Below are 57671 nucleotides of genomic sequence, written 5' to 3'. Positions count from 1 at the left end.
ACAGGTTCACTAAACGCTAACAAGTCTAACTTACCAGCTTTATATAAAGTAAATGGAATCAGGATAATGAGCCATGGTAATAAAGCAACAATAAATGGCCAATCTGTACCCCAGATAGATCCGGCCAGCCATTTAGAGATAAAATTTACTTTTTCATCCTCTGCTGAGGAAATAACTACGACCATTCCTCCTGAACAAGCCATCGAAAAACCAACACCAACAAGGACCAGTTTGATTGGCTGGATTCCCATTCCTTTTGTATAGGAAAAGATATAAATAAGAAAAGCGATGAAGATTGCACTTATAAAAGCAACAATTGGAAGGGCATATATAAAGGTCTCTGCTTTGATTGGGAAATATAAAAAGAATATAGATATACCAATACCAGCACCTGCGTTAATACCAATAATCCCAGGATCGGCTAAATCATTTCGCGTAATACTTTGAAGTATTGCACCAGATAATGCTAATGCCATTCCGGCAAATATGGTTAGTAAAACTCGCGGCAATCGCAAGGAGAATAGAACCATTTCTTCTTTCAAGGTTCCTGATCCGAGTATTGTTGGTACGATCCGATCAAAAGAAACGGAAGAACTGCCTAATCCTAGACTGAAAATAGCTGCTGCCAAAATCAAAAGGATTAAAAAAATGATAATAACACGCTGTCTAAACACTTTATTCATAATCAAGCTTGCTTCGCTCCTTTTCTAACAATAATTAGAAAGAAGGGTAATCCAATTATTGAGATAATTGCTGCTACAGAGGTTTCATATGGGGCATTAATTGTTCGACCGACTGTTTCAGCTAATACGAGAAATATTGGACCGATAACCATGGACATAGGGATAATATTTCTATAATCAGCCCCAACAATTGCACGGACGATATGAGGAATCATTAAACCGACAAAGGCTAAGTTTCCTACTAATGCAACAGATGCTCCTGCAAGAATAATAATAAGTAAGAAAAGTATTGCTTTAATAAAAACGATATTTTGCCCTAGCCCAATTGCTACATCCTCATTCATACTTAATAAGGAGAGCTGTCTAGCAAGCAATAAAGAGAGGACTAAACTTAACGCAATAAACGGTATAACCACTTGTAACTGCGCCCAGTTGGTACCAATAAAACCTCCGGCAGTCCACATTGATACATCTTTTGAAATTTTAAAATAAATACCGATTCCATCTGCAATCGCATAGAGAAAAGCAGAAACAGCTGACCCTGCAAGTACAATTCTTAAAGCCGAAAATCCACTTTGGCTTAGAGTTCCTATGCCAATAACCAATAAAGTTCCGATTGATGCACCAATAAAGCATGCGACCATGATCGAGAAATAATTGGCAGATGGAGCGAATGCCATTGTTAAGGCAAGTGCCAAATTGGCACCAGCGGATACACCAAGTAAACCCGGATCTGCTAATGGATTACGAGTCACACCTTGCATAATCGCACCAGATACTGCTAAAGCAGCCCCAACAAAAATGGTACCAATAACTCTTGGAAAGCGGATTTCCTGAAGCATTATGGTAGTATCAGATGTACTGGAAGAAGTGATAGCAACCCATACATCATATAGGGAAGTGTCAGCAGCACCAAATCTCAACGCGATAAGGCAAGCGAGAAATAACAAAATTAAACTGGATATTAATTTGTAAGTGAAGTATTTTGCGCTTATCATATTATCAACGTCTTTCCTCTTTTATTAATTAAGAGCAGGCGGGCTATATAATGCCCGTCCTTCTACTTATTTTATTTTCCTAAAAAGCTCTCAATAAAAAAATCTAATTGATTATCTAGTGTAATTGGATCATTGAAATAAAATGTTTCTGCATCTGCTACAAATACGTGACCGTTTTGAACAGCTGGAATATTCCTGAAAGTATCTGTTTCCATAAATGATGATTCTTTTTCTTCTGTTTTACTAATCACCAAGTAATTACCAACGTATTCAGGGAGTACTTCTAAAGATAAGGTATAGTACCCATCTTCTAATGCTGCTTCTTTCACACTCTCCGGCATGTTAAGCCCCATTGCTTGGTAGAGAACTTCAGTACCCCGTCCCCAGTTATCTCCAAAAACATATAACTCCTTATCGAAATTCTCAATAACTGTAACGGTTGCATCCTCGCCAATTTCGGCTTTTATTTCTTCACCAGCTTTTTGTGCACGTGCCTTAAAATCATCTATCCATTGTTGTGCCTCTTCTTCTTTATTTAAAACTTTGCCAATTTCTAAATGACGATTTAAATAGTCTAAATTTCCGTAAGTGTACGTAACAGTTGGAGCTATTTCACTAAGTTTGTCATAGTTTTTAATGGTACTCTGACCAATAATTAAGTCTGGTTCTAATTCGATAATTTTTTCTAAATCTTCATCAGATACGACTTCTACTCCTTCCAGATCGAAGTCCGGATTATCCTTCGCCCAAGAATCAACACCAACTAGAGGAACATCTAATGATAGGACGTCACCTGCAAATCCTCCTGTCAAAACAATGACACGTTGTGGGTTAGCTGGTACTTCTATTGGGCCATTTTCTGATTCATAAGTGATCGTCTTACTTTCATTGTTATTACCTTCTGGATGTTCCCCTTGAGCGTTATTATTTGGCTTTTCGGCACTTGTACTATTTTCATTCCCACATGCAGCAATCATAAATAAAGGAATAATAAAAACAATCCATAATAATTTTTTCATCCTATGTAAAACTCCTTTTTAAATTTTTAATTGATATTGATTATCAATTTCGTTTATAATGATAATGGTTATCATTATCGATTGTCAATATATTTATGAAAAATAGATGGAGGGATTACTGTGCATTATGAAGAATGTTTTGACGTTACCATAATAGGAGGAGGCCCCGCTGGTTTGTATTCAGCTTTTTATAGCGGGTTAAGAGAAATGAAAACTAAAATAATCGAGTTTCAACCTGAATTAGGTGGTAAAATTCACGTATACCCGGAAAAAATGATCTGGGATGTAGGTGGATTGCTGCCTGTTCCTGGTCAACAGTTAATCGAGCAATTAACTGAACAAGGATTAACGTTCCAGCCAGAAGTTGTATTAAATGAAAAGGCAGAATCAATTGAGAAACGAGAAGATGGTATTTTTTTATTAAAAGGAAGCTCAGGTAAAGTCCATTACTCAAAAACAGTAATTGTCGCAACAGGCAGCGGTATCCTAAAACCTCAAAAATTAAAAATTGAGGGTGCAGAACGATTTGAGTTGACTAATTTGCATTATACGTTACAGTCATTTAAGGAATTCAAAGATAAAATTGTAATAATATCAGGTGGCCGTGATTCAGCGATTGATATTGCTAATGAGTTAGAACCAATAGCGAAAAAAGTGTATCTTACATACCGCCGGGAGAATTTAATGGGACATGAAGCACAAATAACTCAACTATTAAGTAGTTCGATTAAGTGTTTTTCTCAAACAACCATTACAAAATTAATCTCTACACAACTCAAAGATAAAATTAACCAAGTAGAATTAACCAATAGTCAAACAGGTGAGGTATTTCAAGTCACAGTTGATGAAGTAATAATTAGCCATGGTTTCGACAGGGATTCCTCCTTAATAGAAAATAGTAAACTATCCATTGAACTTATCGATGATTTTTATATTGCTGGTAATAGTATGTCAGTATCTTCTGTCGAAGGATTATATGCTGCCGGTGATAAATTGAAATATGATGGAAAAGTTCATCTAATATTAGGAGCATTTCAAGATGCAGCAAATGCAGTAAATAGTGCAAAGAAATATTTGGAACCAGAAGCAAACGATTGGGCAATGGTCTCTTCACATAACGATATATTCAAAGAAAAGAACAAACAATTAGTGGAAAAATTATTGAAATAAACAGATACTTAGCTAGTGTATCTGTTTTTTTGTTACACTGAAGAATAAGAAATCAACGCATATGTTTACCTTTTATATAAAATAATACACGTAAGGTCACAAATTTTAACTAGAGAGGAAGAGAACATGTCTAAAGCAGGATTTAACCTTGAAAGTAGTTATACCTCTTTACCGGAACGATTCTATACAAGAACGGAACCAACACCAGTTAGTGGTCCCAACCTGCGAGTTTTTAATGAAGAGTTAGCAGGGAACTTGGGTTTAAGTAAGGATGAATTAAAAAAAGAAAGCAATATTGGAATATTTTCAGGTAATATGACGCCAGACAATGGGATACCAATTGCTCAAGCATATGCTGGTCATCAGTTCGGACATTTTACAATGCTTGGTGACGGAAGAGCGATATTACTTGGTGAACATATAACGTCAAGTGGAGAGACATTTGATATTCAATTAAAGGGTGCAGGAATAACTCCATACTCAAGAGGTGGTGATGGAAGAGCGACTCTTGGACCAATGCTCAGAGAATACATTATCAGTGAAGCGATGCATGCATTGGACATACCTACTACTAGAAGTTTAGCAGTCGTTACAACGGGAGAAAGTATTATGCGTGAAACAGAATTGCCAGGGGCCATCTTAACAAGAGTAGCATCTAGTCATATACGATTTGGAACATTTCAATATGCGGCGAGTTTTGGGGAGGATGGGGATATACAGAAATTAGCGGATTACACGATTAAACGACATTACCCAGAACTCGCTCAAATGGATAATCCTTATTTAGCTCTGTTGCATGAAGTTGTTAAAAGACATGGTACTCTTATTGCTAAATGGCAATTAGTAGGTTTTATCCATGGTGTGATGAATACAGATAATATGACATTAAGTGGCGAGACAATTGATTATGGACCTTGTGCATTTATGGATGAGTATGATCCCGCCACAGTATTTAGCTCGATTGACAGGCAAGGGAGATATGCGTACGGAAATCAACCAAATATTGGTGGTTGGAATCTGGCTAGATTTGCAGAAAGTCTGTTACCTTTATTAGCGGAAGATTATGAGAAAGCAATAGAGTTAGCACAAGATGCCATAGCAAAATTCCCTGATCATTTCCATACACAATGGATTCAGGGGATGCGGGCCAAGCTTGGTATTTTTAATGAGGAAAGTACAGATGAAGTCTTAATAAAAGAATTACTTGAGTTAATGCAACAATATGAAGCAGACTTTACCAATACCTTTAAAGCTTTAACTTTCGATGATATGGATCGTATGGTTATGTTCCATACAGAACCATTTCTACAATGGAAAGATAAATGGCAGAAAAGGTTAGAACGTCAGCAGGAATCCTTAAGCCAAACTGTTGAATTAATGAAAAATAGCAATCCTGCCGTTATTCCAAGAAACCATCGTGTGGAAGAAGCGATAGATGCAGCAGTAAGTAATGACGATTATACTGCCTTAAATGATTTGCTTCACGTACTCTCGAAACCATTTGCACATAGCAGAGATCAATTAGAGTTTGCCTCCTTACCGCCCAAGTCACAAAGACCACAGCAAACATTTTGCGGGACATGATAACACCAAATATTAAATCAAAGAAGAGATGTGCATAACAATCTCTTTTGAAACATTTACTAAACGAAAAACTCAAGTGAATTCATTGCACTTGAGTTTTTTGTGTTCTTCATTTTATTACCAATACACGGGATAGCTTGGATATGGCGGATATAGAAATGGATACAATAATAGATTGCTTAATAAGCCTAATGGATATCTGTATGGATAATAACGGCGATAGTATCTGCGTGGATATCCGTAACCATATTGGCGTTCAGACGAATCCATTTCGATATTTTCCGGTATTAGCATTGTGACACTATCCTGGTCCACGTTTTGAATAATTCCTTCAACCTTTTCTCCGTTCGACAACTCTCCAACTACATAAAAGTTTTGGTATTGTTCACATAACTTTTTCATATGGCTTCCTTGATTAGTATTTTGATGATACATTCGTATCCCTCCCCCGGTTTTAGGTTATTCACCTAGTGAATGGAATGTGACAATCTAAATAGTAATATTAAAATTATTAACAGGTTGTTAGTTTTGTTAGTTAGATTTATATATATTGTTTAATTATTGTAAATATTGTCAAATGAAGCGAAAAATATGATTAAATGTGTATAGTCTTAGTAAGGAGGTTGTCAAATTGGAACATGTTGAAATGAAGGATCTTGAAAAGTCCTATGATAATCAAAAAAATGTATTAAATGGGATAAATCTGTCGATCGAAGAAGGAGAATTTTTTGTTTTGGTTGGCCCTTCTGGATCAGGGAAAAGTACACTGTTAAGAATGATTGCAGGGCTGGAAGAAATAACAGGTGGAATATTGAAAATTAATGATAAAGTGGTTAATCATTTAAGACCAAAAGATCGAAACTTATCAATGGTTTTCCAAAATTATGCATTATACCCGCATTTAACTGTGGAACAAAATATATTGTTCGGTTTAACTGCAAAAAAGATAGATAAGAAGGAACAACAAAAACGTTTAATCGAAACTGCTGATATGATGGGCTTGACAGAGTTATTAAAACGTAAGCCAAAACAGCTTTCAGGTGGTCAGAGACAGCGTGTCGCACTAGCAAGGTCTGTTGTTAGTCAAGCGCCATTATGCTTGATGGACGAACCATTATCTAATTTAGATGCAAAATTACGAGCACATATGCGGATTGAGATTAGAAGACTGCAAAAGAAGTTAGGACTGACAATGATCTATGTAACGCATGACCAAGTTGAGGCAATGACCATGGGGGATCGGATCATGGTTTTAAATGACGGAAGGATACAACAGGTTGGTGACCCAATCACTCTGTACAACGAGCCGGCCAATTTATTTGTTGCTTCTTTTATAGGTTCCCCGAAAATTAATTTAGGTCAGGCAAAAATAAAAGACCATCAATTGGTTATTGAAGAATCAATACATATTCCGATAACTACTGCTGACATTGGAAATATTATTCAAAAAGATAATTTAACCATTGGAATTAGAGCAGAACATATCGTTCATGGAGAAGAAGATAAGAAAACACATGATTTAGAAGTAATCAATGTTGAACATTTAGGGAATGAAACATTGTTAACTTTCGAAATAGGGAAAGAGTTGTGGACAGCTAAATGGCTAGGTCAGTGGAAAGTTCAAGTTGGTGATAAAGTTCCTGTAAATATATCTGTTGAGCATATGAGTTTTTATGATACTAAAACAACGGAATTGATTAAACCAGCAAGTAATGTCGCAAATGAGCAAGAGGTTGTTGCGATATGAACGATGTAGCATATCAGGTAGAAAAAGATTATACTGGTGAATTTATTAAAGCGAAAAAAGTACAAAGAATTAAGTCCTTTTTTAAAGGTGTCTTATTTTTATTACCATCCATCATTTTATTTAGTGTTTTTCTGTTTTATCCGCTGTTTAAAACGCTTTATTTAAGCTTTTTTTTAACTGACAGCAGTGGAGCAACAACAGTGTTTGTTGGATTAGATAATTTTAAAGCTATATTCACTTCCCCGTTATTTGTGAAAAGCTTAGAGGTAACCTTTTTATTTGTTCTCTATACTGTACCAGGAACTGTTATTGTAAGTCTATTTCTAGCAGTTCTTGCAAATGAAAAACTAAAGGGTATCGGTTTATTTCGAACGATTTTCTCTTCAACAATGGGAATCTCTGTTGCGGCAGCATCTGTATTCTGGATGTTCTTGTTTCACCCGACGATTGGATGGCTGAATCAAATATTAGATGTATTTGGAATTGAGGCAATTGGGTGGCTAACTGATCCGGATTGGGCACTATTTTCAGTCTCTGTCTCAACAATATGGATGAATATCGGCTTCACCTTCTTAATTTTGTTAGGAGGATTACAATCAATTGATTCTTACTTATATGAAAGTGCGGATATTGATGGTGCCAGCTATTTCTATAAATTACGAAGAATTACCATTCCGATGCTTTCACCAACATTGTTTTTCGTTATTACAGTATCTTTCATCAATGCATTTCAAACATTTGGGCAGGTCGACATGTTAACACGTGGTGGACCGCAAAATGAGACAAATGTGATTGTTTACTCCATCTATCAAGAAGCATTTATGAATTATCAGCATGGTGCTGCCAGTGCCCAGGCAATTATACTATTTATCATTATTTTATTGCTGACACTAGTGCAGTTTAAACTTGGTGAAAGGAAGGTTCATTACCAATGACAGTACCGACACACCAGAAAATTGTTTTCTATTTACTTTTGATAGTATCTGCTGTAGTAATCTTCGCACCGGCTATCATAGCATTCTCAATGAGTTTTATGTCAAATCAAGACATTATGACAGGTAAGATTATTCCTACTTCCTTTACTTTAGATAATTATGTACAAGTATTTGATCGATTTCCATTATTTAATTTCTTATTAAATAGTTTAATAGTTTCTGTTGTTATCATGATTGGTCAGTTAGTTTTATCAAGTCTAGCAGCATATGCTTTTGTATTTTTGGAATTTAAAGGTAGAGATTTATTGTTCTTTGTCTTTATTGCAACAATGATGGTGCCCTTTGAAGCATCAATCATTCCAAACTTTCAGACGATTCGCGATATGGGTTGGATTAACACTTATACAGGGTTGACATTGCCTTTCTTCGCAATGGCATTTGGTACATTTCTGCTAAGGCAAAGCTTTAAACAAATACCAAAAGAGTTAAAAGAAGCAAGTGAAATTGCAGGTATTGGCGATTTGAAATTCTATTTAACGGTTGTACTCCCGATGGCAAAGACGAGCCTCCTTACGCTAGGTGTTTATGGATTCTTAACGTCATGGAACATGTATTTATGGCCACTGCTTTCAACAACAGATGATACAACACGTACCGTACAGATTGGTTTGCGCCAACTGCAGTCCCAGGAACAACTAAATGAATGGGGGGTCATTATGGCAGGAGCGATCATAGTAGTTTTACCTACACTGATACTTCTGTTCCTAGGGCAAAAAAAGCTTCAAAAGGGACTAGCAGAAGGTGCACTAAAATAAATAAACAAAAAAAGTTAAAAGGAGTGTTTACAATGAAGAAATGGTTACTTGGTTTATTAGTTTTGATGGTAGCATTAGTCGCTGCAGGATGCAGTTCCAATGATGCGGATGCAAGTGATGGTGAGAAAACAGCAGATGATGGTAATTCCAGTGGTGAAACTAACACTGAAGATGAAAATGAAGCTAGTGACGAAAAGCAAGTAGTAACCTTTTGGCATGCAATGGGCGGTGCAGCACAAGAAGCTCTAGATAAAATTGTGGAGAACTATAACAATTCCCAGGACCAGATTCAAGTAAATGCAGAATTTCAGGGTACATATGATGAAGCATTGACTAAATTCCATACAGTCGCTGGCACTGACAGTGCTCCAACGATGATTCAAGTATTCGAAATTGGTACAATGTCTATGATCAATAGTGGACATATTGAACCGATCCAAAACTATGTTGACAAAGATGGTTATGATATGACAGGCCTAGAAGAAAATATTATTAATTATTATAAAATTGACGACCAATTCTATTCCATGCCTTTCAACTCATCAACACCAGTAATGTACTATAATAAAGATGCTTTCGAAGCAGCAGGGTTAGATCCGGAAAATCCTCCAGCTACTTATGAAGAAATTGAAGAAGCTGGAAAAGCTATCGCTAAGACTAATCCAGAAATGAAGGGTTTTGCACTTCAGGCATATGGTTGGTTATTTGAACAATTATTAGCAAACCAAGGTGCACTATTAATGAACAATGACAATGGTCGTTCCGATACAGCAACTGAAATTGGTTTTACAGAAGAACAAGGTAAGTCTATTTTTAACTGGGTTCAAAATATGATTGATGATGGAACGTTTGCTAACTATGGTACAAATGGAGATAATATGGTATCAGGATTTTTAGCGGAAGATGTTGCGATGTTTATGCAGTCATCTGCAAGTGCACGCAGTGTTATTGACAATGCACCATTTGAGGTAGGAGTTGCATTTATTCCGTATCCGGAAAGTACTGAGCGTGAAGGTGTTGTTATTGGTGGAGCAAGCTTATGGATGGTAGACGATAAAGATCCAGCAGAGAAAGATGCAGCATGGGAGTTTATGAAATATTTACAAACTCCAGAGGTTCAAGCTGAATGGCATGTTGGAACAGGATACTTTGCAATCAATCCAGCTGCCTATGAAGAGCAAGTAGTAAAGGATGCATATGAAACAATGCCACAATTACGTGTAACAGTAGATCAATTACAATCAACAACTTCTTCATTTGCAACACAAGGTGCAATTATGGATATGATTCCAGAAGGTAGACGAATTGTAGAAACAGCATTAGAAACAGTTTATAATGGTGGCGATGTTGATGAAGCATACCAAACAGCTGTTGATCAATTAAATCAGTCGATTCAAAATGCGAACGCAGCACGTGGAGAATAATAAACTATTATCATACTTAAAAACCAGCGGGGATATTTCCCTGCTGGTTAGATTTTCCCAATTTAATATATTGTGTTGTTACATGCTTATAATATAGTTCAAACAAATCATGCTGAAATAAGTGGTGAATTGCAATAATCCTGAAAGGGTGTGACTTTTTTGACAAAAATCTATGGTCATCGCGGAAGTAAAGGAAACTATCCGGAGAATACGTTAGTTAGCTTTCAGGCAGCAATAGAGGAAGGGGTCGACGGCTTAGAGCTTGACGTTCATATGACGGAGGATGGAGAAGTTGTTGTCATTCACGATGAAACGTTAGATAGAACAACAGATGGTCGTGGCCTGATAAAAGACTTAACACTGGCTGAAATTAAACAATACAGTGCAGGGAGCAAGTTTAGTCATCTAACAAGATATGGTAAAAGTTGGGACAATGAAAAAGTACCATCATTAATAGAAGTTCTGCAGTTATTAGCTGGTACAGAAATTGAATTAAATATTGAATTGAAGACATATGTTTACACATATCCTGGGATAGAGGAGAAACTTTTATCAATCATTAATGAGTTCGGGGAAAATCGTAAAATTATCTATTCATCTTTTCATTTACCTAGCTTAATCAGGTTAAAAGAATTAGATAACTCAGCTAATATAGCATGGTTATTGCATAATCCAATCTCTAATCCATCAGATTACATGCAAGTGTTTGATCTTGAAAGTCTTCATTTAGCCAAAGACTTAGTATTACACGACATGTTTCAACCCTATCAAGAACTGAGTCCAAGTGTTAGGGTATGGACAGTAAATGACGAACAAGAATTAAAGAGGATGCTGGATTTAGGTGTTGATGCAATTATTACTGATTATCCCGAAAAAGCAATAAACTTAAGAGTGAAGAATTAAGGTATCATGCCTGCATGGTTCGACCATACAGGCATGATAGGTTTTTCTTGAATTTTAAAGATAAGATCTTATCATTGTTGTGCTTTCCATTGTTCATTATATTCTTCAATTACTTTAGCTCCACCAGCTTCTTCCCATTTTTTAATTGCTGCATCAAATCCAGCACTATCAATTTGTCCTAAGAAATATTGATACGTAGCATCTTCCATAATTTGGGTCAATGTTTCTGAGGTATTAGCCCATGTAGGAGAATCTAATGCTGCAGTTGGATCATGAACTAAATAATCATTATTATCCTCATATAATTCTTCTGCTTTTGCTCGTGGTTCATATTCGAAGTGACCTTTATAGCGTCCATTAGTTTCAGGTTCGCCTATCTCCAATGGAGTGTATGGTAAGATTTCCCGATCGAAACTTTCTTTATTTTCTTCAATTATTTGTGCTTTACCATCAATAACTTCGTAATGTTCCCCTTCAACACCCCAGATTAGCAGGTTAGAACCTTCAGGTGACATTAGATAATCAAAGAAACTTAATATACCGCGCAGTTCTTCCTCAGTTTCTACAGCTGATTTAGGGAAAATTAACATACTGCCATAGCCTGGAATAGCTCTTGTTCGGTATTCTCCATCAGGTCCTTCTATATAGTTATGCACATCTAGTATAACATCAGGGTTATTTGCTACAGCATCTTTATACATAGCTTCTACATCACCCATTGTTCCAATGTAGACTCCTGCTGTGCCGTTTTTCAATAATGCTTGCTGATCTGTCTTGCTTGTTACAGGTGCATCTTTATTGATATATCCATTATCAAATAAGCTTTTGAAATAATCCATTGCTTCACGATACTCAGGGAACATGAATTGAGGCAATAACTCTCCATCCTTTTCACCCCAATTATTAGGTGCACCATGCCATGTTGCAAAATTTTCAAATGTCCCTAAAATTTCCCGGTCGGTTAAACCAATAGTATCATTCTGACCATTTCCATCAGGATCATCTTCTGTAAATGCACGCATCATTTCATATAGTTCTTCGAGATTTGTAGGTGCTTCCAAGCCCAGATTATCAGCCCAGTCTTTGCGATAAATTAATCCTTGCCGTGACAATGGCCGGCCAGCGTAAAGTGTATATATTTTTCCGTCAATAGAGGTGTTCTTTAATATATCAGGATTAAGTTTATTTAGATTAGGGAATTCCTCGAGGTATGGACCAATCTCCCAATATTGTCCATCACGCACAGCTTCTTTTTGTTGATCTAATGTTACATCTTTCAATAGGAATACGTCTGGAAGGTTATTTGTAGCAATGGCAGTATTTAAGTTCTCTGCATAATTGTTGTCAGGAACCCAGCGGATATCTAATTGTGTATTTGTTGCTTCTTCCAATAGTTCCTCTAAACGTTTGTTGGGTACTTCTGGTACATGTAAATTAAACATCATGGTGATTTCTTGAGGATCTTCAGTTTCTGGGGTGTTTTTTGGATTTGATTCAGTATCCGTTGATTGCTTGTCATTTTGGGAAGCGCTATCATTATTGCAGGCAAAGAGTATGGCCGACATTGTTACAAGAAAAAGTAAAACTAACACATTTGTAAGTCTTCTCATTTTTAACCGCCCCTTTTATTAATGTTTGTTTTGCTCAACAATTGCATAAGAAAAATGAAACATCACCCCCATAAAATGAAAACGTTGTTAAAAAATAAAGCGCTTTCATTAAGCGTATTTTTATTTTACAATGATTATTGCTTATTGTAAATATAATATTTTGTAGAAATTAGATGACTGGTAAAAATAAGTAAGAATAAATTAACCAAATCTTCGTTTTTGTTGTAAGAATGCTTTGTATGCTATACTAAAAAGAAATTACAACTCTCCTAAGCTGCTTTTAACTAACCCCTTTTCTATTCATCCATTAAAATTTCAGGTGATTTAATAAATCAAAATAATGAGAGGAATGTGTTTCACTTGAACATACTATGGTCAAAATTATTGGAAGTAATTTTAGCAGTAATGCCAATAACAATCATTGTTTTAATAGTAAACTTTGCTTTAACTTCTCTAGATATCTCACTAATTCTTCGTTTTTTAATCGGCGCGGTTTTTATTATATTTGGTCTAGCTGTGTTTTTATTAGGTGTTGATATTGGGATTACACCTATTGGTAAACATATGGGGAAGGCGATTGCAAAGACGAACAGATTAACGGTTGTTATAATTGCAGGCCTGTTTTTGGGCTTTTTTATTTCTATTGCAGAACCGGATTTACATATCTTGGCAGGACAGGTCGAATTGGTAACTTCAGGGGCTATTCCGAAATTTTTGATAGTTATCGTTGTCTCTTTAGGGATTGCTATATTATTGGCAATAGGTCTTATTAGAATTGTTCACAATATTCCATTGTTTAAAATATTAACAATATTATATGCCATAGTATTTATTCTTGCCTTATTTTGCTCTCGTGAATTTCTGGCAATTTCTTTTGACGCTTCTGGTGCAACAACTGGAGCGATGACAGTACCATTCATACTGGCTTTATCTGTCGGTATCTCTATATTAAAAAAAGATAGTAAAGCATCGGAAAAAGATAGCTTTGGCCTTGTTGCCATTGCCTCAGTCGGGGCTATAGTAACTGTGATGATTATGAGTATAATCTCCCAGTCAGAATTAAATGGGGTTATAGAACAAGAACATCATGAGGCAAATTCATTGATCGGTCCATTTATTTCTGAAGCTGGTCATATAGTGCAGGAAGTATTTATTGCCTTGTTGCCAATTATCGTTATATTTCTTATATTTCAAAAAATATCTTTTAAACTATCGAAAACAAATTTCCGTAAAATATTAATTGGTCTTGTTTTTACATTTGTTGGATTAGTTCTGTTCTTGGTTGGAGTGAACGCGGGTTTTATGGATTTGGGAACAGAATTAGGATATAGCCTTGCAATGTTAGATAATAAAGCATATATTGTGATTATTGGATTTATTTTAGGAATTGTAACGATATTAGCCGAGCCTGCAGTATACGTGCTGACACACCAGATCGAAGATGTAACGAGCGGTTATGTAAAAAGAAAAGTAGTTCTAACAACACTCGCAATTGGGGTTGGAATTGCTATTGCTTTATCCATGCTAAGAATTCTTATTCCTGAACTTCAGTTATGGCATTACTTACTACCAGGATATATCATTGCTATCGCCTTGACATATATTGCGCCAAAGTTATTTGTTGGTATTGCGTTCGATTCAGGAGGGGTTGCGTCAGGTCCAATGACCGCTACTTTTATTCTTGCCTTTACCCAAGGTGCTGCCAATGCAATAGAAGGTGCAGATGTCATTGTTGACGGATTTGGTATGATAGCTATGGTGGCACTAACCCCCTTAATTACACTTCAAATTCTTGGGCTTATTTTTAAGCTCAAGTCCAAAAAGGAGGTTTAATCCTACATGCAATATAATGGCAATATTCCACATTTTTCTGTAATGTATGTTATTGTAAAATTCGGGTTAGGAAGTAAAGTCTTAAAAGAAGCAAAAAAATGTGGTGTAACTGGTGGTACAGTTATGATCGGAAAAGGGACAATCCATAATCGTATTCTTAATTTGCTAGCTATATCTGATGTAAGAAAAGAAATAGTAATTATGATTGCAAATAGGAAAACGACTGAAGTCACGTTACAACATCTAAATAAAGTGTTTAACTTTGAAAAGCCCAACCACGGAATTGCTTTTACGACATTAATTACAGACTTATTAGGAACCAGAAGTTGTAAAATTAATGATCAATCCGAAAGTGAGGAAGGTAAAACAATGTTTCAAAATATTATGGTCATTGTGGATAAAGGGAATGCTGAGGACGTGATTGATGCAGCTAAAACTGCTGGTTCAAAAGGTGGTACGATCATTAATGCGCGCGGATCTGGCATACATGAGACAAGTAAACTGTTTTCCATGGATATTGAGCCGGAAAAAGAAATTGTGATGATCTTATCAGACAAAAATGCAACAACTGCAATTGTAGATAAAATCAGAAGTAATTTAAAAATAGACGAACCAGGTAATGGTATAATATTCGTACAAGAGGTAAGTCAAACATATGGTATATATGAATAAAATGCAGGAGGATATGATGGAAGATTTATTACAACTTAAGGGAAAAAATATTGTAATTATGGGTGTAGCAAATGAAAGGAGTATTGCATGGGGAGTAGCTCAATCCTTATCTAAGGCAGGTGCCAACCTCATCTTTACTTATCGAAAAGAACGCTCATTAAAAAAAATAACAAAACTATTAGATGAATCAGATGTAGTGGCACAAGCTGTTCTGCAGTGTGATGTGAATAATGATGATAGTATTCAAGAAGTATTTACGAAAATCGGGGAAGAATACGGAGTCATCAATGGAATTGTTCATTCGATTGCTTTCGCACATGCAGAGGATTTAAAAGGAGATTTTGTTGAAACTTCACGTGACGGATTTGCCTTTGCGCAAGATACTAGTGCATATTCATTAGTAGCTGTTGCAAAAGCAGCAAAGCCTTATATGACGGAAGGCGGGACGATAATTGCAATGAGTTATCTTGGAGCAGAACGAGTCGTTAGAGGCTATAATGTGATGGGGGTGGCTAAGGCATCGTTAGAAGCAACTGTTAAATATCTGGCAGCTGACTTAGGTGAAACGAATATCCGGGTTAATGCAATCTCCGCAGGTGCAATTCGTACATTAGCTGCAAAAGGGGTACCTTCATTTAATGAAGTACTTAATAGAATTGAAGAAAATGCACCACTTAAGCGAAATGTTACGAAAGAAGAAGTTGGCGATATGACAATGGCGATGATGAGTCATTTATCGAGAGGTGTAACTGGCGAAATTATCTATGTAGATTCTGGTTATAATATTTTAGGAATTTAATGGTATGACCGAGCAGGTATGTAAATGCCTGCTCGGTCTTTTGGAATTCCATCAAACTTCTCTCATTGAGACTTTTATTTTCCTGGGCGAATAGAAATTTAAACAATGCTTTTTGAGTTTTCTCTTATTTCCGCATTATTTTCTTCCCTGGTATCTTTTTTTGAGAATAAACGATAAACAGCAGGAATTAGGAACAATGTTATGAATGTGGCGAATAGTAAGCCTGAGATAATTACCGTTGCCATTGGTGCTTGGTAATTACTCCCTGCACCTCCAATGACAGCTAATGGGAGCATGCCGGCAACTGTTGTAAATGTTGTCATGAAAATCGGCCGCATTCTGTTTTTCCCTGCCTCTGTTAATGCTTCAGGAACAGCCATACCTGCAAGTCTTAATTGTTTCGTTCGATCAATAAAAAGGATGGCATTGTTCAGCACAATTCCGATCAACATAATTACACCCATCCCTGACATTATACTTAATTCTTGCTGAGTCAGGAGAAGACCTGAAATTACACCAACAAATGTCATCGGAATGACTGACATTACGATCAGTGGATGGAACAAATGGTTGAATTGGACAGCCATTATTAAATAAACAAGGAAGATGGCTATTCCTAAGATAAATAACATCTCTTCTATTAATTGTTGTTGTTCATCTAGATCACCAGCTAATTCAATACTATAACCATTTGGTGTGTCAATCTCAGTGATAACCTGCTGAACATCACGATTAATTGAACCCAAGTCGCGTCCTCCAGTAGTCGCACTTATTAAAGCATATCTAGTTCCATCTGCATGACTGATTTGATTTGGTGAATCTTTCTCAGTTAATGTGATGAAGTCAGATAATGGCTGAACGCCATCCGGAGTTGGTATTGATAGTGATAATAATTCATGTTTGGTTGTCAATGGTTCTTTCCATGTTGCAATCATAGGGAAAGTAGTTGAGTCAACCCTGATTTCATCGAAAGCTGTATTTAAAAATGCCTGCTCGGTATATTCTTTTAATTGGGCAGGTGTAATTCCTGCTTCAACTAAATTTGATTGATCAATTGTAATCTCTTCTTGGATGGAGGTCCTTTCCATCGAATTGGAAACTTCTAAAACTCCATCTAAATTTGCTAGTTTATCGATAAGATCTGAGGATACATTTTGTATTTTTTCAAAGTCTTCTCCCTTCACTAATAATTCAATTGTTGCCACACCACTTACAGAAGTTGCTCCTTCTACACTGGTAATCGGCAAAGTATCCTTTAATGCATTTAATGATCGCATAATCTCTTCATTTACTTCTGCCTGTTCCCTTGTAATCTTTTCACCCTTTGTCATATTAATGATACTGTATATAACATCATTCTCATCAAGTACATAATTATTCTCTACATCTTGAACAGCTGATAGTGATTGATCAATGGCATCTATTATTTTTCCTTTGTCACCTTTGGTTAACCCTGGCTCCAGTTCAACCATCACTTCAGCATAGCGATTATATACGTCTGGCATAATGGTCATTGGAATCTTTGTGATTAACAATAATGAACTTACAAAGATAATCATAAAAGCCGAGATGATGATGACACTGTTTCTTTTCTTACGGATGATCCAAGAAACTGCTTTACCATAGAGTGATACAAAGATATTATCCTTCTTAATATTCTCGTTCAGGGTTTTTTTCAATAGTTTATTAGAGAGGGTAGGGATAATAGTGAATGCCACAATTACAGAGCTAATTAATGTAACAGCTACAACAATTGTTAAAATTATCATAAAGCTTCCCATATCCCCGCTTAATAAACTAATGGGGATAAACACAGCTATTGTAGTTAAGACAGATGCAATAACAGCTGTAGAGACCTCATTTGCCCCTTGAATAATTGCTTCTTTATGAGGCAATCCTTGCTCTTTTTTTCGAATGATGGATTCCAGTATGACAATGGACGAATCAACCATCATACCAATTCCTAAACCTAGTGCGATCAGTGAAAGAATATTAAAACTGTAATCTAATAACCACATAGAAATAAAAGTAAGTAAAATGGAGGTTGGAATAGATATCCCAATAATCACTGTTGCACGTACATTACGTAAAAATATGAGGAGAATTACTATAGACAACAATCCACCAATGAACACGTTACTTGTGACACCATTTAGTGCCTCTTCCACGTAATCAGCTTGCGCAACTACTTCATTTAAATCATATTTATCAAGCAAGCCTTCCTTACGCATCTCCTCTATTTCTGACCGAACTGCTTTGGCCATTTCGACTTGTGTTGCTTCAGGAGTACGACCGATTTGAAGAAAGATAAAATCGTTGGAACCATTCTTCCAAACATAAGAGGCAGATTCTGAAGGTTCTTTCGTAATATCAGCAATATCTTTAAGTGGGATTAATCCATTATCAGTAATTATCCTAGTTTGTTCGATATCTTCCAAGGTTTGGGATGTGGCATTCCAACGGAGTAAGGGAGTGTTGTTTTCATCAGTAAACTCCCCAATGGTTGCTTCCGAATTCTCTTCACTAATTTCGTTAAGAGCTTGGGGTAGATTTATACCTAGATTTTGAACTTGTTCATAATCAAAACGAATCAAGATCTCTTCATCTAATGCCCCTTGTAATGCCACATCTCTCACTTCAGGCAGCTCTTCTAATCTAGGTTCTATTACATTCTTTGCAAATGCAGTGATTTCAGCCATATCACCGCCAGATAAATCTAAATAGAATTCATAGGTGGAGCTTGTGCTAAATTGTCCTGTCATTACATCTTGAATATTCGGTTGATTTGTTGTAATGGAATGAACAAGGGACTCCAATTCCGGAAAAATTTCATTACCAAGCCCTTCTTCCCATGTGACCTCGATCGTACTGCGGCCAATAGTGGAAGTTGAATGTATACTTTTTACACCATCTAACCCTTCAATGGCAATTTCAACAGGTGTGGTAATTGACCTTTCTACTTCTGCAGCCGCCAAATCACCTGCAATCACGTCAATAAAAGCAGCATCCATATTAACTGGTGGAAGAAGCTCCTGGTCCATTTTGTTAATCGAAAACAAACCAACAATTAATATAAGCACTGTTATTAGTCCAACAAAAACGTTTCTTTCCATGATAAATTTCAACCAACCCATTCTAAAATCCCCCTATAATTAATCTGCAAGGAGAAATTTCCTCCTCATGATTTAATTCTATATGAAGAGGGGTTTTCTAACATTAAACTGTGGTTGTAATTTAACTAAGACCAGAGGCTTAATTATATTGTTGTAAGAAGAAGCCTGAAAACACCTGAATGTCTTCTGCTTCTCATTTTCCTATGTAGACTGTTTGGTTTGCTTTTTAGTCTTCCATTTTAAAAAATAGACTAATATGATTAATTCAATAAGAAAGCCTATCGATTGTGCAAATGCTCCCACTGCCCCACCACCATTTGGGAAAGTGACAATTAAGATAAGTAAAGCAACCACTGTCGCCATAACGTTTCCGATCTGAGAGAAAGACATCACTTTGGTTTGTCCTCGAATCATAAGTATACCGTTCGAGAAATCAATCCATGGGAAACATAGTGTAAAAAGAATAAAAAACCGTAATGCAAGAATACTTTGATTTAGCAAATCTCCTGAAACACCCATAATATTTTCTAAACCCCAAGTCCCTACAGGAGTATATCCCAGTATAAATAATAGAATACTTGGAAAGGCACTAACCATTACAGTGAATTTTAAAACGGTATGTTTATCTTCTCTGTAAAAATTAATAATAATTTGATGTATATAGGAAGTTATACTGTTTAATAAATGCACAACAGAGATTGCCAGAGCATAAGAAGCAATGGCTACTTCTGCTTTTGTACTCCAACCTAATACAGCATTAATGGTCGGTGTAATACTTACAGCAATAAGTGATGCAACCATCAGAGGATTATAAAAACGGAATATTTGTGATTGTCTGGATACAGGATGACTATCTAGTTTGTCTGGTAACTTCTTTGCGGTGATTCTGCCTTCCAGACTACTTACTAAAGCTTCTACAGCCATTCCTGATAAAAAGATAATTGCCCCGACATAGCCATGAGTTACCCAGTTTTTTGCTAGTACTATCCATGCTATTAGTGCCATAACTGCTAATCTTATAATCATCCCGATTGTTAGCCACTTTGTTTTCATATTAGAAATGATGATTCCCTGGTACAAACAGCGAATACCAGAAAAAATAGTTACAAACATAAGAACACGATAGGCATTAATTGTTTGTTGTAATGTTTGATCACTTACCCCTAACAAGTAAGAAAAAAACAATACTCCCAATGGTGAATACGCTATCAATAAACTTAAGAGGAAAATAGCTGATAAGACATATATAGTTGCATTGCGCATTAATTTATAGGAAACGCGATCCCTGACTAAAGTGGAACATGTTTGGCGTAATATTACTGCACATCTTTCCAACAAAGCAAATACACTCATCGCAATGGAATAACTTGCAATAACGATGGCAGGGTCTGAGGCCCTTGCTAAAGTACTATTAATGATAACATGAGAGATAGTTACTAAACTCGCAGAAAGGCCTAGTGGAATAAAGAAAAACAGTAATGTGCGAAAACTTACTTTATTTGTTGCCTGTATCGAATCGTCATCCATACGCTGTTCACTTCCTCTAGTTTGTTTACCCAATATCATAAATCATAATGCATTTAAATACTAGGTAATTACAGAAAAAAATAAACAATAAATCAAACTATTGATAAAATAGATAAAAAAGAAAATGGTGAGAAAATGTTACATGCATTAGTCGTATTTTTTTTAGCGGGTATAGCCGAAATTGGAGGAGGTTATCTAATTTGGCTTTGGTTGAGAGAAGGGAAAAATGTTTTTTTTGGGGCAGCTGGAGGATTTGCATTAATTGCATATGGAATTATTGCTACATTTCAAGTATTTCCTTCTTTCGGCAGAGTGTATGCAGCATATGGAGGTGTGTTTATTATTCTGTCCATCTTATGGGGATGGGGCGTTGACAGGAAAACACCGGATTTTTATGATTGGCTTGGTGCTGCTGTTTGTTTAATTGGAGTTTGTATCATATTATTTGCACCAAGATCTGCATGAGAAATATTACGGATGACTGAATCTTTACATATAGTAAGGGTATAGTCATCCCAAATTTATGCCTTTTTATTATTTTTAAGAAAGTACATTGCAATAAACAGTAGTTATTGTTATAGTTAGTTTGCTAGGTAATATTTATGCACAGGTACTATTCTATAAACAGTACTGAATAAAAGGGTGTAGGTGAAAATAAATGAATATCCAATTTAAAAAAGGTGCACTTGAATTATGCGTACTTGCTTTACTGGATAAACAAGATCGTTATGGATATGAACTTGTCCAAAAAATTTCTGGTCAAATAGCAATATCAGAAGGATCTGTTTATCCATTGTTGCGCAGGCTGAAAAAAGAGGAATATTTCACAACATATTTACAAGAATCACAAGAGGGTCCATCCAGAAAATACTATCAATTAACCAAGAAAGGAAGAGATCATTTACACACATTGATGGAAGAATGGCAACAATTTACCAAAGGTGTTAATAAAATTATTAAGGAGGGTGTAGGTTATGAAAAAAGATAAATTTTTGAATAAGTTGGATAAAGCGTTGAATAAGCTGCCATATAATGAACGGAAGGATATCATTCAGGACTTTCAAGAACATTTTGAAGTCGGCAGGAATGACGGGAAATCGGAAGAAGAGATTGCTCAATCCCTAGGTTCACCTAATCAAATTGCAAAAGAGTTATTAGCAGCCTATTATGTAGAAAAGGTAGAAAACAGGTCGTCAGCAGGCAATATTTTAAGAGCTTCCTGGGCGGTGATTGGACTAGGATTTTTTAATCTGGTTATTGTGCTAGGACCATTTATCGCAATTGTTGGAATTATTTTTTCCGGCTGGCTTATGGGAGGAGCATTTACAGTAGCTCCAGTTCTCTTCTTAATCAATGTATTACTTTTTCCAAGCTCTTTTAATTTTACTGAACTTTTTACATCTATTGCTTTAACAGGGATAGGAATATTATTACTGATTGGTATGTATTATTTAACTAAAATAGGGCAAAAAGGCTTTGTTAGGTACTTGAATTTTAATGTGAAGTTAGTAAAAGGAGGCATGAAATAATGAGTAAGCTAAAGGTGCTGATTACCATAGCCATTTTACTTATTGTGGTTGGTGGTATTGGAAGTGTATTTTCTTATCGTATAGTTGCTAATACCGATACCGAATCTGTTCAAAAAGAAGAAGTGAATGGAGAAAATATTGTTAACATTGAGTTAGATGTTAACAATGAGCAAGTGGAAATTATTCCAACATTAGGCGAAATGATTACTATTGAGTTGGCTGATAATGGCAGCAATTCCGATACGGAGCTGATTATTGAAAAAAATGCAGACACACTTAATATTCAAACGAGTAATAATTATAAGCTTTTTTCGTTTAATATTTTTAACTGGACTAGGCATTTAAAAGTATATGTCCCTAATAAAATGTACCATTCACTAAATATTGAAATAGGTAATGGCGGTATAGTAATGAATGATTTATCGATAAACGATTTATATGCAGAAACTAGTAACGGAGAAATAGATATAGCGGATGTAGAGGCAAAACATTCCGAAATGAGGACAAATAATGGGAAAATAAAGCTAAAGAATATTAATACAGAAACAATTCAATTGAGTACTAATAATGGGAAGATAGAGATGGAACAAATAGATGGTACTATTATAGGAAAAACGGACAATGGAGCAATTTCACTTGTGACGGATAATTTAGACCGTTCTATTGAACTTCAGTCACATAATGGCAGTATTAATGTAAAAACAGATAATGAACCGACAAATGTTACATTTGATACAAATGTTCATAATGGAAAAATCAACCTATTCAATGATCCTAATTGGCCCTCAGTAATCGGAAATGGCGATCATTTAATAAAATTAAGTACACATAATGGGAGTATAACAGTGAACGAATAAAAAGAGGAGAGGAGTTTCCTCTTTTTTCTATCAAGGTAAATTAGAGCAATGGCTAACATGACTTTATACCAATGGAAGATTCAGATATATATGGATTAAATCTGATCAGTTCAGTAAGTTTGCTGGATAATAGAAAAGCTAGCAGAGAAATGTGCAAAGTTAGTATGGTATATGTTTAATTTACATTAACTTTACATTCTATTAATAATAGATTAATAATTATTCGTTATGATGTATTTGAAGCTGTTTTAAGAGAGCTTCTAATATATAAAGTCTATTGGGGGAAAAACGAAATGAACAAGTTTAAAATGTTGATGTTAGTTCTAATAGCTTTCTTTACTGTAGGTCTATTAGCTGCATGTGGAAGTGATTCAGAAGAGTCGAATGGCGACGATGCAAATGCTAGCGGAAATGAGTCAACTGAAGATACAGATGAAGCGGAAGCAGAAGATACAAATGAAGAAGAAACTACAGAGGATTCTGAAGAATTAGAAGGAACTGTAGTAATTGATGGATCAGGTACCGTATATCCATTGATGGCAAAATTAGCAGAAGAATACATGGTTAATGAACAACCGAATGTATCTGTAGAAGTTGGCCGTGCTGGTACAAGTGCAGGTTTCGAAAAATTCCTAGTAGAAGACGGAACAGATTTTAATGATGCTTCACGTAAGATTAAAGATGAAGAGCAAGCAAAAGCAGACGAGCTTGGAATTGAAGTGAAAGAAATGAAAGTAGCTTTAGATGGTTTGACAATTGTAATTAATCCTGAAAATGATTGGGCAACAGAATTAACAGTTGAACAAGTTTCAGATATTTTCTTAGGAAACGTAACTCAATGGTCTGATATAAATCCTGATTGGCCAAGTGAAGATATTCAAACTTATGGTCCAAACGAAAATCACGGTACGTATGAGTTCTTTTATGAAAGTATTCTAGAGGAACAAGACCTTGTAGGTACTATTGACCTTCAGCAAGAATACTCTACTTTAGTAACTTTAGTAGCAGAAGATAAAAATGCAATTGGATTCTTCGGTTTTGGTTACTACGACAGCAATAAAGACAAAGTAAGTGCTGTTGGAATTGACTTTGGTGAAGGAGCAGTTGTTCCATCATTAGAAACAATTGGCGAAGAAGGACCGTATGCAGATTATACTCGCCCAGTGTTCACATACCTAAATGTAAACAATGCAAAAGAAAAACCTCAAGTACATGATTATGCAGTTTATGTTGCAGAAAGCATTAATGAATTCGCAGGTGAAACTGGATTTGCTCCAATTCCGGATGAAGAATTACAAACACAACTTGAAGAGATTCAAGCAATTCAATAATATTTAAGAAAAAAATATAAATTATTTACTTCAATAAGATGGGGGTGTATTTGCTCTCATCTTATTGTGAGTTTTAGAAGGAGTGCGCAAAGAAATGGCAACAAACAGCAGTTCCAATGCCAAAGCTAATAATGCTGTTAATGTCAGTCAATTGATAGCACAAAATAAAAATAAGAAAAGCCTTAATAACTATATAGAAAAATTAGTACCTACTTTTCTATTTTTAATAGCTTCAATTACTGTACTAACAACTATAGGAATATTGTACACACTAATAAGTGAAGCTGTACATTTCTTTATGGAGGTTCCAATTTGGGATTTTTTTACTGGAACTGAATTAAAACCACTTAGCCAAGATCCGCAATTTGGTATTTTACCACTTTTAAACGGGACTATTTTTTCTTCGTTTATTGCTATTTTAGTTGCGGGGCCGATAGGATTAATGTCAGCAATTTATTTAAGTGAGTATGCGTCAGATAGAGTGAGAAGAATATTAAAACCAATGTTAGAAGTACTAGCTGGTATTCCGACAATAGTCTATGGGTTTTTTGCTTTCACATTTGTAACACCATTAATTCGTGCCATTTGGCCTAGTGTAGAAGCAACGAATATTTTAAGTCCTGGACTTGTAATGGGCGTAATGATTATTCCAATGATCGCATCATTATCAGAAGATGCAATGACCTCTGTTCCAAACGGCATTCGTGAAGGTTCTTTAGCAATGGGAACAACTAAGCTGGAGACAACATTCAAAGTGGTTATTCCAGCAGCATTCTCTGGAATTATGGCTTCTTTTGTTCTAGGAATTTCACGTGCAATCGGAGAAACAATGATTGTCACAATAGCAAGTGGTAGCTCGAAGAACTTTACATTTGATATAACTGAATCAATGCAAACAATGACAGCATTTATTGTTGAAGTATCTGGCGGTGAAGCGCCAGCGGGTTCAACTTTACATTATAGTTTATACGCAGTTGCCTTAACATTATTTGTTTTTACATTAATTATGAATTTACTTGCGAAATATGTCTCTCGTAAATTTAGGGAGGAATATTAATGGAGAATATGGAAACATTACATGAAAATAACAAAATGCAATCAAGAGTTCGAAAAAATAATATTTGGAAATCAATCTTTTTCCTCTCCACTTTATTTGGATTAGTAGTATTAGCTATTTTAATCATTCGTGTAATCGTTCAGGGGACAGCATGGATTGACATGGATTTTATAACAGGAAGACTATCAACAACAGCTGAGAATGCAGGTATCATGGGAGCAATTCTTGGTACATTATGGGTGATGGTTGTTGTTATTCCAGTAACTCTAATTATTGGTGTTGGTACTGCAATATATTTAGAGTTATATTCAAAAGGTGGCAAAAAAGGTAAAAGATTCAGTTCAGTGATTGAAACAAATATTGCTAACTTAGCTGGTGTTCCTTCTATTGTATATGGTTTGTTAGGATTAACAGTATTTGTCAGATTAATGGATTTAGGGAATGTCGTTTTGGCTGGTGGATTAACATTAGCATTATTAGTTTTGCCAATATTAATTGTTTCTTCCCAGGAAGCGATACGTGCAGTTCCCGGATATTTAGCTGAAGCTTCCTATGGAATGGGTGCAACGAAATGGCAAACGATTAGACGAATCATTTTACCTGCAGCATTACCTAGTATTCTAACGGGATCTATCTTAGCATTATCTCGTGCAATTGGAGAAACAGCCCCATTAACTGTACTTGGAATTCCTGCTTTATTAATTCCATTTCCAGAGGGATTCTTCGATACATTTACAGCACTACCAATGCAAATTTATTATTGGACAATAGACTCATCATTAGTTGCTGAATATGCGAACCTTGCAGCAGCTACTATAATCATCCTATTATTAATTTTATTCTTATTAAATTCTGTAGCTGTCTTTATACGTAATAAATTTCAACAAAGGTATTAAAACATCATAAACAGAATTAACGTTAAGGAGTGGAAGAATGAATACTACTACAAAAAATAAAGTGAACATCAACGTAAAAACAAATGGTGTTAATGAAAGTAATAATTCCGATAACATTGGGAAAACAAATCAAAATATAATCTACAATACTAAAGATCTCAATTTATGGTATTCAGAAACACATGCACTAAAAGATATTAATCTAGAAATATTAGAAAATGAAGTAACAGCAATAATTGGTCCCTCTGGCTGTGGGAAATCAACCTATCTAAAAACCTTAAATCGTATGGTTGAGCTTGTACCAGGAGTAAGTACAACAGGTACGATTGCATATAAGGGTGATAATATTTTAGCAAAGTCCACCCAGGTAGAAGATTTAAGAACAAAAGTAGGAATGGTATTTCAAAAACCTAACCCATTTCCTAAATCTATCTATGAAAATGTAGCATACGGACCCAAAGTCCATGGGATTAAAAAGAAAGCTGTATTAGATGAAATCGTTGAGAAAAGTCTGCGCGGTGCTGCAATTTGGGATGAGGTAAAAGATCGTCTTAATCAAAATGCCTATGGACTATCCGGTGGTCAGCAACAAAGAATCTGTATTGCCCGCTGTCTAGCAATTGAGCCTGATGTTATCTTAATGGATGAACCAACTTCAGCACTTGATCCGATTTCTACTTTAAAAGTAGAAGAGTTAATTAAAGAATTAAAGCAAAAATATACTATCATTATCGTTACACACAATATGCAACAAGCTGCACGTATATCAGACAAAACTGTCTTTATGCTAAATGGAGAAGTAGTCGAATTTTCAGAAACAGACCAACTTTTTTCAAATCCTAAAGATAAAAGAACAGAAGATTATATTACTGGACGTTTTGGTTAAAAATAAAACGGGTAAATAGACTTAATAGGAATGTTTTAACAAAATAGCTAGTATACTCTATATAAACAGAGAAAGGAAGTGTAAGATGGTCGGAAGAGAGAGCTTTGAAAGTGAGTTAAAACATATAGAACAATTAATAATAGGACTAGCAAAGAAAACGAAAGAGCAATTAAAACTTGCTGTAAAAGCATTGTATGAATGTGATGTAAAAAGGGCACGAGAAATAATCCAAAACGACAAAGACTTGGATAAATTGGATTTACAAATTAACGAAGAAGCTGTTGTATTGATCGCTAGGCAACAACCGGTTGCGACAGATTTAAGACGTTTAATTGTTGCGCTCCGAATCTCCAGTGACTTAGAGCGAATGGCAGATAATGCGAAAAACATTGCGAAATCTACCACTCATTTAGGAGAAAACCATGGAATCACTGTTCATCCTTCAATAAAGGAAATGGAAGCTATTGCAAGTGACATGATCGATCTTGCAATCAGAGCTTATGAAAATGAGGACATATCTTTGGCTAGAAAACTAGCAGAGCTTGACGATATATTAGATAATATGTATTCAACAATGTTAAGGGAGCTATTAGAAGTAACTGCAACTGAGCCTGAAAGTATTCAACATGTTATGCAAATGGCTTTCAGCGGCAGATATGTTGAACGAATTGGAGACCATGCTACAAACATTGGTGAAGACGTGACATATTTAGTAAAAGGAAAGTCATTGGATTTAAATTTATAATGCTATAGTGAACGGAATTATTTTTATAAAAATAGTAAGGCTTTAAACGATAGAATAATGGATAATCCATTATTCTATCGTTTTTTTATATGGTTAGAAAGAGTGATGTATAAAAGGAGAGGTTAAGCGCTCAAATACAAGGTGACTTATGATTCTTTCAGCAGTATGTAAAATAAGTTTGTCCACTAATGTATTAATAATGTTACATTACTTACTCTGTGCTTTTATCATGTTTAGGATTTATCAGCTAATCTATCATTAATTAAAGGACATAGAGGGTTATAACCGGTTTTATAGTGGGATCAGTATTTTTAAATAGTATAAACAACCAATCCATATATAGATATGATAGGTGAAAATAGTATAAGGTCAAGATTATAACATACCATACTATTTACAGAAAGTAAACAATATGAACTATAAAATTACATTATATTTACAGCCACTTAACAATCATTTGGTATGATCGTCTTATAGAGTAAAGACAGATGGAGGTAAACCTATGGATGTCTATTTGGACAATTTAACAATGGAATTTGAAGATATTACTGCAGTGAATCGTCTATCAACCACTATTAAAGATGGAGAACTTGTCTCATTGCTTGGCCCAAGTGGATGTGGGAAAAGTACTACATTAATGTTACTTGCAGGTCTCTATAAGCCAACAAGTGGTGATATATATTTTGGTGAAAAGAATGTTACGAAGTTAGATGCAGAAAAAAGAGAGATAGGAATGGTATTTCAGAATTATGCATTATATCCCCATCTCTCTGTCTTGAAAAATATTATGTTTCCACTTCGCATGCAAAAAGTACCAAAAAAAGAAGCGAAAGAGAGAGCTATTGAAATGGCTAACCTTGTACAGATTGGTCATCTGGTTGATAGAAAACCAGGTCAACTTTCTGGTGGGCAGCAACAAAGAGTTGCTATTGCTAGAGCATTAGTTAAAAAGCCAAAATTGCTGTTACTGGATGAACCATTATCGAATTTGGATGCTAGATTAAGACTGGAAATGAGAGAAGAGATTAGAAGGATTCAACAAGAAGTAGGCATAACAGCTATCTTCGTTACCCATGATCAGGAAGAGGCCTTAAGTATTTCTGATCGAGTAATGTTGATGAAAGGTGGATTGCTGCAACAAGATAGTGCCCCGCAGGAGATGTATCGAAAACCAATTAATTCTTTTACCGCAGCTTTCTTAGGGAATCCGCCAATCAATTTTTTACAGATTAAAAAGACAGAAAAGCCAAGAACTTTTGAGCTGATGAACAGTTCGCAAATAGTAAAAATACCTGTGAACCATGAGAAAGAAAGAATTCAACTAGGTTTAAGACCGGAAAACTTATATGTAACAAATAAAGAGGATGCATTCATTACAGGTGAAGTTATTCATTTGGAGACAATCGGAAGGGACACACTGATTAGAGTACAAATAGGGGAAGTAACGATTAGAGCGCTGATTGATCCATCAATAGACATTAATGTTGGCGATCAATGTCATCTTGGAATCAATCAGGAGTACATTCATTATTTTGATGTGGAAAATGGGGCAAATCTTGAGAGGGGCAATTCAAATGATGGACAAGCCGACATGGAACAATACGCTTAGAGCACTTCTCTATTTATTACCTGCTCTAATCATTTTGATTACTTTCAACATTTATCCGATTATTAAATCTTTTTTAATGAGCTTATATACGGATTATGACTTCTATAATGATGTTGTTTACAAATATGGACTCAGTAATTTTATTCAAATATTTAAAGATCCCAATTTTCTGAAAGCAGTAATTAATACAACGGTTTTTGTAATTGGTGTTGTTCCAATATCTATTGTTCTCTCATTAGCGATTGCTATTTTGCTTAATTCTAAAATTAAAGCACTAAGCTTTTTTCGCACGATATACTTTTTACCGTTTGTTACATCAGTTGTAGCTGTTGCTATTGTATGGAGTTGGATATTTCACTCAGATTATGGCCTATTGAACTACTTTCTCGGATTGTTTGGAATTGATCCAATCCAATGGCTGACAGATCCAGCCTATTCGATGCCAGCACTTATTATCTTGAGTATATGGAAGGGGCTCGGTTTTAATATTATTATTTTTCTGGCTGGCTTACAAAATATTAATAAACAATATTATTTAGCGGCTCAAGTAGATGGGGCATCAGGGTGGCACCGTTTTTTATCTGTCACTTTACCACTATTATCGCCGACAATGTTTTTTATCTCGATCATATCAATTATTAATGCATTTAAAGTATTTGATGAAATATTCGCACTGTTTAACGGCAGACCAGGACCGGCAAATAGTACATTGACAGTTGTTTATTATGTATATCAGAAGTTTTATGAAGAATGGGAATTCGGCTTGGCTTCTGCAGCAGCTTTTGTGTTGTTTATTATCGTATTTCTGTTTACTTTAATTCAACTAAGCCTTGGAAAAAAATTTGTACACTATCAATAATGGGAGGTTTCGATTTTGGTCAAGTCAGCTTTATCTCGTACTACTATCTACATTTTGTTATCGCTAGGTGCTGTATTGATGCTCCTCCCGTTCGTTTGGATGATTAGTACATCATTAAAAGCACCAAATGAAGTAATGGCAATGCCGCCGGTTTGGGTGCCTGCTGAATGGAAATTTGAAAATTTCACGGAAGCAATGAGAGTTGCTCCATTTGATCGTTATTTTATTAATAGTGTAATCGTGACTATTGTTAGTACAATTGGAGAATTAATAACAACAATACTAGCAGCATATGCCTTTTCTCGAATCCAGTTTTATGGCAGGGATATTGTTTTTGCTGTATTACTCGGCACAATGATGGTTCCAAGTGAAGTACTTTTAATTCCAAACTTTGTAACTTTGTCTAACTTGGGCTGGATTGATACATATAGTGCTTTAATTATTCCATGGACTGCAAGTGTTTTTGCAATATTCTTATTACGACAATATTTTTTAGGTATACCGAAAGAGTTATCTTTTGCTGCGAAAGTAGATGGCTGCAGTGAATTTAAATTTCTTTGGTATGTCATGGCACCTTTAGCTAAACCAGCATTAATCACTGTAGCACTATTAAAAGTAATTAATAGTTGGAATGCTTTCTTATGGCCAATAATAGTTACGAATTCTCAGGAATTACGAACACTGCCTGTTGGTTTGTCTGCATTTACTACAGAAGCAGGTATAAAATATGAGCTACTGATGGCAGCATCTTCAATGGTTATCTTGCCAATGCTTATCTTATTTTTCATTATGCAAAAATACATTGTTGCTGGTGTAGCCAGGACAGGCTTAAAAGGATAAATTTTTAGGGGGTGATTGCTCAACAAAACATGATTTACGTTGTACTTCATTTTTCTGAAAATAATAAATGATATGGGGGAATTTTAATTGAAGAAGTTTTGGATGTTAGGTGTAGTCGGTATATTTTTTATGTTGTTACTTGCGGCATGTGGTGGTAATGAAGAGACAAATGGAGCGGAAGCGAATGAGGAAGAAACAGAGCAAGAATCTACAGAAAATACTGATGAAGGTACAGAAACAGAGGAAGCTTCATCAGAACCGGTAGAAGTAGATTTTTGGCATGCAATGAGTGGTCCTCACGAGGAAGCAATTAAAGAGTTTGTGGAGCAATTTAATAGTGAACATGAAAATATTACAGTAACACCTGTTAATCAAGGAAGCTACGATGATTTAGAACAAAAAATTATGGCGGCAGCTAAAGCGAAATCATTACCAACGTTAGCGCAAGCTGTAACAAATGTTGTACCAGAATATATTGGGAATGATTTTGTTTCTCCTTTAAATGACTTTATTGAAGATGAGGAAATTGGATTATCAGACGAGGAACTAGCAGATTATGTTGATGTTTTTAAAGAATCAAGTAGTTGGGATGGTACTTACTACAGCTTACCGTTCAGTAAGAGTACTAGAATTTTATTCTATAATACTGGTTTATTAGAAGAACATAATTTAGAAGTACCAGAAACTTGGGCGGATATTCGTAATATTGCAGAAACAGTAACTGGTGACGGTGTAGTTGGAATGGGATTCGAGAATTCTTATGAAGCCGAATTTCAAGCAATCTTAAAACAATTAGGCGGAACTTATATTGATGAAGCTACAAGTGAAGCGCAGTTTGCTTCTGAAGAAGGAATTAAAGCAATGACGATGATGAAAGATATGATTGATGAAGGTATTGCACGAACAGCTGGAGAAGATGATTATATGTCTAATCCATTCGGTCGCGGTGATGTAGCAATGTATATCGGTTCATCTGCAGGTATACCACACGTTGGATCTGCTGCCGAGGGAAATATTGAATGGAGTGCGACTACCTTCCCAACATTAGATGGAGAAGCTGCTACATCATTTGCAGGAAATGATATTGTTATGTTCAACCAAGCAGAAGAAGCTGAACAAAAAGCAGCATGGGAATTTATGAAGTTTTTAACTAGTCCGGAAGTAACTGCAGAATGGTCAATGAAATCAGGTTATTTACCTGTTCGCTATTCTGCTCAGGAAACTTCTGAGTATCAAGCGTTTGTAGAAGAGAATCCTGAATATGAGGCAGGTCCTCAACAATTCGATGCAGGCTTCTTTATTGCACGAGTTCAAGGTGGAGATGCAGTACGTAATATTGTGTTAGAAGAAACAGAGTTAATTTTATTAGGTGAAAAATCAGTAGAAGAAGGATTACAAAGCGCCCAAGATCGAGCAAACGAAGCATTACAAAAATAACAAAAAAGGCAGGGCAAACCCCTGTCTTTTCTATTACATATTTATGGAGGAATATATAAATGACTAGAACAACTATGACTTTCTGGAGCGGATTAAAAACAATAGGAGGGAATATCGTAGAGTTGTGTTATGGAAATGACCGAATCATTTTTGATTTTGGATTAGTGTATGATCCGAAGAGCTCTTTATTAAATAAATCAACAAGATCACCCGGAAATTATGTTGCAGACATGCTTAAATTAGGTATGATTCCAGCAATTGATGGAATTTACTCTGAGGAAGATATTCAATACATAGAAAATCTGCAACCATTGAATCCAACAGACTACGGAAATACAGCAGTTTTCATATCACATATCCACTTAGATCATATTGGTGCAATAGATACAATTGCGCCAGCTATACCAGTATATATGTCTAACGATAGTAAAAAGCTATATCAGGCATTTTGTAAGACAGACCAGCCTTTTTACAGGAAACGAGAAGTAACTGGTTTAAATTATCAGGAAGTGATCCAAATAGGACAAATTAAAGTGATGGCATTTCAAACAGATCATGATGTTTTTGGTGCAATGGCTTTACTTATTGAAACTCCTGATCTAACAATCCTCTATTCTGGAGATATTAGAATGCATGGTAACCATGTCGAATATAATGAAACTATGCTGGATTATATGGAGAAAATAGATATTAATATATTGTTAATTGAAGGAACATCTTTTCAGCCATCTGAGTCAAAAACAGAGGCTTCATTACAGAATGAAAAAGCTATTCGAAAGCAAGTTGCAGATATGATAATAGACAAAGATGAGTTGGCATTATTCAATATATATCATACAAATTTAGATAGAGTACAACAGTTTATTGATGCTGCGAATGATGCAGGTAGAAAAGTTGTTTTTGAAGTGGAGACTGCCTATATTGTGGATCAATTATTAGAAATAGATAATTTATCTATTTTTTATAATGAAAGAATGAATTATGACAAAGAATGGAAACAAACTTTAATGAAGAAATATCCACTTATTACAAACACCACCTTAAATGAAAACCCAGGTGAATTTCTTGTTCAATCGAGTTTTCATTATATCATGAACCTATTAGATCTAAGAGTGAAAGATGCAATATATCTTCATTCTAATGGTATGCCATTAGGCAGTTTTGATCCCAACTATGATCGATTACTCGCATTATTAAGCCACTTAGAGATTCAGTATCAGTCATTAAATGTATCCGGTCATGCGACGGAAAAAGATATATTGGACATTATTGCAAGGGTTAACCCGAACTTAGTGATCCCATGGCATAGTCACTATCCAGAATTAGTTATACCAAAAGATAAAAACCAGCCAGTATTTTTCCCGAAAGCAAAGAAAACTTACTATTTTCATGATAATGAATTAAAAGAGTATAGCTAAATATGCTATACTCTCTCCATACAAAACTGGTTTGTTATACGGTAATGAAACTTTCTGGCAATAAATTTGCAATTTCCTGTTAAGTTAATAATTTGGAGACAGCTAAATGAATCAAGTCAATTGCTGTTGGGCGAATTCCTTGTAAAGAGAATGTTCTTCAACCAATTCTTTATGCGATCCAATACCTGTCACTTCTCCTTTCTCGATAAATACAATATTATCTGCATCAATAATAGTAGAGAGCCTATGGGCAATAACAAGTGTTGTTCTTCCTTCCATTAAGCGGGTTAGAGCCTTCTGGACAATTGCTTCAGATTGGCTGTCTAAGCTTGCTGTTGCTTCATCCATCATTAATATTTTAGGGTTACGCAAAAATGCTCGTGCAATGGCAATTCGTTGTCTTTGTCCACCAGATAATTTCACTCCACGTTCCCCAACCTCAGTGTCTAATCCATCCGGAAATTCCTTTATGAATTGATCAGCGTATGCCATTTCGGCAACTTCCCATAAACGATCATCTGATACATTTGCTTGTATATCGAGGCCGTAGGATAGATTTTCTCTAATAGTCCCTGCCATCATCGGGCTATCTTGTGAAACATATCCAATCTGACTGCGCCAAGATTGCAACGACAGCTCACGAATAGGGGTATTGCCAATTCTAATTTCTCCTGAATCAGGTTGATAGAATTGTTCTAACAATCCAAATATGGTTGTCTTCCCGCCACCACTTGGACCAGCAAATGCAACCATTGAACCTGGCTCCACTTTAAAAGATATTTCTTTTAACACTTTATCTGATTGATCATAACTAAAAGATACTTTATCAAAATGAATTTCGTGATCCGTAATATTCATTATTTTTCCTGACTTCGGCTCTTCAATATTTAAATCGAGTATCTCCAAAATTCGTTCGGTAGCGCCTTGAGCTTTTTGTAATTGTGTAAAAAACATGGCGAAAGAGGTAATAGGGAAAATAATTTGAAAAAGATAAAGAAGGAATGCCACTAAAGAACCAGTTGACATAGATCCTTCTGCAACACGAATCCCACCATAGCCAATAATCAATGCAACTACAAGCATATTGATTAAATACATAGTTGGTCCAACTAAAGCAAATAATCTTGCTTCTTTTAAGCCAAATTTAAATAACTTATCAATATTCATAAAACCTTTTTTAGTTTCGAAGTTTTCTGCGTTGGATGCTTTCATTAAACGGATTTCTGCAAGTGTTTGTTGAACACTTCCGGAAAAGTTAGCTGTTTCATCTTGCAATCCGCGTGAGATTTTTGACATTCTACTGCCAAGTGGTATGAGAATTGCAACAGCGATGGGGACGGAAATAAGCATGAGCAGTGTCATTTTCCAATCCATAATCAGGAGAATGATAATGGAACCTATTATAGTAATTAAGCCTGTTACAAATTGTGGGAAGTGTTGTGTAATTAAGTCTTTTACAATACTTGTATCATTTACTACACGGCTGACTGATTCCCCGCTTTTGTTTTTGTCGAAATAAGAAACTGGTAATTGAATAAATTTATTCCACATCTTCTCACGTAAACTGGCGACAATTTTTTGCCCGACAAATGCCAGTGCATATGTAGAAATTCCGTCAAAAAGTGCTTGTATAATTAGAACGATAATTATGGCAAATATGATCATAAGATTTATTGAACTTGAATCAAAGCCATCAACAATTTCTCTTGTCAATAATGGAACGGTTAGGCCAACGAACGTTGTGATCAATCCGCCAATTAAACCGACTGTCAGGGCGAGTTTAGGAATGTTTGTAGATAACAGAAGACTCAGAAATTTATTCTTTTTCATTATCACTTCTCCTTTGTTATATAAGAGCTATTTTTGAATGAACCTGGAAAAACAGCCTAAATAAAAACCATGATCATAGTTTAATGTACGATCATGGTTCCTAAATGTTTCAATTATTTTTATTCCATTTTCTTAGCCATTTTTCGAACTCTAATGCAGGTAATGGTCTGCTAAAATGATATCCTTGTAGTACATTACAATTATAACGTTTCAAAAATTGAACATGATCACTTGTTTCTACACCTTCAGCAATTGTCTTAATTTTTAAATTGTGTGCAAGCATAATAATTGTTGCCACAATATCTCTATCATCAATGTTTATGGAAAGATCTTTAACAAAAGATTGATCTATCTTCAAATGATCGATTGGGAACTTCTTTATATTGCTTAGTGAACTATACCCTGTACCGAAATCATCCATAGCAATCTTTACCCCCAATTTCTTAAGATCTTTTAATATAATAGAAGAGACCTCGGTATCCATTGCCATAGATTCAGTTATTTCCAATTCTAAAAATTGGGGATCTAATCCACTCTCTTGGATAATACTTCCAATAACCTCTGTGAGATCAGTCTGGAAAAATTGACGGATTGATAAATTTACAGATACAGGGAATTTAGGGAATCCGATATCTTGCCATCTTTTATTTTGATGGCAGGCTTCTTTAATTACCCATTCTCCAATAGGGACGATCAAGCCTGTTTCTTCAGCTATTGGAATAAATTCACCAGGAGAAATTAAACCCAGTTCTTGATTATGCCACCTGATAAGAGCCTCAGCACCATATATATTATTACTTTTTGTTTCGATTTGCGGTTGATAAAATAGAGAAAATTCATTGCGATCAATAGCTTTGCGCAATAATGATTCAAGTTCAATATTTCCGATTATTTTACTATGGGTGGAGTCACTATAAAATTGATAATTGCTTTTGCCGGTTCTTTTCACATGATACATCGCATTATCCGCTTTTTTGATTAGTGTTTTTCGATCTTTTCCATCAGCAGGATACATACTGATACCAATACTTGGAGTTGCTACAATATCCATCCCATCTAATTCATAAGGCTGGGTTAATTGATACACTATAGCTTTTGCAAAATTTGTTGCTTTTTCTAGAGTACTATCCTCTAGTAATATAATGAATTCATCACCACCGTATCGGAATAAACTAGCATTAGAAGGAATGTGCTTCTTTAACCTATTGGCGACATTTTTTAATAAAATATCTCCATAATCATGCCCTAAAGAATCGTTGATTATTTTAAAGCGGTCAAGGTCAATGAAAAAGACAGAGAACTGCGAATTGTTTTGTTCTGCAGTTTGGAGCATTTCTTTCAATCTGTAATGAAAGTAATGTTGGTTAGGTAATTGTGTTAAATAATCATGGTATGCCATATAGTTTAGTTTTTCTTCTAACTGTTTGTTTTCAGTAATATCCTTCCCGATACAATGAACCCCTGTTACATTCTCGTTAACAACAATCGGGATAACAGTAACATGTAAGTATACGCGTTCTTTTTGTTTATTGATCATGCAAGTTTCATATTGAATGGCATTGCCTTTTAATACTTTACTATACTCACTTCTCGTTCTTGCTTGTTCCTCTGGTACAATATATTCCATGAATGGTTGTCCTTTAAGCTCTTCTTCTGTATAGCCCATCATCTTCTCTGTGGCTTCGTTCACATATGTAAATTTTCCTTGCAGATCAAATGATAATACGGCATCGATATTATTTTCAAGAACTGAGCGATAACGCTGCTCGCTAATGAGTAATTTTTCTCTCATTTCTCTTTCTTTCGTTATATCACGTGCTACACCTATCACGCCTTCCACCGCATTATTAACAATAATAGGGACAGCAGTTATGTCCAATTGCAATGTCTGATCAAGGTGGTCCACTACTTTTAATTTTGTCTGGATGGTCTGCTGATTTAATACGTTATTAAATTCTTGATTTGTTCTTTCTAAATCAGTAGGATGGATAAATTCAGTATAATTTTTTTGCAATAATTCATCTGCTTTATATTTCAAAATAGCCTCGATTGCTGGATTGACATTAATAAAGTTACCATCTTTATCGAGCATGAAGATAATGTCAGGATTATATTTGAAGAGGGATTGCAGTTGCTGATCAGTTGTTTCTAATAATGTCTCTATATTTTTTTTATCCGATATATTTTGAAAACTATTAATGATTATTGTCCTATCACTGCCTAAACTCACTAATTGAATGCTTACTGAGACAGGTATTTTATTACCATCTTTATTTACATGAACAGATTCTGTTTTTACATATTTTTTCTCCAACAATAAATGGATATCGTTTAATTGTTGCCATACTTCTTTATCAATAATATTCTCTGGCCTCATTTGGAGTAGTTCATTTTTAGAATAGCCAAAATGGCTGACCGCAGATTTATTTGCAGCAACAATAACTATCGAACCGTCTGTTTTTAGTTCTGCTATCAAAATAGGATCAGGAATATGGTCAAATATTGTTATAAATTCCGGGAATTGGAATGGTGAAAGGTCTGTTGATGCCACAATTGACACTCCCTTAACTCTATTGTTAAATGTAGATCAATTTCTTTTACCCATTATACCATAAAAGAATAAATGCATAATATCTTCAGTTATGGGGAGTAAAATTTCAGATAAATCTTTCTTTTGCATATAATCATTGAACATGTGGAGGAACAATAGTATAGCATTTTCTGATAAATCTTCTCTTATAAAACCTGATTCTTTCCCTTCTGAAATCAATTGCTGAAAAAAAGGAACAGACTTCTCTTGATAAATTTTTTCTAGGTAAGATGCTTGTTCTTCTGAATTATCTAGAAAGTAAGCATAAATTTCCTCATGGATAGTTCCAGTTATTTCTGTTTTTTGAAATATCATTTTCTCGATTTTATCCGGGAAGGGAATAGAAGCATCTAATAGTCTTTGATAGTGTTCAAACGATTTTTCTACATAGTATTCCATTGCCTCTTTTAATAAATTCTCTTTACTATCAAAATAGTTGTAAATCGTCACCTGTGAAACGTTTGCCTCTTTTGCAATTTGAGATATAGAGACTTTCTTAATACCATTCCTAGTAAAAAGGTCTAAAGCTGCTTCTTTTATATTTTGGCGTTTTAGTTGTGTTCTTTTCTCAAATCCGTCCATATTATTCACCTCACAAATTCATTTTAAAAGATATTTTGAAATAAAACAAATTAAATATTTCAAAATATCTTGCAATCACTGGTGATAGTGTATATTATGAAATGTATAAGGGGTTATATTTCAAAACTTTATTGATTTATAGAATTAGAGCAAGTCTAGTTTTCCACTGAAAAGGGGAGGTAGTTATAATGAGTATTGTTAATATTAATGGATTATCTAAGAAATTCGGTTCATTTATTGTACTAAATAACATTCATTTACAAGTTAATGAAGGGGAAGTGTTTGGATTTATTGGACCAAACGGTGCTGGAAAATCAACAACCATTCGTATCTTGTTAGGTATTCTCAAACGAACATCAGGAACAGCGACTATTTTTGGCAAAGACGTCTGGAGAGATGCTGTTGCGATTCATGAAAAAGTTGCTTATGTTCCTGGTGATGTTTATTTATGGGAGAACTTAACTGGTGGTGAAGTGATTGATATTTTCCTTGGATTCAAAGGGAATGTTGATAATAAGAAAAGAGATCAATTAATTGATCGATTTCAGCTAGATAGTAAGAAAAAATGTGGAAGTTATTCGAAAGGAAATCGGCAAAAGGTTGCTCTCATTGCTGCGTTTGCTTCTAATGCAGATTTATTCATTTTGGATGAACCGACATCAGGATTAGATCCGCTGATGGAACAAGTTTTTCAACAATGTGTTGAAGAAGTGAAAAATGAAGGCAAGTGTGTGTTGCTCTCAAGTCATATCTTATCAGAAGTTGAAAAATTATGTGATCGGGTTGGGATCATTCGTAAAGGGGAAATCGTGGAGACTGGTACTTTGGATGAGCTGCGGCATTTAACGAGGACAAAATTAGAGGTAGCAACAGCATCCCCAATAGTTGACCTGGTGACATGGGAAGGAATTTATGATGTGCAGCAAAAGGGTGACAACTATTCTTTTCAGGTGGATTCAGATAAGTTGGCAATAATCATGTCTAAATTGAGTAGCTTCTGTATTAAAAAAATTGAAAGTACACCACCGACATTGGAAGACTTATTCATGCGTCATTACCAAGACTAGAGAGGAGTAAGGCTATTGGTTTTTCATTCCACTTCACGTTTATTTCATTTCAAACTGCGACAAAATAAATTGAGTCTCTCTTTATGGATATCATCCCTTGTTTTTATAACCATTATTACAGCTGTCGCGTATAGCGGACTATACAAAACTGATCAAGAAAGGCAAGCTGTTGCTCAAACGATGGATAACCCTGCGATGGTGGCAATGGTGGGACCTGGTTACGGGCTTGATAATTATACAAATGGTGCAATGATGGCACATCAAATGCTGCTATTCACTTTAGTCGTGATGGCGATAATGAACATACTAATTGTTACAAAACAAACCAGAACAGAAGAAGAAGATGGTAAATTAGAATTAGTCCGTGCATTACCCGTGGGACGAATGGCTCCATTAACTGCGGCGATTTTATTCACTTCCTTGTTAAATATAGTAATAGGTATGTTGGTTTCAATTGGGTTACTTGTTTTTAAAATAGAAGGAATGGATGTAGAAGGCTCACTTCTATATGGGGTTACCTTAACATGTGGCGGACTAATATTCACCGGTCTGACAGCTGTATTTGCCCAAATTGCTGAGACGGCTAGAGCATCTGTTGGCTATTCGATGATGATCTTAATGGCAGCATATTTCGTTCGGGCAATAGGAGATGTTAGTAATGAAACTGTTAGTATGTTCTCACCATTAGGATTTTTGCTAAGAGTAGAGGTATTTGTTAATAATTTATGGTGGCCTGTAATATTAAGCCTGTTATTGTTTTGTGTGTTTATTGCTTTCGCGTTTTGGTTAAATAATCGAAGGGATGTAGGTGCTGGTCTTATTAAAGCACGAAAAGGGAAAGAGCGAGCTGCAAAGTATTTAACCACTACTGGGGGATTAGCATTAAGAATTCAACGAACAGCCATTATTTCTTGGTTTATAGCAATGTTTTTACTGGGTATATCATATGGATCCGTTTTTGGAGATTTAGAGTCATTTTTTGAAAATAATGAAGTTATCCGGCAAATGTTAGGTAATAATCCCGATTATACATTAACAGAACAGTTTATAACAATGCTGATGGTTGTTCTGGCAATCCTTTCAACAGTACCTGCATTGCTATTTTTCTTAAAAATACGAGGAGAAGAGAAAAAAGAACGTCTGGAACACTTGTTAGTAAGAACAAATTCAAGAGCAAAGATAATTAGTGTTTATCTTATTATTAGCATTTTGGGAGGAATTGTTTCCTTGTTATTAGCTGTTCATGGGTTATGGGTAAGTTCATCGACTGTGATGAATGAGGCAATTCCATTAGTAAATCTCATGAAAGCAGGTATGGTGTATTTTCCAGCAATGTTGTTCTTAATTGCATTAGCGTTATTCCTATTTGGTTGGATACCGAAAGCCATCCCGTTTGTTTGGGGATATTTAACATTTTCCTTCTTTGTTGTTTATATGGGCGGATTACTTGAAATACCCGAATGGTTAGTGAATCTATCGAGCTTTGCCCATATTCCTCAACTTCCTGTTGATGAATGGAACTGGGAAGTATTCATGATAATGATCCTGATAGATGCAGTAGTGGGGCTAATTGGCTTTATCGGATATCAAAAAAGAGATGCATTGGGCTAAGAAAAAGGCTGGCTCTTTAAATTCGATTAATTCACTTGAAAATTAGTCGGATAATTTGTTTGTAGAAAAGTCTCTATCAATGCTCGTTCAAAATAATTTGCTTTCACCAAGGGCACAAGTGCAACATTTCTTCAAGCAATATACCACTTTCGTAGTGTTTTATGCGGCTGCGGGCCACAGACTCCTCAAGAGCAAAAATTACTTCTTCAGGGGTCTTTGGAACCTTGCTGTTCCGCTTGTTTCTTTATAATTTGACTGCGTTTAAGAGCTGTATAAATTCGTAACTATTTCGTCTACTCTTTATCCCTTGTAATCTATTGTTAACTCTCCATCTAACTCTTTTTCTTTATAAGTGTGTTTTGGAAAAATAAAAGTCCAAGGCATGCTTGTTTTCGCATCAAGCTGAAGGCGATCTTCTTCAAATAGGTAGCTGGTGAGTATTTTTTCTCCTTTCTTAATAATGATTTCTATCTTTCTAAGATCCAGGGGTGAATCAGTAAAATTGTGGATGAGTGTTGTACATAGTAAATCCGCCCGGTGATTTACAGCAAAGCGAATGGGAACGAAATTAATTTGCTCATTTACTGTTATTTTAGTTTGATTAAATACATTCTCGATAAAATCTAAATCTGGCGGGCTAATTGTTTTCTCCCATTTACTTTCAAGAACTAGTTTTTGCATATTCCTATCTCCGTTCCTTTTATATATTTATCTTTAAAAATTCTATGTTCGAATAATTTAGTAACAGTTACTTCAACAGTTTAACATCAAGTGAATGGTTTAAGAAACTATTTTAGTTACAGCTGGAGAGTTAGGGGAGCTTTCCTATCTAATGTTTACAAAGCAATTCGGTCAAACCAAATACAATATGGATATAAAAAAGCAGGTGATAAATTCACCTGCTTCTTACTTATTCTGTAACCGGGATTACGGAACCTTGGTATTCCTCGTTAATAAAGTTTTGAATTTCTTCTGAACGCAATACTTCTACAAGTCTTAGAAGTGCTCCATTGTTTTCATCTTCACTGCGAGCAGCGATGATGTTTACGTAAGGTGAATCTGTATCTTCGAGAATTAATGCATCTTCTGTTGGTACTAGTCCAGCTTCTAATGCATAGTTTGTATTAATCGCTAACAGTGCATTTGATTCTCTGTCATAAAGCTCCGGAAGAAAACCTGGGTCAATACTTACATCAAATTCTAAATTTAACGGGTTATCTACGATGTCTTCAATAGTAGCAGATTGCTTATCTACATTCTCATCAAGTGTTATTAATCCTTCTTTTTCTAAAAGAGTAAGAATTCTCCCGTGATCTGGTACGTTACGGCTCATAATAAAAGCAGTGCCTTCAGGTATGTCATCTTTGCTAGTAATATCTTGAGAATATATCCCAATTGGCTCAATATGAATTCCGCCTAAATTAACGATATCAAAACCAAATTCTTCTTTTTGCCCTTCAAAGTAAGGAATGTGTTGGAAATAGTTAGCATCGATCGTTCCATTATCAGTATCTTCATTTAAGAAAGTGTATTCCTGATATGTCTCAACAGTAAGTTCAATTCCTTCCTCAGCAAGAATTGGTACAGCTTGTTCCAATAGTTCTGCATGTGGAACACTAGTAGCACCAACTGTAATAGCAACTGGTTCATCCCCATTCTCCCCATCAGTTGCTTCCTCCTTCTCGGAGTTCCCGCATGCTGCTAATACCAAAAATAACAATGTTGCTAATAATAAACTTAACAATTTTTTCATTTTAAATCATCCTTTCAACTATTTTATATTTATCTTTTATCAACCATTTTCGATAGTAAATCACCTATAAATTGTAAGATGAAGACAAGGAAAATGATAAGAATAGTACACAATAGTACGACATCAAAATCTCTTCTTAAAAAGCCTTTCATATAAGCCAAATCACCTAAGCCTCCAGCGCCTATGACACCAGCCATTGCTGTATAGCCTATCAATGCAATACTTGTGACAGTTAAACCAGATATTAATGCAGGCATAGATTCTGGCAATAAGACTTTAAATATTATCGTATGTGCTTTTGCTCCCATTGATTTAGCTGCTTCCACCACACCTTTATCCACTTCTTTTAATCCAATTTCAACCAGTCTTGCGTAAAATGGAGCTGCTCCAACAATTAGAGCAGGTAAAGCAGCCTTCCAACCTCTGATTGTACCGATTAAAAAATCGGTAAAAGGGAATAAAAGCAAAACTAATATGATGAAAGGGATGGCGCGGAAGACATTAACAACTAGAGCTGTAATAAAATTAATAATTCGGTTTTCCCATAGGTTTCCCTGATCTGTTAAAAATAGTAGCAACCCTAATAAAATACCTAAAATTAATGTGCCAATAACTGCAATGATTGTCATATACAATGTTTCTTGTGTAGCAACCCATACATCTCCTGGAATAACATTCGGAAACCATTCGTTAAGCATGTTTTAACACCTCGACTTCCACTCCAGCATCTTTGATATATTTTATTGTATTTGTTAAAACATCACTTTCTCCATTTAATTCAATATATAATGTCCCAAACGAACCTTCTTGTGTTGGGGTAATGGAACCTTGTAGTATGTTTACTTCTACAGTAAAATTTTTTGCGATTTCACTAATTAGTGCACGCTTTGTATCTTTTCCAATAAAATGAAGTTTAATTACTTCACTATCGCTTCTGTCATTAATAAATTCTGCTAATTTATCTTGTTCATGTTCTAATGGATTTAGTTGCTGAACAAATCTTTTCGTCGTTTTGGATTGCGGTCGGACAAAGACATCTAGTACTTCGCCAGTTTCCACTACTTTACCATTCTCCATTACAGCAACACGATGACAAATCTTTTGAATTACATGCATTTCGTGAGTAATCAGGATAATAGTAAGACCAAGTTTTTGATTAATAGAAACAAGCAAATCGAGGATATCATCTGTCGTTTCCGGATCGAGAGCAGAAGTGGCTTCATCACATAATAAGACTTCCGGGTCATTGGCTAAAGCTCTTGCAATACCTACTCTTTGTTTTTGACCACCACTTAATTGTGATGGATAACTATTTTCTTTACCGGATAATCCTACTAGATTAATAAGTTCAGAAACTTTCTTTTTTACCTCTGCTTTTGAAACACCAGCAATTTCAAGTGGGAATGCAATATTATCAAAGACAGTTCTTGACCACAGTAAATTAAAATGTTGAAAGATCATTCCAATTTTTTGACGTTTTATGCGTAGTTCATTCGCTGCCATTTTGGTAATATCTTTATCATGTATTTTAATAGATCCCGAAGTGGGTTCTTCTAATCGATTTATTAGTCTGATAAATGTACTTTTACCAGCACCGCTGTACCCTATTACACCAAAGATCTCTCCTTGATTTATTGTTAAAGAAACATCATCCACTGCTTGAACACTTTGTTTCTTTGTTTGATATAATTTCTTTAAGTTTTTTATTTGAATCAACTGAATCCACTCCTTTCCTCGCAAGTTAAGACAAGTAATTAGAAAAGAACATAAAAAAGTCCTTTCTGCACAAGAGGACAGAAAGGACTATTGTATCCCGTGATGTCCTCTTATCTTTCAAAGCATACACTTTGTGGAATTAGCACCTTTTAGAACGAATTCTAACGGTTGCTGGGTTTCATAGGGCCAGTCCCTCCACCTCTCTTGATAAGAGTCTATTCTTTTCATTAGTCGATATCATAGCATCTTTCTTAATACTAGTCAATAATACAATAAAAAGTTTGAATTATCTAATTATTCCAATAGTTAAACAATATTATTGTATCAAAGTTAATTGGTTAATGCCTGGATTGGTGCAGGTATTCTCCCGCCTCTTTGGATGAGTTTATCTGAACTGAACTGGTTTACACCAATGATGGGAGCTCGCCCCAATAATCCACCAAACTCTACAACTTCACCAGCTTCTTTCCCTATAACCGGGATCACTCTTACAGCAGTTGTTTTTTTATTTATCATACCAATTGCAGCTTCATCAGCGATTATTGCTCCAAGTGTTTCCGGGCTAGCCTTGCCATCTAATGCAATCATATCTAAACCGACAGAGCATACACAAGTCATAGCCTCTAACTTAGAAAGTGTAAGAGCATTATCTTCAATGCCGCGGATCATTCCATTGTCTTCACTTACAGGTATAAAAGCACCGCTTAAACCACCAACATAAGAACTAGCCATTGCTCCGCCTTTTTTTACCGCATCATTCATTAAAGCAAGGGCCGCTATTGTACCATGTGTACCAACACGCTCTAGTCCAATTTCTTCTAAAATTTCTGCAACACTATCATTCATTGCATTGGTTGGAGCAAGTGACAGGTCCATTATTCCAAATGGTACATTGAGGCGTTCGGCAACAACCCGTCCAATTAATTCTCCTGCTCTAGTGATTTTGAAGGCCGTTTTTTTAATCACATCAGAAACTTCGCCAAGGTCTGCATCTGGATACCTTCTTAATGCATTTAAAACAACACCAGGGCCACTAACCCCTACACTTAGTACTGCTTCACCCTCGCCTGCACCATGAAACGCACCTGCCATAAATGGATTGTCTTCAACAGGGTTACAAAAAACAACTAACTTGGCACACCCAATACTGTTTTGTTCCTTTGTCAATTCTGCCGTTTTTTTAATGATCTTACCCATTTGTGCGACAGCATCCATATTAATTCCAGTTCTTGTAGTTGCAACTGAGATAGATGCACAAACCCTTTCAGTTTGGCTTAATGCTTCCGGTAATGCATCTAACAGGATTTGGTCGCCTTTTGAGATGCCTTTATGTACTAATGCGGAATAACCACCAATAAAATCAATATTCAAATATTTTGCCGCATCATCCAACGTTTTAGCAAGTTCAACTGCTTGTTCTTTTGAAGCAGTTCCAAGTAATTCAGCAACAGGGGAAATGGCAATCCTTTTATTAATGATTGGAACCCCATATTCTTCTGCGACTTGATTTGCGGTTGTTTGTAAATTTTTTGCATATGTTGTAATTTTCTTATACACCTTTTCTTTCAGTTGAGAAAAGTCAGGATCAGCACAATCACGGAGGCTAATACCCATTGTAACTGTTCTTATGTCCAAATGTTCCATTTCTACCATCCGTATGGTTTCCTGGATTTCTGTAAAAGCTATAGCCATTCAACTTCCTCCTTATTAAACACGATGCATTGCTTGAAAAACATCTTCTAATTGAATATTAATTTTAAGTCCAAGTTCTTGTTCAACAGGTTCAAAATTTTTTTGAAGTATACTTAACTTGTTTGGATCATTAATATCAATCAGCATGATCATTGTAAAGAAATCTTGTAAGATCGTTTGACTAATGTCAGAAATATTGACTTTATTTTCTGCTAAGATGGTTGTAACTTTGGCGATAATACCAACCTGATCTTTACCAACAACACTTACTACAGCTCGTTTTTGCATATAAATCACCTCATGAATTCCTTTAATCTCAATATAAATTATAAACATAGTATCAATACCATGTTGCTATAATATACACATTATAACATGAAATAACCTTCGCATTTTTGCTAAATTAGTTGGTATCACATAAAATAAAAAGGGTAAAGGAGGATTCTAAATGAAGGACATTCGGTTAATTGCATTAGATATGGATGGAACGTTACTAAATACGAAACACAAAGTGTCAGAAGCAAATAAGGAAGCAATTATAAAGGCGCGTGAAAAAGGTGTTGAGGTTATCATTTCAACAGGCAGACATTATCAAACAAGTTCTGAAATAGCAAAAGAACTGGACATTCATTATTTAATTACAGTGAATGGCAGTGAAATTTGGACAATGACAGGTGAATTGATTGCCAGACAAACATTAGATGTGAAGGTGATGGAAAAACTTATTGCCCTAAAAGAAGAACACAAGACATGGGCATGGCTGTCATCCATTGATAAAATATGGCGAGGCGAAGTACCTGAAGATGTTAATGCACATGAATGGTTAAAATTCGGTTTTGATACGGAAACTCCAGACGTGAAAGAAAAATTAATGCAGACATTGGGAGAATGGGATGAGATTGAATTAAGTAATTCCAGTCCAACTAATATCGAAGTGAATGCAGCCGGGGTAAATAAAGCAGCAGCGATTGAAATAGTATGTGACCGTTTAGGTATTACTATGGACCAGGTAATGGTAGCTGGCGACAGTTTAAATGATATTAAAATGATTGAAAAGGCTGGGATTGGTGTTGCAATGGGGAATGCGCAGGAAGCTGTTAAAGAAGTTGCAGACTGGATTACAGCCTCTAATGATGAAGATGGCATCGCAAGAGCAATTGAGCAATTTGTGTTATAAAATGCAGAAATTTCAGAAAATAGAATGTAATTACTTGCAGTAGTAAGCAGGATATAATAACTTTATATATGGAATGATTTTTTCTAAACCAGATTTACGCATTATTCTATTTCATGCTAAAATAGTGGAGTGGAATAATACATATGCAGTTAATTAGTAAAGGAGCGAATTAGAAATGGCAAAACAACAATTCGGTGTGGTAGGTCTTGCTGTTATGGGTAAAAACCTCGCATTAAATGTCGAGAGCAGGGGTTATTCAGTAGCAGTTTACAATAGAACTTATCAAAAAACAGAAGATTTTTTAAATAATGAAGCAAAAGACAAAAACTTTGTTGGTGCAAAGACCATTGAAGAATTTGTGGATTCTCTGGAAAAACCGCGTAAAATCATGCTAATGGTACAGGCAGGTCCTGCGACTGATGCTACGATCGCTTCATTAAAACCACTTCTTGACAAAGGTGACATCCTAATTGATGGTGGAAACACATTCTTTAAAGATACAATGCGCCGTAATGCAGAACTTGATGAATCAGGTATCCACTTTATTGGTACAGGTGTATCTGGCGGGGAAGAAGGAGCACTTAAAGGACCTTCTATTATGCCAGGTGGACAACAAGAAGCTTATAAATTAGTTGCACCAATCTTCGAAGCGATTTCTGCAAAAGTAGAAGGGGACCCATGTGTAACTTACATTGGACCAAATGGTGCTGGACACTATGTGAAAATGGTTCACAATGGGATTGAATATGGTGACATGCAATTAATTTGTGAAGCGTATTTCATTTTGAAAAATGTACTAGGATTAGGTGCAGATGAACTGCATGAAGTATTCGGTGAATGGAATAAAGGTGAATTAGACAGCTATTTAATCGAAATCACAACAGATATCTTTAAGAAAAAAGATAAAGAAACTGGTAAACCAATGGTTGATGTTATCCTTGATACAGCAGGGCAAAAAGGTACAGGAAAATGGACAAGCCAGAGCTCACTTGACTTAGGTGTACCATTACCTGTAATTACAGAGTCAGTATTTGCACGTTTCATTTCTGCAATGAAAGAAGAGCGTGTTGCGGCAAGCAAAGTATTGCAAGGACCATCTGCAGCTGACAAACCATTTGATGGTGATAAAGACGAATTAATCGAAGCAATCCGTAAAGCACTTTACATGAGTAAAATTGTATCCTATGCACAAGGTTTTGCTCAAATGCGTGCAGCTTCTGAAGAAAATGATTGGAACTTGCGTTATGGGGACATTGCAATGATCTTCCGTGGCGGATGTATCATTCGTGCGCAATTCCTGCAAAAAATCAAAGAAGCTTATGACCGTGAACCAGGACTTAAAAATTTATTGTTAGATCCTTATTTCAAAGGTATTGTGGAAAGCTACCAAGATTCATTGCGTAAAGTATTATCTATTGCAATGGAACGAGGTATTCCAGTACCAGGATTCGCAAGTGCGTTAGCTTACTATGATAGCTATCGTACAGAAACGTTACCAGCTAATCTTCTGCAAGCCCAGCGTGATTACTTTGGTGCACACACATATCAACGTGTTGATAAAGATGGCGTGTTCCATACAGAGTGGTTAGAAGATTAATACAATAAAGAGGCTAGGACAAAAGTAGTTTGTCCATATTGTAATCCGGACGATTCTGAACTGAATCTGTCCGGATTATTTGTTTTCTGAAAACAGGATCTATCATCCTCTACTTAACTAGTTTCAAGAGTAGCTGCACCGTTGATCATATGAAGTAGAGCGTCTGTGTTCCGGTATGTTATCTCATTTTATGTTGTATCGGTTACGTTTCCAAATCTTTTCGTATTAAAAAGCTGGTTGTTTGCTTACATATCCTCTCAGTCTTGTATACCTGAATAAAGCTCCATTGAAAAATCTTAAACCTCCACATGTAGAAAAGTTAACGTTTATAAAAAGATTAATTGTCTATAAAAAAGTTGCACTTTTAACCCCGTTGGATTTTGCGTTGGCCAAGAGGTTTTTTATGGTTATAATAAAATTAAGCATTATCCATAACGGGCTATTTTATGGAATAGAATTCTATTTTAAGAAATTCCTTCAGGAATAGTGGTGTTTATTCAATAATTAAAGCAAATAAAACCACAAGGAGGATGAAAAATGAATAAAAGTATATTGAGTTTAAAATTAAAAGAATATCGTGAACAAAGAGGAATTACACAAGAGGAACTTGCAGAATTATTAGATGTTAGTGATAAATCAATATCAAAATGGGAATTAGGTAATGGCTATCCAAGTAAAAAGAATATGATGAAAATATCAGCCTTACTCGATGTTTCGCTGGAAGTTCTAATGATTGAAGAACAAAATGAAGATAGCAGATTAAAAAGAAGCTTTAAATACACCTTAATTAGTTACTTTATTATTTTTGCACTAACGTTATTAATTAGAGGGGTAAAAGAAGGAAATCGTTATGAAGATATACTAAGTAAAGAGCTTAGTGAAATTATTAAAATAGTGATTATTGAATTTGGACAAAATATTTATATTTCCATTGTACCCGCATTAATAATTGGACTTGTCTTTTACTTCTATATAATTCCCCGGCAGCAAATTGATTAGGTTAAATACCTAGTTTCTAATGGATTTCTATATTGCAACTTGTAGTGCAGTGTTTTTGTTATATCTTTAATATTAATAACTTTTATAACTGTAACTAAAAATTTGCAAGGTGTTTTAGAATAAACTTTAATTCAAAGAAAAAGCAATCAATTAAATTTGATTGCTTTTTCAAATATGTCTTATTCCGGTGTGATGTCCCACCATTTAAATCCATCTTTTGCTAAGAGTTCATCTGCTTCTTTTGGTCCATTTGTGCCTGACTCATAGTTCGGGAAATCAGCCTTTTTCTTCGACCATGCATTTGCGATAATATCAATAAACTTCCAGGACAGAGCTACCTCATCCCAGTGCGTAAAGTTTGTGGAATCTCCACGCATACAGTCATGTAATAAGATTTCATAAGCTTCCGGAGTATTCATTTTGTCTCCGGCATTATTATCATAACTTAATGTAATTGGCGTTGATGCAGCACTATAATCGCCTTTCTTCGCATTCACATGCAGTGTAATTCCTTCATGTGGTTGTACGTGAATAACTAACAGGTTAGATTTAGTTTCATGCTCTTTGCCATAATACAAGTTCATTGGTAAATCTTTAAATTCAACAACAATTTCTGTTGATTTTTTCTCCATACGTTTACCTGTGCGGATGTAGAATGGAACACCAGCCCAGCGGAAATTGTCGATCATTAATTTCGCTGCAACAAAAGTGTCGGTGTTTGATTCAGGATCTACGCCATTACCTTCACGGTATGCCGGCAATTCTTCTCCATTCACAATACCACGGTCATATTGGCCACGGACAAGATAATCATCCAAGTTATCTTCATTTAATACACGTAAAGCTCGAAGAACCTTTACTTTTTCACTGCGGATCTCTTCCGGTGTTAATTTAATTGGTGGATCCATTGCGATTAATGCAAGCATTTGCAGCATATGATTTTGCATCATATCTTTTAAGGCGCCAGCACTATCGTAATATCGGCCACGCTCTTCTACACCTAGAATTTCACTTGATGTAATCTGAATGTTTGAAATATACTGATTATTCCATAATGGTTCAAATAAAGCATTCGCAAAACGGATAACTTCAATATTTTGCACCATTTCTTTACCTAAATAATGGTCGATACGGTAGATTTGATCTTCAGTAAAAGCTTCACGAATTTGATTATTCAACTTTTCTGCAGATTCATAATCATGTCCAAACGGTTTTTCAATAACTAAACGTGTCCAACCTTCCGTTTTTGTTAATCCTTCAGACTTAAGATTTGCTGCTAATGTTCCGAAGAAATTCGGAGCCATCGAGAAGTAGAATAAACGATTGCCATCTGTTTGATGTTTCTCGTCTAATTCATTAATTAAGTTTTCTAATTGTGCATAATGTTCTAAATCTTGTATATCGAATGGATTATAGTGGAAGTGACTTGCGAATTCATCTGGATCGATGTTCGGGTCATTTAATCCATTAATTGATTTTTTCACATTACTGCGAAAATCTTCGTTAGTAAGTGGCCGTCTGGCAACACCGATCACAGCAAAATTTTCAGATAATTTTCCATTTCGATAAAGGCGATAGATGGAAGGATATAACTTCCGATTTGCAAGGTCACCAGTGGCACCAAAAATAACAATAACAGCTTTCGGGTTATTTGTTGTCATATTAACTAAAACTACCTTTCTACATTTGATTATTAATGAACAGATGATAAACATATGTGTCACGATATGCAATCATTAACAAACCTGCCTTGTTACCAAGTACAAGCTATGCGCCCTTAGTTTACTTATACTATTCTAAAACAATATTTAATTTCTGATAAGTAATAATGTGGCATAAATAAGATATGTTTTCTTTAATAATTATACATGATAACATATAATAAGTCACAATGACGTAAATGTCATAAATATATACTATCATTTATTATAAAAATGACAAATAAAATACATAGAATTTTCAAAAAACTTAGGAGGAAATGATGAAAGCATACCGTGGTTTCTTAATAGACTTAGATGGAACAGTATATAAAGGCACAAAAAAAATTATTGAAGCAATAGAATTTGTTAAAGAGCTGGAAAAAAGAGGTTTGCCCTATTTATTTCTAACGAATAATTCGACAAAACATCCAAGTGATGTCTCAGATAAACTGGTGAAAATGGGTGTACCAAGTACAGCGGAACAAGTATTTACAACAAGTATGGCAACAGCAAGTTACATTAAAGAACAACAAGCTGATGCAAAGATTTATGCCATCGGTGAAGAAGGACTGCATATGGCGATAGAGGAAAGTGGCTTGGAAAAGGTTGAAGAAGGTGCAGATGTAGTTGTAATGGGTTTAGATCGTAACATCACCTATGAAAAGCTAGCCAAAGGCGCTTTAAATATTCGCGCTGGTGCAAAGTTTGTGGCAACAAATGGTGATGTGGCATTACCAACAGAAAGAGGATTCCTGCCTGGAGCTGGCTCACTTATATCGGTTTTATCTGTCACAACAGGAGTTCAGCCAAAGTTTATTGGTAAACCTGAGTCAATTATTGTTGAGCAGGCGTTGGAAGTGTTAGGCACATCGAAAGAAGAAACATTAATGATCGGGGATAATTACGCGACAGATATATTAGCAGGTATCAATGCAGGAATTGATTCACTTCTTGTTCATACAGGCGTAACAACAAAAGCTGATTTGGAAACAATTAAAATCCAACCGACCTATACGATAGACAGTTTAGCTGAATGGAAGTTTGGGGAGTAAAATGTTAATGCCACTACCCATTATGTAGTGGCTCTTGTTCGATTGGTAACGATAACCCCAACTATAACAAATAGTACTCCGGTGATTTGTACGATGGTAACAGCTTCCTGTAAAAATACTACAGCACCTGTCATCGTAAAAACTGGTACTAAATTTAAAAAAATTGATGCACGACTTGGGCCAATTTCCTGGACACCTTTATTATAGGCAATAAGTGCAATTAATGATGGGAAGATTCCTAGATAGATCAATCCCCCGATGATCGGCCATGACCACTCTATTTGTTTAATCCCTTTCATCTCTAACAGCATAAGTGGGATAAATATGATTAGTGCAACGACAGACATAACAAGCAATGCACCATATGTTGGGAATTTCCATATGTGGTTTTTAATTAAAATAGAATATAATGCCCATGTAATCATCGCAAGCAACATAATTAAATCTCCACTATTAAATTGCAGCCCCATAATTACTTCTAATGAGCCTTTTGTAATTACAATGAATACTCCAAATAAAGAGATGAAAACCCCCACCATTTGCTTATGATTAAATTTCTCTCCAAATAACAGGAGGGTAAGTAATAATGTGAAGATTGGTGTAGAAGCTTCTACAATTCCTGCATTAATCGAAGTAGTATAGTTTAAGGCCGAATAAACAAATATATTAAAGAAAACGAGGCCAGTTACAGATAGAGAGAGTATTGCTTTCCATTCTTTTTTCCACAATGCTTTATTGTTTTTCCATTCCCTGTAACCCAATGGTAAAATGACGAAAGCTGCAATAAGGTATCTGAAAAAAGAGAGTGTTATTGGTGGTATTTCAGCAGTAACTGGTTTACCAACAATTAAGTTCCCTGCATAGAAGATGGCAGTAAGTATTAATAGAAGATATGCTTTCATAATTTCTCCCCCCTAAGTTATGCATGATAACATGGATCAGGGGGATTAGAAAGAACAGTGACCACATTATTTTCGTAACAGAGAGTACAACTGCATAAGGAAAAGAAGTTTCATGTATATAATCGAGCTTAAAAAAGAGGAATTGTTAGTTAGGTATCGAATATTAAATAAAAATATGCTGTTGGAGATGATTATGATGAGGGAAGAAGTGTTAAACAATTTTGTTGAACGAATTGATGCGGTTTTCCTCCCAGTAAATAACCTTGAAGAGTCGCTGTTGTGGTATCAGGAAATCTTCGGTTTTGATTTACGGTGGAAAAATGAAAAGATGTGTGGTCTTTCTATAGCACCGAATTGCGGATTTCATCTTGTACAAATTCCGAATTTTCAACCTATAGATCAGTATACTCCATTTAATTATGTTGTAAAGAATTTGGAAGAGGCAAGAAGGAGATTGATAGAAAAAGATGTAAGTGTATCAGATTTAAAACCTGGAGAACCTAAACGCTTTGATTTTACTGATATTAATGGAAATATGATTAGTGTAATTCAATTATAATGAACAAAGTAAAAATCGATAATGGTAAAAGAAATCGAGCATCAAACCAATGCTCGATTTATATTTCAGTGTAAAGTTTGGCGGTAAAATACTATAAAGAATCTGAGCATACAGCCTATTTTGATCTTATCTCCTGACGCATAAAGATAATGTAAGAAATAGCGAAACAAACCAATGTTGCGGCAATTAATCCTGTCAACTGTGGCCAAATCAGTAATAAACTTTGACTAAGCGGAAGTGGCCCAGCAATAGCCCCGGTCGTTTGTTCCACGGTGTAAGGACCTAATGTTCGAACAGAAGGAGATAATAAAGTCGTTGTTGATTCTGTGAACAAATAATTAGGTGATAAACGCATTAAATTAAACACCATTTCTTGTTTACTCAATGCTTCTTCAGTACTGGAAATATTAACAGGATTTAAGATGGTTTTAGACAAGAGCTCCACAATCATACTGTAAAACAATGTAAAGAAAAGCCAAATTGCAATAGAAGCTAAAGCAGACGTCGCTGCTTGCTTAAAACGGACAGAGAAAAGTATACCTAAATTGAGCCAAAATGCTATATACGCAATACATAAAACCAGGAAACATATCATCCGTAAGAATTCCTCTAACGTTGGAGGTATACCTAGTATGAGAATTCCTGAAGCCATTACAAACAGACCAAGTGCTACAAATAATATACTATTTAAAATTAATGCAGCCGAGAATTTTGCATTCAGAACGTAATCCCTTGGTATGGGCTGTGCCATTAGTCGGCTTAAGGTCCCCTTGTTTCGTTCAGAGTTTATTGCATCAAAACCTAATGCAATCCCAAGTAATGGACCTAAAAAAGTGACAAATGAAAGGAACGAAGGCAGGGTGCCATCAGAGATTGTGAATAATTTTAGAAACAGGAACGAGCTTCGGGCAATTTCTTTCGCTTCCTCGTCGACATCTAGTGCATCTTGTATTGTGGTGATAGCAGTATACAATGAGCCCACACATGTGAGCACTATCAATATTAGTAAGATGATAATGCGCCAACTTGTCAGGTAATCAGTGAATTCTTTTCTAACAATTGCTTGGAAGGCTTGGAGATAGGGCTTGTCATCACTTCTATCTGGATAAAACCATTTGGAGAATATGCTTCTAAGTTCTTGTATTTTTTGCACTATGATCAGCTCCTTCAAAATATCGATGATATATTTCATCCAAGCCATAGATCCTTTTCTGAATGTATCGTAAACCGACATTTGCATGAATTATCGTTTTAGCCACTTCTGCTGTTATATCACTTTCTCCATAAATGGCTAGTTCCATGGCACTTATCTGTTCTACCCTGTTAACGCCACTTATCTCATTAATGTGGTCGATTAATGGTTGGTTTATAAGATCTGCTTTTACATCAATAACAAAGAGATCCTCAAAAAATAGCTTTCTCGCTAATTCTTCTACATTTCCATCAGCTAGTAACTTTCCTTTGACAAATATCCCAACACGGTCACAGACTTGCTGGACTTGATGTAAATGATGTGAAGAAAGTAATACTGTGATACCTTCTGATTTATTGAGATGTTTAATTAATTGTAACAACTCTCTGACCCCTTCCGGATCAATCCCTAAAGTAGGTTCATCTAATATAATTACTTCTGGTTTTTTTATTAAAACATCTGCTAGTCCTAAGCGTTGACGCATACCACGTGAGTATTTGCCGGATTTTTTATTGGCAGCGTCTAATAGACCAACCTTTTCAAGTAAATGAAAAGCTCTCTCTTCAGCAGTTTTTCTATCTATTCCATTAAGACTAGCAGTATAAAGTAAATTTTCGAACCCTGTCATATGATCATAAAAGCCAAGATCATCAGGGAGGTAACCTACTCGTTGTTTCACGTCTAATGGTTGTGAAGTGGAATTAATGCCGCATACTTTAACAGAACCAGCAGAAGGCTCACTTAACCCAAGCATCATCAGGATAGTCGTTGATTTTCCAGCACCATTAGGCCCCAATAATCCAAATATTTCCCCTTTATTAATTGTTAACGAGAGGTGATCGACTGCATATTGATCATCATATTTTTTTGTTAATTGATCTAATTCGATGATCGGTGCTGTCATAGTTATCTCCTCCCATATCTTCTGAAAATAAAGTATAAACCACCAGCAACTACTAAAATGATAAGAATACTTACAATCCCCCAAAGTGTTGATGTTTCAACAGAAAGGCGAAAATCGGCATCAGAACTAGTTTCCCCGCTGTCTGCAGTAAATGTTGTTACATAATCACCTGCAATAGCCTCCTCTGGGGCGGTTAATGTTGCTTTGACTGTTTTTGATTGTCCGGCTTCTAACACAGCGATAGAGCTTGCATCAAATTCTGACTCCCAATTTGGCGGAGTGCTTGCACTAATCGATATATCATTTAATGTAGCTGTCCCCGTATTCTCAACAACTAAATCGATGGTTCGTGTTCTCCCTGCGGTAATATCTGTACTCAAATTCCCATCAGGTGTACTAATACTAAGGCTATAAGAACCAGTTATTACTGCTTCTAATGTAGTTTCTGCAGA

Annotated in this window: 52 protein-coding genes and 1 riboswitch (2 of these 53 cut by a window edge); of the genes, 31 read left to right on the top strand and 21 right to left on the bottom strand. The window is 35.4% G+C overall.

Features of this window, described 5'->3' with window-relative positions; all coding sequences use genetic code 11:
* The 3 genes from ACFOY7_RS00555 to ACFOY7_RS00545 form a co-directional block, all read right to left on the bottom strand.
* Positions 1–683 carry the 5' portion of a FecCD family ABC transporter permease gene (locus ACFOY7_RS00555; protein ID WP_390248319.1) on the bottom strand. 319 nt of this gene lie to the left of the window's left edge, so 683 of the gene's 1002 nt are visible here — the first part of the coding sequence; its start codon is at positions 681–683; its stop codon lies off the left edge, out of view.
* Positions 684–685: 2 nt separating this feature from the next.
* On the bottom strand, positions 686–1681 hold the full coding sequence (locus tag ACFOY7_RS00550) for a FecCD family ABC transporter permease (protein ID WP_390248317.1): 996 nt from the start codon (positions 1679–1681) through the stop codon (positions 686–688).
* 71 nt (positions 1682–1752) lie between these two features.
* Complete coding sequence (locus tag ACFOY7_RS00545) at positions 1753–2700, bottom strand: iron-hydroxamate ABC transporter substrate-binding protein (RefSeq protein ID WP_390248315.1); 948 nt, start codon at positions 2698–2700, stop codon at positions 1753–1755.
* A 120-nt stretch (positions 2701–2820) separates the two neighbouring features.
* On the opposite strand from ACFOY7_RS00545, the gene ACFOY7_RS00540 reads away from it, so the two are divergent.
* Positions 2821–3870: an NAD(P)/FAD-dependent oxidoreductase gene (locus tag ACFOY7_RS00540; protein WP_390248313.1), complete on the top strand. Its 1050-nt coding sequence runs from the start codon at positions 2821–2823 to the stop codon at positions 3868–3870.
* A 126-nt stretch (positions 3871–3996) separates the two neighbouring features.
* On the top strand, positions 3997–5454 hold the full coding sequence (locus ACFOY7_RS00535) for a protein adenylyltransferase SelO (RefSeq protein ID WP_390248311.1): 1458 nt from the start codon (positions 3997–3999) through the stop codon (positions 5452–5454).
* A gap of 117 nt (positions 5455–5571) precedes the next feature.
* Here the strand turns inward: ACFOY7_RS00535 and ACFOY7_RS00530 are convergent, their stop codons facing one another.
* Entirely contained in the window at positions 5572–5889 is a 318-nt protein-coding gene (locus ACFOY7_RS00530; protein ID WP_390248309.1) for a hypothetical protein, read from the bottom strand.
* A 196-nt stretch (positions 5890–6085) separates the two neighbouring features.
* Between ACFOY7_RS00530 and ACFOY7_RS00525 the strand changes: the two genes are divergently transcribed.
* The 5 genes from ACFOY7_RS00525 to ACFOY7_RS00505 all read left to right on the top strand — a co-directional run bounded on the left by ACFOY7_RS00525 (position 6086) and on the right by ACFOY7_RS00505 (position 11278).
* Positions 6086–7201, top strand: a complete 1116-nt coding sequence (locus ACFOY7_RS00525; protein ID WP_390248307.1) for an ABC transporter ATP-binding protein — start codon at positions 6086–6088, stop codon at positions 7199–7201.
* Positions 7198–8136, top strand: coding sequence for a carbohydrate ABC transporter permease (locus tag ACFOY7_RS00520; RefSeq protein WP_390248305.1), 939 nt, complete (start codon positions 7198–7200; stop codon positions 8134–8136). Before ACFOY7_RS00525 ends, ACFOY7_RS00520 begins: the two co-directional genes overlap by 4 nt.
* Positions 8133–8951 carry a carbohydrate ABC transporter permease gene (locus ACFOY7_RS00515; RefSeq protein WP_390248303.1) on the top strand — a complete coding sequence of 273 codons (819 nt, stop codon included), beginning with the start codon at positions 8133–8135 and terminating at the stop codon, positions 8949–8951. Before ACFOY7_RS00520 ends, ACFOY7_RS00515 begins: the two co-directional genes overlap by 4 nt.
* Positions 8952–8983: 32 nt before the next feature.
* On the top strand, positions 8984–10375 hold the full coding sequence (locus ACFOY7_RS00510; RefSeq protein WP_390248301.1) for an ABC transporter substrate-binding protein: 1392 nt from the start codon (positions 8984–8986) through the stop codon (positions 10373–10375).
* Positions 10376–10534: 159 nt separating this feature from the next.
* A complete protein-coding gene (locus ACFOY7_RS00505) occupies positions 10535–11278 on the top strand; it encodes a glycerophosphodiester phosphodiesterase (RefSeq protein WP_390248299.1) in 744 nt (247 codons plus the stop codon).
* 71 nt (positions 11279–11349) lie between these two features.
* Here the strand turns inward: ACFOY7_RS00505 and ACFOY7_RS00500 are convergent, their stop codons facing one another.
* Complete coding sequence (locus ACFOY7_RS00500; RefSeq protein WP_390248297.1) at positions 11350–12888, bottom strand: extracellular solute-binding protein; 1539 nt, start codon at positions 12886–12888, stop codon at positions 11350–11352.
* Between the two features lie 384 nt (positions 12889–13272).
* Here ACFOY7_RS00500 and ACFOY7_RS00495 point away from each other — a divergent pair, with 384 nt between their 5' ends.
* The 3 genes from ACFOY7_RS00495 to fabI are packed head-to-tail and all read left to right on the top strand — an operon-like array spanning position 13273 to position 16192.
* Positions 13273–14721 carry a DUF1538 domain-containing protein gene (locus ACFOY7_RS00495; RefSeq protein ID WP_390248295.1) on the top strand — a complete coding sequence of 483 codons (1449 nt, stop codon included), beginning with the start codon at positions 13273–13275 and terminating at the stop codon, positions 14719–14721.
* Positions 14722–14727: 6 nt separating this feature from the next.
* A complete protein-coding gene (locus ACFOY7_RS00490; protein WP_390248293.1) occupies positions 14728–15393 on the top strand; it encodes a P-II family nitrogen regulator in 666 nt (221 codons plus the stop codon).
* Between the two features lie 16 nt (positions 15394–15409).
* Positions 15410–16192 (top strand): enoyl-ACP reductase FabI, encoded by a 783-nt coding sequence (gene fabI / locus ACFOY7_RS00485; RefSeq protein WP_390248291.1) that lies wholly within the window; start codon positions 15410–15412, stop codon positions 16190–16192.
* A gap of 98 nt (positions 16193–16290) precedes the next feature.
* Here fabI and ACFOY7_RS00480 read toward each other — a convergent pair whose 3' ends face one another.
* Positions 16291–19326, bottom strand: coding sequence for an efflux RND transporter permease subunit (locus tag ACFOY7_RS00480; RefSeq protein WP_390248289.1), 3036 nt, complete (start codon positions 19324–19326; stop codon positions 16291–16293).
* Positions 19327–19506: 180 nt separating this feature from the next.
* Complete coding sequence (locus ACFOY7_RS00475) at positions 19507–20871, bottom strand: multi antimicrobial extrusion protein MatE (RefSeq protein WP_390248287.1); 1365 nt, start codon at positions 20869–20871, stop codon at positions 19507–19509.
* Between the two features lie 96 nt (positions 20872–20967).
* Here ACFOY7_RS00475 and ACFOY7_RS00470 point away from each other — a divergent pair, with 96 nt between their 5' ends.
* The 14 genes from ACFOY7_RS00470 (at position 20968) to ACFOY7_RS00405 (ending at position 34296) form a co-directional block, all read left to right on the top strand.
* Positions 20968–21297, top strand: a complete 330-nt coding sequence (locus ACFOY7_RS00470; protein WP_390248285.1) for a YnfA family protein — start codon at positions 20968–20970, stop codon at positions 21295–21297.
* A 193-nt stretch (positions 21298–21490) separates the two neighbouring features.
* Positions 21491–21820, top strand: a complete 330-nt coding sequence (locus tag ACFOY7_RS00465) for a PadR family transcriptional regulator (RefSeq protein ID WP_390248283.1) — start codon at positions 21491–21493, stop codon at positions 21818–21820.
* The gene (locus ACFOY7_RS00460) at positions 21807–22361 is read left to right on the top strand and encodes an HAAS signaling domain-containing protein (protein ID WP_390248281.1); all 555 of its coding nucleotides are present in this window, start codon (positions 21807–21809) and stop codon (positions 22359–22361) included. Before ACFOY7_RS00465 ends, ACFOY7_RS00460 begins: the two co-directional genes overlap by 14 nt.
* Positions 22361–23218, top strand: coding sequence for a DUF4097 family beta strand repeat-containing protein (locus tag ACFOY7_RS00455; RefSeq protein WP_390248279.1), 858 nt, complete (start codon positions 22361–22363; stop codon positions 23216–23218). The genes ACFOY7_RS00460 and ACFOY7_RS00455 overlap by 1 nt, the downstream gene beginning before the upstream one ends.
* Positions 23219–23511: 293 nt before the next feature.
* Complete coding sequence (locus tag ACFOY7_RS00450; RefSeq protein WP_390248277.1) at positions 23512–24549, top strand: PstS family phosphate ABC transporter substrate-binding protein; 1038 nt, start codon at positions 23512–23514, stop codon at positions 24547–24549.
* A gap of 94 nt (positions 24550–24643) precedes the next feature.
* Positions 24644–25606: a phosphate ABC transporter permease subunit PstC gene (gene pstC, locus ACFOY7_RS00445; RefSeq protein ID WP_390248275.1), complete on the top strand. Its 963-nt coding sequence runs from the start codon at positions 24644–24646 to the stop codon at positions 25604–25606.
* Complete coding sequence (gene pstA / locus ACFOY7_RS00440) at positions 25606–26502, top strand: phosphate ABC transporter permease PstA (RefSeq protein WP_390248273.1); 897 nt, start codon at positions 25606–25608, stop codon at positions 26500–26502. The genes pstC and pstA overlap by 1 nt, the downstream gene beginning before the upstream one ends.
* Before the next feature lie 37 nt (positions 26503–26539).
* Positions 26540–27388, top strand: a complete 849-nt coding sequence (gene pstB / locus ACFOY7_RS00435; protein WP_390248271.1) for a phosphate ABC transporter ATP-binding protein PstB — start codon at positions 26540–26542, stop codon at positions 27386–27388.
* An 85-nt stretch (positions 27389–27473) separates the two neighbouring features.
* Complete coding sequence (gene phoU / locus ACFOY7_RS00430; RefSeq protein WP_390248269.1) at positions 27474–28133, top strand: phosphate signaling complex protein PhoU; 660 nt, start codon at positions 27474–27476, stop codon at positions 28131–28133.
* A 502-nt stretch (positions 28134–28635) separates the two neighbouring features.
* Entirely contained in the window at positions 28636–29742 is a 1107-nt protein-coding gene (locus ACFOY7_RS00425; RefSeq protein ID WP_390248267.1) for an ABC transporter ATP-binding protein, read from the top strand.
* On the top strand, positions 29708–30601 hold the full coding sequence (locus tag ACFOY7_RS00420) for a carbohydrate ABC transporter permease (RefSeq protein WP_390248265.1): 894 nt from the start codon (positions 29708–29710) through the stop codon (positions 30599–30601). The genes ACFOY7_RS00425 and ACFOY7_RS00420 overlap by 35 nt, the downstream gene beginning before the upstream one ends.
* Before the next feature lie 15 nt (positions 30602–30616).
* Positions 30617–31441: a carbohydrate ABC transporter permease gene (locus tag ACFOY7_RS00415; protein WP_390248263.1), complete on the top strand. Its 825-nt coding sequence runs from the start codon at positions 30617–30619 to the stop codon at positions 31439–31441.
* Positions 31442–31528: 87 nt separating this feature from the next.
* Positions 31529–32878 (top strand): ABC transporter substrate-binding protein, encoded by a 1350-nt coding sequence (locus tag ACFOY7_RS00410; protein ID WP_390248261.1) that lies wholly within the window; start codon positions 31529–31531, stop codon positions 32876–32878.
* 59 nt (positions 32879–32937) lie between these two features.
* The gene (locus ACFOY7_RS00405) at positions 32938–34296 is read left to right on the top strand and encodes an MBL fold metallo-hydrolase (RefSeq protein WP_390248259.1); all 1359 of its coding nucleotides are present in this window, start codon (positions 32938–32940) and stop codon (positions 34294–34296) included.
* 111 nt (positions 34297–34407) lie between these two features.
* On the opposite strand, the gene ACFOY7_RS00400 is transcribed toward ACFOY7_RS00405, so the two are convergent.
* The 3 genes from ACFOY7_RS00400 to ACFOY7_RS00390 all read right to left on the bottom strand — a co-directional run bounded on the left by ACFOY7_RS00400 (position 34408) and on the right by ACFOY7_RS00390 (position 39298).
* Positions 34408–36126, bottom strand: a complete 1719-nt coding sequence (locus tag ACFOY7_RS00400; RefSeq protein ID WP_390248257.1) for an ABC transporter ATP-binding protein — start codon at positions 36124–36126, stop codon at positions 34408–34410.
* 109 nt (positions 36127–36235) lie between these two features.
* Positions 36236–38677, bottom strand: a complete 2442-nt coding sequence (locus tag ACFOY7_RS00395) for a sensor domain-containing protein (RefSeq protein ID WP_390248255.1) — start codon at positions 38675–38677, stop codon at positions 36236–36238.
* Between the two features lie 36 nt (positions 38678–38713).
* The gene (locus tag ACFOY7_RS00390) at positions 38714–39298 is read right to left on the bottom strand and encodes a TetR/AcrR family transcriptional regulator (protein WP_390248253.1); all 585 of its coding nucleotides are present in this window, start codon (positions 39296–39298) and stop codon (positions 38714–38716) included.
* 188 nt (positions 39299–39486) lie between these two features.
* Between ACFOY7_RS00390 and ACFOY7_RS00385 the strand changes: the two genes are divergently transcribed.
* Positions 39487–40365, top strand: coding sequence for an ABC transporter ATP-binding protein (locus ACFOY7_RS00385; RefSeq protein ID WP_390248251.1), 879 nt, complete (start codon positions 39487–39489; stop codon positions 40363–40365).
* A gap of 15 nt (positions 40366–40380) precedes the next feature.
* Positions 40381–41976, top strand: a complete 1596-nt coding sequence (locus ACFOY7_RS00380) for an ABC transporter permease (RefSeq protein ID WP_390248249.1) — start codon at positions 40381–40383, stop codon at positions 41974–41976.
* 300 nt (positions 41977–42276) lie between these two features.
* On the opposite strand, the gene ACFOY7_RS00375 is transcribed toward ACFOY7_RS00380, so the two are convergent.
* From ACFOY7_RS00375 to ACFOY7_RS00350, 6 genes are all read right to left on the bottom strand, one after another.
* Positions 42277–42657 carry an SLAP domain-containing protein gene (locus ACFOY7_RS00375; RefSeq protein WP_390248247.1) on the bottom strand — a complete coding sequence of 127 codons (381 nt, stop codon included), beginning with the start codon at positions 42655–42657 and terminating at the stop codon, positions 42277–42279.
* A gap of 229 nt (positions 42658–42886) precedes the next feature.
* A complete protein-coding gene (locus ACFOY7_RS00370) occupies positions 42887–43729 on the bottom strand; it encodes a MetQ/NlpA family ABC transporter substrate-binding protein (protein ID WP_390248245.1) in 843 nt (280 codons plus the stop codon).
* Between the two features lie 29 nt (positions 43730–43758).
* On the bottom strand, positions 43759–44427 hold the full coding sequence (locus ACFOY7_RS00365; protein ID WP_390248243.1) for a methionine ABC transporter permease: 669 nt from the start codon (positions 44425–44427) through the stop codon (positions 43759–43761).
* On the bottom strand, positions 44420–45445 hold the full coding sequence (locus ACFOY7_RS00360; protein WP_390248241.1) for a methionine ABC transporter ATP-binding protein: 1026 nt from the start codon (positions 45443–45445) through the stop codon (positions 44420–44422). The genes ACFOY7_RS00365 and ACFOY7_RS00360 overlap by 8 nt, the downstream gene beginning before the upstream one ends.
* Positions 45446–45552: 107 nt before the next feature.
* Positions 45553–45659, bottom strand: a riboswitch (SAM riboswitch).
* 116 nt (positions 45660–45775) lie between these two features.
* Positions 45776–47137: a PFL family protein gene (locus tag ACFOY7_RS00355; protein ID WP_390248239.1), complete on the bottom strand. Its 1362-nt coding sequence runs from the start codon at positions 47135–47137 to the stop codon at positions 45776–45778.
* 15 nt (positions 47138–47152) lie between these two features.
* Complete coding sequence (locus ACFOY7_RS00350) at positions 47153–47425, bottom strand: ACT domain-containing protein (protein ID WP_390248237.1); 273 nt, start codon at positions 47423–47425, stop codon at positions 47153–47155.
* Positions 47426–47585: 160 nt separating this feature from the next.
* On the opposite strand from ACFOY7_RS00350, the gene ACFOY7_RS00345 reads away from it, so the two are divergent.
* The 3 genes from ACFOY7_RS00345 (at position 47586) to ACFOY7_RS00335 (ending at position 50910) form a co-directional block, all read left to right on the top strand.
* Positions 47586–48314, top strand: coding sequence for a Cof-type HAD-IIB family hydrolase (locus ACFOY7_RS00345; RefSeq protein WP_390248235.1), 729 nt, complete (start codon positions 47586–47588; stop codon positions 48312–48314).
* A 175-nt stretch (positions 48315–48489) separates the two neighbouring features.
* Entirely contained in the window at positions 48490–49911 is a 1422-nt protein-coding gene (gene gndA, locus ACFOY7_RS00340; RefSeq protein ID WP_390248233.1) for an NADP-dependent phosphogluconate dehydrogenase, read from the top strand.
* A gap of 537 nt (positions 49912–50448) precedes the next feature.
* Positions 50449–50910, top strand: coding sequence for a helix-turn-helix transcriptional regulator (locus ACFOY7_RS00335; RefSeq protein WP_390248231.1), 462 nt, complete (start codon positions 50449–50451; stop codon positions 50908–50910).
* A gap of 179 nt (positions 50911–51089) precedes the next feature.
* Here the strand turns inward: ACFOY7_RS00335 and zwf are convergent, their stop codons facing one another.
* Positions 51090–52571, bottom strand: coding sequence for a glucose-6-phosphate dehydrogenase (zwf, locus tag ACFOY7_RS00330; RefSeq protein ID WP_390248229.1), 1482 nt, complete (start codon positions 52569–52571; stop codon positions 51090–51092).
* 320 nt (positions 52572–52891) lie between these two features.
* Here zwf and ACFOY7_RS00325 point away from each other — a divergent pair, with 320 nt between their 5' ends.
* Positions 52892–53662 (top strand): TIGR01457 family HAD-type hydrolase, encoded by a 771-nt coding sequence (locus ACFOY7_RS00325; RefSeq protein WP_390248227.1) that lies wholly within the window; start codon positions 52892–52894, stop codon positions 53660–53662.
* Between the two features lie 20 nt (positions 53663–53682).
* On the opposite strand, the gene ACFOY7_RS00320 is transcribed toward ACFOY7_RS00325, so the two are convergent.
* On the bottom strand, positions 53683–54564 hold the full coding sequence (locus ACFOY7_RS00320; RefSeq protein WP_390248225.1) for a DMT family transporter: 882 nt from the start codon (positions 54562–54564) through the stop codon (positions 53683–53685).
* A 112-nt stretch (positions 54565–54676) separates the two neighbouring features.
* Here ACFOY7_RS00320 and ACFOY7_RS00315 point away from each other — a divergent pair, with 112 nt between their 5' ends.
* Entirely contained in the window at positions 54677–55123 is a 447-nt protein-coding gene (locus ACFOY7_RS00315; protein ID WP_390248223.1) for a VOC family protein, read from the top strand.
* Positions 55124–55238: 115 nt separating this feature from the next.
* Here the strand turns inward: ACFOY7_RS00315 and ACFOY7_RS00310 are convergent, their stop codons facing one another.
* The 3 genes in view from ACFOY7_RS00310 to ACFOY7_RS00300 are tightly spaced (at most 4 nt apart) and all read right to left on the bottom strand, a layout consistent with a single transcriptional unit that may run on beyond the window.
* A complete protein-coding gene (locus ACFOY7_RS00310) occupies positions 55239–56249 on the bottom strand; it encodes an ABC transporter permease (protein WP_390248706.1) in 1011 nt (336 codons plus the stop codon).
* Between the two features lie 4 nt (positions 56250–56253).
* Positions 56254–57219 (bottom strand): ABC transporter ATP-binding protein, encoded by a 966-nt coding sequence (locus tag ACFOY7_RS00305; RefSeq protein WP_390248221.1) that lies wholly within the window; start codon positions 57217–57219, stop codon positions 56254–56256.
* A 2-nt stretch (positions 57220–57221) separates the two neighbouring features.
* Positions 57222–57671, bottom strand: the 3' end of a protein-coding gene (locus ACFOY7_RS00300) for a COG1470 family protein (protein WP_390248219.1). Its footprint extends 714 nt past the window's final position; 450 of the gene's 1164 nt are visible here — the last part of the coding sequence; the start codon falls outside the window, past its right edge; its stop codon occupies positions 57222–57224.

The sequence above is a fragment of the Gracilibacillus xinjiangensis genome, from assembly GCF_042651765.1.
GTDB classification, from domain to species: domain Bacteria; phylum Bacillota; class Bacilli; order Bacillales; family Amphibacillaceae; genus Gracilibacillus; species Gracilibacillus xinjiangensis.
Note: the sequence above shows the minus strand (reverse complement) of the source record. Positions and strands in the feature narration are given on the sequence as shown.

What these genes read in the sequence shown, in the direction of transcription:
- ACFOY7_RS00385 (WP_390248251.1), top strand. Translation starts at nt 39,487, where the DNA reads ATGAGTATTGTTAATATTAATGGATTATCTAAGAAATTCGGTTCATTT.
- ACFOY7_RS00475 (WP_390248287.1), bottom strand. Translation starts at nt 20,871, where the DNA reads ATGATATTGGGTAAACAAACTAGAGGAAGTGAACAGCGTATGGATGAC.
- pstA (WP_390248273.1), top strand. Translation starts at nt 25,606, where the DNA reads ATGGAGAATATGGAAACATTACATGAAAATAACAAAATGCAATCAAGA.
- fabI (WP_390248291.1), top strand. Translation starts at nt 15,410, where the DNA reads ATGGAAGATTTATTACAACTTAAGGGAAAAAATATTGTAATTATGGGT.
- ACFOY7_RS00450 (WP_390248277.1), top strand. Translation starts at nt 23,512, where the DNA reads ATGAACAAGTTTAAAATGTTGATGTTAGTTCTAATAGCTTTCTTTACT.
- ACFOY7_RS00320 (WP_390248225.1), bottom strand. Translation starts at nt 54,564, where the DNA reads ATGAAAGCATATCTTCTATTAATACTTACTGCCATCTTCTATGCAGGG.
- ACFOY7_RS00530 (WP_390248309.1), bottom strand. Translation starts at nt 5,889, where the DNA reads ATGTATCATCAAAATACTAATCAAGGAAGCCATATGAAAAAGTTATGT.
- ACFOY7_RS00490 (WP_390248293.1), top strand. Translation starts at nt 14,728, where the DNA reads ATGCAATATAATGGCAATATTCCACATTTTTCTGTAATGTATGTTATT.
- gndA (WP_390248233.1), top strand. Translation starts at nt 48,490, where the DNA reads ATGGCAAAACAACAATTCGGTGTGGTAGGTCTTGCTGTTATGGGTAAA.
- ACFOY7_RS00420 (WP_390248265.1), top strand. Translation starts at nt 29,708, where the DNA reads ATGATGGACAAGCCGACATGGAACAATACGCTTAGAGCACTTCTCTAT.
- ACFOY7_RS00535 (WP_390248311.1), top strand. Translation starts at nt 3,997, where the DNA reads ATGTCTAAAGCAGGATTTAACCTTGAAAGTAGTTATACCTCTTTACCG.
- ACFOY7_RS00325 (WP_390248227.1), top strand. Translation starts at nt 52,892, where the DNA reads ATGAAAGCATACCGTGGTTTCTTAATAGACTTAGATGGAACAGTATAT.
- ACFOY7_RS00515 (WP_390248303.1), top strand. Translation starts at nt 8,133, where the DNA reads ATGACAGTACCGACACACCAGAAAATTGTTTTCTATTTACTTTTGATA.
- zwf (WP_390248229.1), bottom strand. Translation starts at nt 52,571, where the DNA reads ATGACAACAAATAACCCGAAAGCTGTTATTGTTATTTTTGGTGCCACT.
- ACFOY7_RS00480 (WP_390248289.1), bottom strand. Translation starts at nt 19,326, where the DNA reads ATGGGTTGGTTGAAATTTATCATGGAAAGAAACGTTTTTGTTGGACTA.
- ACFOY7_RS00345 (WP_390248235.1), top strand. Translation starts at nt 47,586, where the DNA reads ATGAAGGACATTCGGTTAATTGCATTAGATATGGATGGAACGTTACTA.
- ACFOY7_RS00500 (WP_390248297.1), bottom strand. Translation starts at nt 12,888, where the DNA reads ATGAGAAGACTTACAAATGTGTTAGTTTTACTTTTTCTTGTAACAATG.
- ACFOY7_RS00465 (WP_390248283.1), top strand. Translation starts at nt 21,491, where the DNA reads ATGAATATCCAATTTAAAAAAGGTGCACTTGAATTATGCGTACTTGCT.
- ACFOY7_RS00350 (WP_390248237.1), bottom strand. Translation starts at nt 47,425, where the DNA reads ATGCAAAAACGAGCTGTAGTAAGTGTTGTTGGTAAAGATCAGGTTGGT.
- ACFOY7_RS00335 (WP_390248231.1), top strand. Translation starts at nt 50,449, where the DNA reads ATGAATAAAAGTATATTGAGTTTAAAATTAAAAGAATATCGTGAACAA.
- ACFOY7_RS00365 (WP_390248243.1), bottom strand. Translation starts at nt 44,427, where the DNA reads ATGCTTAACGAATGGTTTCCGAATGTTATTCCAGGAGATGTATGGGTT.
- ACFOY7_RS00405 (WP_390248259.1), top strand. Translation starts at nt 32,938, where the DNA reads ATGACTAGAACAACTATGACTTTCTGGAGCGGATTAAAAACAATAGGA.
- ACFOY7_RS00390 (WP_390248253.1), bottom strand. Translation starts at nt 39,298, where the DNA reads ATGGACGGATTTGAGAAAAGAACACAACTAAAACGCCAAAATATAAAA.
- ACFOY7_RS00550 (WP_390248317.1), bottom strand. Translation starts at nt 1,681, where the DNA reads ATGATAAGCGCAAAATACTTCACTTACAAATTAATATCCAGTTTAATT.
- ACFOY7_RS00400 (WP_390248257.1), bottom strand. Translation starts at nt 36,126, where the DNA reads ATGAAAAAGAATAAATTTCTGAGTCTTCTGTTATCTACAAACATTCCT.
- ACFOY7_RS00470 (WP_390248285.1), top strand. Translation starts at nt 20,968, where the DNA reads ATGTTACATGCATTAGTCGTATTTTTTTTAGCGGGTATAGCCGAAATT.
- phoU (WP_390248269.1), top strand. Translation starts at nt 27,474, where the DNA reads ATGGTCGGAAGAGAGAGCTTTGAAAGTGAGTTAAAACATATAGAACAA.
- ACFOY7_RS00305 (WP_390248221.1), bottom strand. Translation starts at nt 57,219, where the DNA reads ATGACAGCACCGATCATCGAATTAGATCAATTAACAAAAAAATATGAT.
- ACFOY7_RS00510 (WP_390248301.1), top strand. Translation starts at nt 8,984, where the DNA reads ATGAAGAAATGGTTACTTGGTTTATTAGTTTTGATGGTAGCATTAGTC.
- pstB (WP_390248271.1), top strand. Translation starts at nt 26,540, where the DNA reads ATGAATACTACTACAAAAAATAAAGTGAACATCAACGTAAAAACAAAT.
- ACFOY7_RS00520 (WP_390248305.1), top strand. Translation starts at nt 7,198, where the DNA reads ATGAACGATGTAGCATATCAGGTAGAAAAAGATTATACTGGTGAATTT.
- ACFOY7_RS00315 (WP_390248223.1), top strand. Translation starts at nt 54,677, where the DNA reads ATGTATATAATCGAGCTTAAAAAAGAGGAATTGTTAGTTAGGTATCGA.
- ACFOY7_RS00425 (WP_390248267.1), top strand. Translation starts at nt 28,636, where the DNA reads ATGGATGTCTATTTGGACAATTTAACAATGGAATTTGAAGATATTACT.
- ACFOY7_RS00460 (WP_390248281.1), top strand. Translation starts at nt 21,807, where the DNA reads ATGAAAAAAGATAAATTTTTGAATAAGTTGGATAAAGCGTTGAATAAG.
- ACFOY7_RS00355 (WP_390248239.1), bottom strand. Translation starts at nt 47,137, where the DNA reads ATGGCTATAGCTTTTACAGAAATCCAGGAAACCATACGGATGGTAGAA.
- ACFOY7_RS00545 (WP_390248315.1), bottom strand. Translation starts at nt 2,700, where the DNA reads ATGAAAAAATTATTATGGATTGTTTTTATTATTCCTTTATTTATGATT.
- pstC (WP_390248275.1), top strand. Translation starts at nt 24,644, where the DNA reads ATGGCAACAAACAGCAGTTCCAATGCCAAAGCTAATAATGCTGTTAAT.
- ACFOY7_RS00455 (WP_390248279.1), top strand. Translation starts at nt 22,361, where the DNA reads ATGAGTAAGCTAAAGGTGCTGATTACCATAGCCATTTTACTTATTGTG.
- ACFOY7_RS00370 (WP_390248245.1), bottom strand. Translation starts at nt 43,729, where the DNA reads ATGAAAAAATTGTTAAGTTTATTATTAGCAACATTGTTATTTTTGGTA.
- ACFOY7_RS00375 (WP_390248247.1), bottom strand. Translation starts at nt 42,657, where the DNA reads ATGCAAAAACTAGTTCTTGAAAGTAAATGGGAGAAAACAATTAGCCCG.